Here is a 57,671-nt window from a genome sequence, read left to right as displayed (position 1 = left end):
GGTCTCCTGCCCGTCCGAGGTCGGTTCCGGCGCTCCCGATCGGCCGATCCACCACGACGGCGCGCTCGGGGCTGCAGCAGCCTCGCGTCGCCCGGGTCGGCTGTCGGCGACACGCGTGACCTCGGGGTCGTCCTCGACCCGCGGCCGGTCGGTCGTCGCAGCGGCACCGGACCGGTCGGTCGTCGCAGCGGTGTCGGGCTCGTCAGCGCCCTGCCCGGCGAACGAGTCCGGGTCGAGCGACGGCTCCGGTTCGGTCGACGCGCCGGACCCTGGGTTGTCGTCACCGCTGGGACGCGGGCCGCCGAAGCCCGACTCGCCGCCGTGCACGTGCGTCGGGGCAGAGCGGGGCGCGCCGGCGTCCGGACCCCACGTCGGGAGCGGGGCCGGCGGGAGCTCACCGCTCCGGTCCGCGCCGGTCAGCCAGGCGCGCGTGGCCGGGTCGAGGGTCGACTCCGGCAGCCAGGCATCGGCGGCCGGATCGACCCGGCGGCCGTGCGCATCCGGCTGGAGCAGCGGCGGCGGGGGTGTCTCCTCGACCGGAGCAGGTGCTGCGGGTCGACGGACCGCGGAGGCCGTCACCGCTCGACCGCACTCACCGCAGAAGATCGCTCCGTCGGGGAGCGCCGAGCCGCAGTGTTCGCATCTGATCACGTGGTGCCTCTGTCCTCACTCGGCCGACCATCACCGCTGCGCCGTCCACGACGTCCGATCGACCTCGGACCATCGTAGTCGCGCGCCGCTCCACGTCCCGGAGGTGCGGTGCCGTCGGAGCGCCGGAGGGAGCGGAGCGACACCGCTGCCCGGAAGCGCTCGCGACGGGTCCGACCGACGCGCAGGCTCGCGATGGCGTCCTCGGTGGCGGACCACATCCGGTCCGCGGTGGCGCCGTCCACGTCGTTCGGGCCGAAGACCGCGCGGTCGGCGAGGGCCGCCAGCCCGGTGCCGCCGTCGCCGGGTGCACCGGCCACGCTCTCCCGTCTGGTCGCGGCACCGGCGACGTGGTGGCCGCGGTCGAGGAGTGCGTCGCGGTACTCGTCCCACGCCCCGACGACACGGCCCCGGGGCGAGGGTGCTCGGCGTCGGCGACGGCGGCGGATGCGCTTGACGAGCACGATGATCCCGAACGGGAGCAGCACGAGCGCGACCACCCCGAGCACACCGATCACCCAGGGGAGGACGGCGAGGAGGATCTGGAGCCACAGCGGCTGCACCGGCGGGGTGTTCCGGTCGCTCTGCGGCGGCGCCTGCTGGTCCTGGTCCTGCTGCTCGGCGGGCGGCGGCGGCACGACGGTCTCCGGCCGGGTCACGGGCTTCGGGGTCTCCTGCTGCGCGTCCGGGATCTTGCGCACGATCGGGTTCGGGTTGAGCATGACCCACCCCCACTGCGCCGTGTCGACCTCGATGCGCGCGGTCACGTCGGACCCGCGGAACGTCGTCGTCCCGTCGGTGTCGGTCGTCCCGCTCCCGGAGTCGCCGCCCTCGGTGAACCCGAGCACGACGCGCGCCGGGAACCCGAGCTGGTCGGCCATGAGCGCCGCCGCCGCAGCGTACTGCTCCTGGTCGCCGACCATCAGCGGCGAGGTGAGGAGTTCGGTGATGCGGTCCGCGCCGTGACCGGACCGGCTCGCGCGGTCGTCCCCGACGCCGTGGCTGACGTAGCCGGTGCGCTTGAGGTACTCGAGCATCGCCACGAGCTTCGCGCCGTCGCTGTCCGCGTCGTCGGTGGAGGCCTCGACGGTGTCGCGCACCGCGTCGGGCACCCCGCGGGGCGTCGGGACCGTCGCCGACCCCGGGCGCGCGTCCGCGAGCTCGGCCTGGTCAGGTTGGTCGGGGAGCACGGCGGTCAGGTCGTAGGAGGTGCCGTCGGAGACACCCCCGAGCACAGCGGCCGTGCCCGTGGACCGGTTGTAGAAGAACGCGCTCCGCTCCTGCTCGGCGCGCCGGCCCGAGAACGTGACGCGTTCCAGGTCGCCCACCGTGGGCAGCCACACGCCCCGGTACCCGTCCACCGTCACGCCGACGCGGACCGTCTCGCCCTGGACGCCCCGGACGTCGACGCTCGTCGGCACCCGCTGGAACGTCCCGCTCCCGGACGCGCCGTCCGACCCGCCGACCCGGAAGACGACCCCGTCGTACGTGTCGAGCGTCGCGATCCGGACGAACCCGCCCGCCGGCAGACCGCTCACCCGGAGCTGTGCCTGGTCGGCGGCCGAGCGCTCCTCGTAGGCACGGAACCCGCTGAGCGGGCTGACGTAGTCTCGCGGGTCGAACGGCTTGACCACGTCCGAGCGGGCGACCGTCCGTCCGACGGAGGGCGGAGCGACGAGACCGAGGCCCGTCGCGACCACCGCCGCGGCCACGATCGTCCCCGTGCCGACGAACGCCGGCCGGACGACGGAACGCAGGACCGGCACGCGCGCACCGATCGTCGAGGCCACCGCCACCGCACGTCGCGCGTGCCGTGCGGTGAGTGCCCAGACGAGCGCCACGCCGGCCAGGACCACGGCGGTGAGCACCGACGTGTCGAGTCGGGTCGGTCCGACCACGACGCCGGCGACGAACAGGACGAACGGCGCGATCGCGCCGAGTTCCTGCCGGGAGGCACGGGTCGCCACGCTCACGCTGGTCACCGTGACGACGAGGGTCGTCACGAAGTACGGGACGAGGAGGGCCTCGTACGAGCCGACCGGCAGACTGATGGTCACGAGCTGCTTCCAGCCCAGCGCGACGCCGGCGAACAGGTCGACGAGTCCCGTCCCCGTCGGCAGCACGCCGTCGGCCTCGCTCGGCACCGCGGCCGGCACGCCGACGAGCGCGAAGCCGGCGACGGTGGCGAGCCCGACGACGGGCGACGACAGACGGAACGACGCGCCGAGCACCGCGACGAGCGTCCCTACCACCACCGCGGCCGCCCCTGCGACGACCATGGACGTGTCCCGGTACACCGGCCACCAGGCGACGCTCGCGACCGCGACGAGGAGCCAGACGACGAGCGTGGCGCCCACCAGTCGGAGCGGCGCGACCCGACGGGCTCGTCGCCGCGCGGTCCGGCGGACCCGGACCGCGGGCGTCGCGGGGCCGCTCACGCCGCCGCCGATCGGTGCAGTGCGTGCCGGAGGTCGTCGAGGTACCCGATGGTGACGACCGTCAGACCGGCGACCCGCAGGAACCGTGGCTGGGCCTCCGGCTCGCAGATCACGGCGACGACCTCCACCCCCACGGGGAACCGGGTCGCCGCGAGCCGGAGTGCCGGCAGGCCCACCTCGGAGCCGACGACCAGGAACGCCACCGAGATGCCTGCCGTGTCGCTCCCCACGATGCGGGCGACCTCCGCGATCGGCAGGCACGCGTCCGCGAGCCCGACGGTCGCGAAGTCGTCGAGCAGCCGCGTCGGGGTCACGGTCGGCAGTCGGTGCACGGCGTACACCGGCCGCTTCGCGAACTCCGGTGTGCGCTCGGACACCACGACGGTGACGTCGCGGCCGTCCCGGATCGCCCGGGTCCCCAGCGAGGCCGCCGCACTCACGGCGAGCTCGAACTCGTCGCCGTCGGCGAACTCGCCGCGGGACAGCCCCAGCGCGACGACGAGGTGCGAACGGCGGGTGTCCTCGAACTGCCGCACCATGAGGGCGCCCGACTTGGCCGTCGACTTCCAGTGGATCGTCCGCGGGTCGTCGCCCGGCAGGTACTCCCGGATGGCGTGGAAGGCGATGTCGGCCGGCGACAGGTCGGTCGTGGCCTGACCTTCGAGGTCGCGGACCAGCCCGGTGCTCGTCGACGGGATCGCGATCGTCCGCGGGTGCACGATGACCTGCTCGCGAGCCGTCCACACGATCTCGCGACGGACGAGGCCGACCGGGTCCGCCCGCACGCCGGTGACCGGGCCGACGTCGAGCACCCCTCGCCGGGAGGTCGGGACGGGCACGGTCCGGTCGAAGGACCCCTTCGCGGAGATCGCCGGGATCGCGACGTCGACCAGGCCTTCGCCGACGGGGACCTCGACCGTGGTCGGCACCGACGGCAGCCGGCGCGGGTTCTCGGCGGTGACGACGACCTCGGCCGGGTCCCCCACCGCCACACGGTCCTGGGGCAGCCGCATCCGGATGACGAGTCGCGACCGCCCGATCAGGGCGACCGCGGCGACGACGACGAGCACCGCTCCGGCGAAGCCGACGACGACGACCTCGCGGAGCCCGAACCGGTAGCCGACGACGAACGCGACCGCCGTGAGCGCCGCGACCGTCCATCCCAGGCCGGTGACCACGGAGGCGACCTCACCCCATCCGCGCAGGACGAGCCTCCAGGCCGTCGCCCACAGCCGGACGATCCCGACGACCGCGTCGGCGGTGACCCCGTCGCGGTCCCCCACCAGGCGGGTCCGCACGTTCGTCAGGCCGGCGACCGTCCCGGTGCGCTCGTACGCCGTCGCACCGCGACGCGAGCGCGTCGAGGACGGCCGACGCGACCGCGTCGAGACGGGCCGGCGATCGGTCACGAGGCCACCCGGTCCGCGGGTGGCGGCGTCTCGACCAGGAGCTGCGAGACGACCGCGGTGGTGCTGACACCGTCGAACTCGGCCTCGGCGTCGAGGACCAGCCGGTGTGCGAGCACCGGGACCGCGAGCGCCTTCACGTCGTCCGGCGTGACGTAGTGCCGCCCGCTCAGGGCCGCGAACACCCGGGAGGCTCGCATCAGGCCCATGGCACCGCGCACGCTGACGCCGAGTCGGACCTCGTTCGCGGAGCGTGTCGCGTCGACCAGCCGCGCCACGTAGTCGGCGATGACCGGGTCTACGTGGACCGTCCGGGCGAGCGCCGCCATCTCGGTGATGGTGGCGGCGGGCACGACGCTCGCGAGCGGCACCGAGGACGACGGGGCCGACGAGGTCTCGAGGATCTTCACCGTCGCGGCGTGGTCGGGGTAGCCGATCGACGCCTTCATGAGGAACCGGTCGAGCTGCGCCTCGGGCAGCCGGTACGTCCCGGCCTGCTCGACGGGGTTCTGCGTCGCGATCACCATGAACGGCGCGGCAAGGCGGTGGTTGACGCCGTCGACCGTCACCGCGGACTCCTCCATCGCCTCGAGGAGGGCGGACTGGGTCTTCGGGCTCGCGCGGTTGATCTCGTCGGCGAGGACGATGTTCGCGAACACCGGGCCACGGTGGAAGTCGAACTCCTGCGTCCGCTGGTCGTAGACGCTGATGCCCGTGATGTCACCCGGGAGCAGGTCCGGGGTGAACTGGATGCGGTTCGTCGACCCCTGGACGCTCTGCGCCAGCGCGCGGGCGAGGCTGGTCTTGCCGGTCCCGGGGACGTCCTCGAGCAGCAGGTGCCCCTCGCTCAGCATCGCCGTGACCGCGAGGCGGATCACGAACGTCTTCCCGAGGAGCACCTGTTCGACGTTCGTCACGATGCGGCCGGCGGCGTCGGCGAACCAGGTGGCCTGCTCCGGGGTCATGCTCATGCGGGGTGGTTCCTTCGGTGGTGAGTCGTTGGTCGGGGACGCGCTGTACGGAAGCGTAGGGCGTGTGCGGCGCGTGGCTCAGGCGCCGCTGATGTTCGCCGATGCATAACCGGGGTCGGTCTGACCGTTGACGGTCTCTCTCACCCGGATCTCGTCGTAGCCCGCGGGCACGACGTCCGAAGCCTTCCAAGGCTCGTTCGTGTCGGGGTTGTTCTCCGCGCAGGTACTGCCGAGACCCAGCGGATTGGTCTTGCAGTACTGGATCGCGTACGTGATGGTCTTCGGGTCGAAGGCGCTGTTGTTGTTGTCAACGATGTTCGGGACGCTGCCCACCGCCGCGGACTGTACCGTCGCTCGGGTCGTGAACGCAGTCGCCTTGGTTGCAGCACTCGACGCACAGTAATCGCCCTCGACGGCACAGGCGGTGAACACCACAGCGGTCGTGTTCCCGAAGCCAGCCCCGGCTCCGAGGTTCGCGCTTCCATCGAATCGGATCGGAGCACCTCCGTTGACGGAGTAGTACAAGTACTGAGAAGGCGTCGCACTCGCGGCGATGTTCCAGTCCGCCTGATCCTGCTGGAGTGTGAGCGATCCGGTCGGCGCGTGGGGCGTCTGGTAGCCCTGAACGCTCTGGGGCGACGAGGCCGTGCAGAACGTGCCATTGTCGGCGTAGGCGACGTAGCGGTACTGCTGGGAGATCGAGTCCGTCTGCTCGCCGCCAGTCCACACTTGCTCGGCGCCGGACGTCGTGCATCCGCTCGGGATCGGAGCGGATGCTGCGAACTTGGCGATCTTGATCGTTCCTGTGGGACCGGCCCAGTTCGACTCGCTCGCGCTCAGACTGACACTGGTCTGGTTACCGCTGCGCTCCCCGTCCGCAGACAGGTTCGGGGCAGCCGGCGCGCCGACGGCACTGCCCGTTCCAGTCCCCTGGTTCCACTGCACGACGGTCCCGTCGCGGTCGGCACCGTTCCGCGCCGAGACCGTCACGGTGTACTGGGCACCGCTCTGCGCACCAGCGAACGACGTGCTCGTCGCGGTGCCGGTGCTGCGGGTCGACGACAACCCCGGACCCTCGATCGACACGACGTAGTTGCTCACCGCGCTGCCGCCGTTCGGAGCAGCGACCGCGTTCCACGAGACGTCGAGCTGGTTCGGGGTCGTCGTGCTCGGGTCGACGCTGATCCCCGTCGGCGGAGCGGGCACGTAGTCGGCACTGATCGGGGCCGACGTCGGCGAGGCCGCGCTGTCCCCCACGGCGTTCGTCGCGATCACGGAGAACCGGTAGCTCGCCTTCGGATCGAGACCGGTGACCGTGCACACCGTCGCGGTCCCGCAGTCCTTCGACACCCCGTTCGTCCCGGTCAGGCGGAAGCCCGTGATCGGCGAGTTGTTCGACTGCGGGGTCGACCACGTGAGCGTCGCCTGCCCACCCTCGTAGGACCCGGTGCGGGACGGGGCGCCCGGCGCGTCCGGCACGTCCTGGACGGAGATCGTGACGTCACCCCAGACCGCGCGGTCCGGGTCGTCGGTCGCGTCCGCCACCTGGTACTGCAGGTGCGCGTCGACGGGCTTCGCGGACGACGAGACGGCGACCTGGAGGCGCGACCTGTCGGCGCTCGGCGTCACGGTGACGCCCGCGGGCAGACCGCCCCCGAGCCCGCGGATGTCGACGACCCGCAGCGGCTGGCCCGGGAACGGGTTGGTCGGGTCGTCGTTCGCGAGGACGTCGATGGTCGTGGTCTCCCCGCGCTTCGTGACGGCGGTGTCGGGACCGGGTTGCACGAGCGGACGGGTCGACGCGACGACCTGGACGCCGATCGACCCCGAGCGTCCGGCGTTCGCGGCGTCGGCGACCCCGACCCCGATCGACGCGGTCGTGTCCTTCTTCGCGGAGTCGGCGACGGTGACGGTGAGCCGCTGCCCGTCGATCGACGCCGTCACGCCGCTGCTCGGCTGGCTCACGATCGAGTACCGGAGTTCCGGGAGGTCCTTCGGGTACGGGTAGTCGGTCAGCTTCGTGAGGTCGACCGTCCGGGTGTCACCCGGCTGCATGTCGAGTGCGGAGCCGGAGAACGACGGGGGCTGGTTCGACCGGGGCGTCACCTTGATCGGCAGCACGAGCGTGGCCGTGCGCCCCTTCCCGCCGTTCGCGCTCGAGCCGTCGGTGACCTCGAACGAGATGGAGGCGTTGCCGTAGTACAGCTTCGCCGACGTGAACTGCAGCGTCGACGAGTCCACGACGAGGTCCTGGCCGTCGGCGTGCGTCGCCTTCACGGTGCCGTCGTCGGTGATCTTCGCGGTCCGGCCGTTCGCGGTGACCACGTACTGCGACAACGGGATGCGGACCGTCGACTCGCTCTTCACGGTGATCGCCGGCGCGGCCCGGTTCACCTGCGGGAGGGCGTCGTCGAACCCCGGCACGTTGATGAACCCGTACGACACCACGTCTGGGTGGTCGATCCGGGCGACCGAGAACGGGATCACCTGCGAGTCGTTCGTCAGCCGAACGGTGATCCGTCCGTCCGCCCCCAGGCTCGCGGTGTCGCCGTAACCGTCGACGAGCCCGACCCGGAGGTCGGCGGCGGTGCCCTCGGCGAAGAAGACGTTCCGGAGGACGTCCACCGTGACGCTCTCGCGGTGCATGATGTCCTGCAGGTCGAGGGTGGTGTCCTCGACCTCGGGCCGCAGGGGCTGGGCGTTGCGGTCGACCGTGACGGTGAGGAACGCGGTGCTCGAACCACCCGCAGCGTTGACGACGGTGTACAGGACCGCGAAGTCGCCGCTCGTCGCCGAGCGCGGCGGGGTGACGCGGACCTCGCGGCCCTGCACGACCTTGGCCGTGACCCCTTCGCCCGTCGGCTCCGCGCGGGTGACCGTGAGCTGCCCGCCCTCGGGGTCGGAGTCGTTCTGCAGGACGCGGACCGTCACCGAGCCGCCGGGACGGATCGTGACGTGGTCGGCCTCGGCCACGGGGTTGGACGCCTGCTCGGCACGGGGAGCGATCCCCACGCGCACGGTGCCCGTCGCCCGTGCTCCGAGCGCGTCGACGACCGTGTACGTGAACTCGTCGGTCCCGGCCGAGTAGTCGCCCGCCTCGTAGGTCAGCGAGTCGGACGAGACGTCGCTCACGGAGCCCTTGTCGGGGTTCGAGGCGACACCGACGAGCTGCACGGAGTCGCCGTCGGGGTCGATGCCGTTCAGCGGGATGCTGATCCGCGCCGAGTTGCCCGCCACGACCCGGGCGGTCACCGTCTGCGGGACCGGCGGGTTGTTGGTGGCGACGTCCTTCTCGCGGACCGAGATCGACACGGTGGCGTCGGCGTACTGGCCGTCCGGTCCGGCGACACGGTACACCGCGGTGTAGTTGCCGGGCGTCTTCGGTGCGAGGTACCGGAGGTGGTCACCGGACACGAAGAGGAGCCCGCCGTTGCCGGGGACGTTCTGCACGAGGTCCGGCTCGAGGGTGAGCGGTTCGCCCTCGGGCTGGGTGTCGTTGTCGAGGACGTCGATGTCCGCGACGTCGCCGACGCGGACCGTCGCGGTGTCCGGCTGTGCCACGGGCGGCTGGATGCGGTCGGGCTTCGGAATCTCGACCACCGTGACGGTCCCGGTCGCCGACGCCAGTCCGTTGCTCTCCGTGTAGGTGAAGGTCACCGGTCCCGAGAGCGGCGCCGTCAGGGTCGTGCGCACGGTGTGCTGGTCGAGGACGCTGGCCTGCACGCCGCTCGACCGGTCCGGCGCGTCGATCGCCGTCACGAGCAACACCCCGCCGGCCGGGTCGGTGTCGGTCGCCGTGACGTCCGTGTCCTTCGTCGACAGCGTGTTCACGAAGACCGTCTTCGGCGTGGTGATCGGCGGCGTCGAGGCGTCCGGCGGCGCCAGGATCGTCACGCGGACGATGCCGCTCGTGGTCTTGGTGCCGTCGGTGACGGTGTACTCCAGCTGGTGGTCCCCCGCGCCCGTCCCCACGACGCGGAAGGTGCCGGCGTCGTAGGACGGGGTCACGGTGAGGCCCTTGGAGGACGACACACTCGTCAGGGTCACGGTGCCGTTGCCGCCGCGCACGTGCTCGAGGGGGTCGACGGAGAACGCCTTGCCGGCGTAGCCCGACACCGGGAAGGCGTCGGCGTACAGGGGCACGCTCCCCGCCTTCGCGACCCGCACGGTCAGGGAGCCGCGCCCGTCACTCGTGCCGTCGCTCACCACGAGCTGCACGGCGCGGTCGCCGGTGCGTCCGCTCGAGTCGCGGAAGTCCAGGAGGCCGTCCGGCGTGGTCGAGACACGGTCGCCGTCCGAGGCGGTCGCCGACTTCAGGTACACCGGGTCGCCGTCGGGGTCCACCCAGTCGCCGAGGACGTTCGTCACGACGTGCCCGTTCTGCACGACGTCCGCGGTCGTGTCGCGGACCTGCCGCGGAGCGTCGTTCTCGCCCGGACGTCGGACCGTGACGGTGACGGTGGCGGTGTCGGACCCACCGTTGCCGTCGGTGATCGTGTACGGGAACGAGACCGTCCCGGAGGCACGGGCGGACAGCGTGATCTGCAGCCGCTGACCGTCGGCGACGATCGCGACCCGTCCGACGGACTCGTCGATCTTCCCGACCTCGCTGACGATGATCGGGTCGCCGTTGGGGTCGTAGTCGTTGAGCAGGACCGGAAGGCTCGTGGTGCGTCCCGGACGCGCGCCCAGTCGGTCGTCGACCGCGACGGGCGGCTTCTGGTCCTTGTCGACCTCGGGGTCGTCGTCCGACACCTGCTCCTGCTGCTGGTCGTCGTCCTTCTTGATGAGGTCCGACCAGTTGTCGATGAGCTGGCCGCTCCGGTCGATGGCCCAGGACTTCCCGCTGTCCGGGTCGTTCGCGACGACCGTGTCGCCGTTGTGCAGGATCTGCAGGTCGCCGCTGCCCGCGGAGCTCGCGAGGCGCTGCACGGCTCGTCCGTCGCACGTGTCGACCGCCTGGCCGCCGGTCCAGGCGCCGTACACGCACGACCCGGTCACGTAGGGACGGGCCGCTCGACCCGACACCCGGAGCGCCGTCTGGTCGACGGCACCGCTCGAGGACACGCGGACGATGCCGGCCGTCCCCGCGACGACGACGCCGGAGCCGTCCGTCGACGAGTGCTGGAGCGCCGGTCGGCTGCCGACGCGGTCGCCGAGGTCGACACGGTCGCCGTCCATCGTCAGCACGCCGTCCGTCCGGTCGAGCACCGCGACGTCGTCGCCGGACACCGCCACCTGCAGGTCGTGGTCGGCGTCGGCCCGCACGGTCCACCGTCGTTCGACGGTGGGGGTGGCCCCCAGCGAGACCAGCGAGGCGGTCGACGTCTTCGGCGAGTACACCGCGACGCGGTCGTCGGACGCGTCGAAGACGGCGTCGGAACCGAGCGTGAGGTCGGCCTTCGTGGAGGCGTCGAAGTCGGCGAGCCGGTCGGCGGGCGTCACCCACAGTTCGCCCGTGTCCGCGTTGCCGATGACCGCGGACGAACCCGCGAGGAACACCTGCGGGGAACCGGCCGGCAGGGTGACCGGGTCGCCCACGGTGGCGTCGGCGACGTCGACCTCCGCGACGGTGCCCTTGGTCTGGTCGACGCTGTAGACGGTCGCCCCGCGCTGCAGGACGGCGAGGTCGTCGGTCGAGGTCTCGACGGCGGTGTTGAGCTCGAGCACACCGGTGTTGGCCCGTCCCACCGCACCGTACTGTGCGGACGGCACCCAGACGGTACCGTCGCCGAGGTCCACCCGCTGCGTGTGGTAGCCGCTCGAGGTCACCGCCGCGGTCGCCACGACGGCCCCGACGAGCACCGACGCCGCGGTCGTGATCGCCGCGGACCGGTGCTTCGCGAACAGCGCGCGGATCACCCGGCGCTCCCGACGGTCGCGCACCGCTCGGCGCTGGCCGCACCCGTCCGCCCGTCACGGTTCACGGACACGGTGATGCAGACCTCGTCACCGCGGTCCCCGGTCACGACGAACGTGGTCCCCGACTGCTGGCTCGAGGCACCGCCGGACGTCACCACGTAGGTGTCCCCGTCGGCGAGCCCGGGGTCGCTCCACCGGAAGGTGACGGACGTCGCGGACGGCGTCGCCCGGACGTCCGACACGACGGGCACGGTGCCGTCGCCGAGGCGGCCGACGACCAGCACGGTCGCCACCACGAGCGCGGCGACCACCACGGCGGCCGAGCTCGTGACCCACACCAGGGTGGTCCGGGTCCGCCGTCGGGCCCGCGTCGTCGATCCGGTGCGGTGCACCGTTCCCACGCTCTGCGCGCCCGCCGTAGCACCGCCCTGGACCGCACGCCGTGCCCGGCGTCGACCGCCGACCCGGCTGGGGGCCTGCAGTTCCCGCACGACCGTCCGGTCGCCGTCGTCACCGGGGGTGCTGACGGCCCAGGCCTCCACCGCCACGTCGGCCGCGGTCTGGGGGATGCCCAGCTCCGCCTCGACCTGCTGGAACCCGCGGACGAGCTCCAGGACCGTGGACGGTCGCTGCTGCGGCCTGCGCGACATCGCGGTGGCGAGCAGGCGTTCGAGCGACGGCGGGACGTCCGGGCGTCCGGTGGGCTTCACCCCGCCCTTGTCGATGCGGCTCATCAGCTCGGACGCGCCGTTCTTGCCGCCGCGCACCTCGAAGGGGCTGCGGCCGGCCAGGAGCGAGTAGACGGTGGCGGCGAGCGAGTAGACCTCCGACTGGACGGTGCCCCGCGACTCGTCGCCGAGCACCTCCGGTGCCGACCACGGGATCGACATGCCGATGGGCTCGTCGGGGTCCGACTCCCCCAGGGTCGCCGCGATGCCGAAGTCGCTCAGCACCGGGTTGCCGTACGCCGTGAGGAGGATGTTGGACGGCTTGACGTCCCGGTGCAGGACGCCCTCGCGGTGCGCGGTCTCGAGAGCGGCGCCGATCCGGATGCCGGTGGCGAGGACCTCGGACACCGGGATCGGCTCACGCCGGTAGCGGTCGCTCAGTGAGGACGAGCACAGTTCCATCACGAGGTAGGGGCGGCCGTCAGCGGCCACGCTCGCCTGGAACACGGTGAGGATCGACGGGTGGGTGCTGAGCCGCGCCATCAGGTTCGCCTCGGCCTGGAACATCTGCCGGACCCGGTCGTCGACGACCTCGTCGAGCAGCACCTTCACCGCGACCTGTCGACGCGGCATGTCCTGCTCGTAGAGGAAGACGTCCGCGAACCCGCCCGAGCCGAGGACGTGCACCGGGCTGAAGCCGGGGATCACCGGAGGGTCGGACGGCAGTCGTCGTGCCATGCGCGCATCCTTCCGGGCCAGTTGACGGCCGGCCAGCAGGTCCGGCGGTGACATTGTACGGAGCGGATCCGACGTCGATCTGCCTGCGGTCGTGAGCACTACGCCACGGCGTCCCCAGTTCGGGGGGTGGCCCGTGGCGGCGACCGGACCGACACCACGCGGGGCCGAGCCGCGCCGTCAGTGGCGGGGCAGCGTGTCCTCGACGTCCGGGTCGTGCGGCGCTCCGTCGACCTGCACGACCACGACCGTGACGTTGTCGCGCCCCCCGGCCACGACCGCGTCGCCGACGAGCCGTTCCGCGAGCTCCTGCGCCCCGGGCACCTTCGCGGCGATCCTGGCGATGCCCACGTCGCCGAGCTCCTTCGTCAGGCCGTCCGAGCAGACGATGTACCGGTCGCCGGCCCGCAGGGGCAGGGTCCACCAGTCCGGCTCCGGCGGCTCGCCGAACCCGACCGCGCGCGTGATCACGTTGCTGTCCGGGTGTCGTTCGGCGTCCTCGGCACGGAGGAGCCCCGCGTCCACCATCTCCTGCACGACGGAGTGGTCGACCGTGACGCGTCGGAGCACACCGCCGTCGATCCGGTAGGTCCGGGAGTCCCCCACGTTGAACACCAGCGCCGCCGGCTGTCCATCGGACGCCACGAGGGCGATCCCCGTCACGGTGGTCCCCGCGCCGATGGCGTTGCCGCCCGCGGCCCGTTCGATGTCCGCGGTCGCCAGGAGGAGCGCACGCTGGATGCCCTGTCGGGTGGTGAACGGCTGCTCGGTCACCTGGGCCAGGCGGCGCACCACGGCGTCGCTGGCGCGGTCGCCCGCCAGGTGGCCGCCCATCCCGTCCGCCACGACGAAGAACGGCGCGCCGACCACGTAGCTGTCCTCGTTGTGGTCGCGACGCCGCCCGACGTCGGTCGCGGCTCCCCACGACAGGGTGAGGACGGCGCCGTCCGCGCCGGGGACGTCGATGGCGTGCGCAGTTGCTGCTCGGCCGAGTTCGGTCACGTGTCAGGATCGCTCTCTGGGGGTCGGGGCATGGCGGTCGGCGGGACCGGTCACGGCCACGGCCTGGCTGGATCGGGATCCGGTACCGACACCCGCAGGTGCGGCGACAGGATCTCGAGGACGTTGCCGTCGCCGATCTCGACAACCGTACCCGTCAGTACGACGACGGACACACCCGATGCCAGCCGGAAGGGATGGCCCGCGACCGGGCGCACCACCGTGCCGTTCGTCGAGCGCAGGTCTTCGACCACCGCCGCTTCGCCGGAGGCGTGCACGAGCACGTGTGAGGACGAGACTTGCCCGGACGCGGACGGCACGGCCACCAACTCCGGCTGCGGCCCGTGCACCACCCGGGGTGCGGCGGGCCTGCGGCCCACCACCACGGGACGGTCGAGGCGCACGACACGGTCACCGATACGGACCGACGGGACACGGCGGACGGGCACGTCGTCGACCGGGAGGCCCGGTGCCGGCCCGGTGGGCCGGTGGCCGTCGGTGGGCGGTGCCGTCGGGGACCGCCACGTCGAGGCGGGTGCTCCCCGACGCGGACGCAGCACGGTGTCGTCGGCCGGGTCGGCGTCGGACGCTGACGGCCGCGGTCGGATGACGGTGTCGTCGGCGGGGTCGCCGTCGGCCACGGACCGCCGCGGTCGGATGACGGTGTCACCGAGCGGGTCGTCGTGGTCGTCACCCCCGGTCGGACCGGCCGGACGGCGCGCGCGGACGACGGTGTCGTCGAGGTCGTCGTCGAAGTCGTCCCGCACCCGAGCCCTCCCAGCGTGGTCGATCCCACCGTAGACGATGCCGGGCGCACGGCACGCTCACCGCTCCCAGACCGGCGCGTTGCCCGCCCGGACCGTCCGGAGCACCAGGCCGGCGAGCGGCTCGTCCGGCACGGTCTCGAGGGCGTACACGGCCCGGATCCGGGCCCGTTCCGCGGACCCGACCGCCCAGGAGCACCAGGATGCGAGCGCCAGGGCACCGGCCGCGCCGGCTGCCCATCCGTCCGGGTCCTGGCCGGCGCGCCAACTTCGCCAGGCATCGGCGGCTCGCTCACCGGCCGTCCGGATCCGATCAGGGTCCGGAGCCGGTCCCCGCCCGAGCAGCGCGGGCGGCGTCTCGTCGTGGAAGGGCTCGAAGGGCCGGACGGAGCGGGGATCCGCCCCGCCGTCGGCGAGGAACGCGATGATGGCGAACCGCGTCGCGAGGGCGGTGCACGCCGTGAGCACCGCGACCGACTCGGAGGACCGGAGGGGCCGGTCGCCCGGGCCGCCGGTCAGGGCGGCGCAGGCCGCGCGCAGCGTCACCGCCGCCGCGATCTCCCGGGGGTAGCGCACGGACTGGTCGTGCTCGGATCGTGTCATCGCAGGGATCATGCACGACAGCGAAGCGTGATCCGTGCCTCCCGGCCGTCCCTCCCGCACGTCTGTGGATCACGGGGCCGTGCTGGACGCCTGTGGAGGACCAGCCGCCGTCAGGCGGCCACCGGCTCGAGCGACTCCGCGACGAGGTCCCAGCCGGCCTCCGACGGTTCCAGGACGACGCCGTGCCGTCCGGCCCAGAGCACGAGGTCCTCGATGCTGGACACGTCCGCACCGCTGCGGGCGAGCAGCGACACGAGCCGCCCCTTCGCCGTCTTGTTCCAGTGGTTGAGGGCCTTCCGTCGCCCGGCGCCGTCCACGCTGACCACACGTGGAGCCACCGCACCGGGAACCGGGCCGAGCTGGCGGTACCCCTCGGACCGGAGGTCGAGCACGAAGCCGTCCGCACGGCTCGCGAGCGCCCGCGACGCCGGGTCCGGCCAGTGGGACGCGAGTCGGAGCGATCCGAGCCGCGAATCGTGGGAGAGCCGGTACGCGGGCACGCGGTCGCCCGCCCCGATCGGCCCGAACATCGCCGACTGCACCACGACGTGGTCGAACCACCACCGCCGCGTGGCGTCGTCGGCGTCGAGAGCACCGAGCGGGTCGTAGAGCACCCCGGTGTACCGGTCGATCGCCGGCATCGTCGGCGACGTCTCGAGCACGAGGTTCCGCAGCCGCTCGCCGAGCGACCGGGGTCCGAGCTTGAGTGCCGTCCGTGCCGAGGCCTCCTCGGAACTGACGGAGCGGGCCGCGGTGATCACCGCGGCCCGCTCGTCGGCCAGTTCCGGGAACGAGAGCGCACACAGGTCGAGCGTGTGCTCCGGGTCCCCGCCCTCCCGCTTCGTCTCGGAAGGCGGGAGGAGGACGGTCAGTCCGGTCAGGACACCAGCGCGGCCTGCCGCGCCACGATCGTGACCGTGTCGTGCTCGACCGACAGGAAGCCGTCGGCAGCGTCCGCCGTCACCGTGGAGCCGTCGGCCCGGGTGATGCGGACCTGGCCCTCGGCGAGGGTGGCGAGCAGCGGCTCGTGCCCCGCGAGGATGCCGATCTGGCCCTCCGTCGTGCGTGCGACGACCATGGTGGCCTCGCCCGTCCAGACCTCACGGTCCGCCGAGACGACGCTCACGGTGAGTGCCGCCATGTCAGCGGTTCTCCTTCTGGATCTGCGCCCACTTCTCCTCGACGTCGTTGATGCCACCGACGTTGAAGAACGCCTGGACCGCAACGTGGTCGAACTCGCCGTCGGCGATCGCGCGGAACGACTCGATGGTGTCCTTCAGCGGGACGGTCGAACCCTCGACGCCCGTGAACTTCTTCGCCATGTACGTGTTCTGCGAGAGGAACTGCTGGATCCGACGAGCGCGCTCGACGGTGATCTTGTCCTCTTCGGAGAGCTCGTCGACACCGAGGATCGCGATGATCTCCTGCAGCTCCTTGTTCTTCTGCAGGATCTGCTTGACGCGCGTCGCGGTCTGGTAGTGGTCGGCGCCCAGGTACCGCGGGTCCATGATCCGCGACGTGGAGGTCAGCGGGTCGATGGCCGGGTACAGACCCTGAGACGCGATCTCGCGGGAGAGCTCGGTCGTGGCGTCGAGGTGCGCGAACGTCGTCGCCGGAGCCGGGTCGGTGTAGTCGTCGGCCGGCACGTAGATCGCCTGCAGCGAGGTGATCGAGTGACCACGCGTCGAGGTGATGCGCTCCTGGAGCACACCCATCTCGTCGGCGAGGTTCGGCTGGTAGCCCACCGCGGAGGGCATGCGGCCGAGCAGCGTCGAGACCTCGGAACCGGCCTGCGTGAAGCGGAAGATGTTGTCGATGAAGAGGAGCACGTCCTGCTTCTGGACATCGCGGAAGTACTCCGCCATCGTCAGCGCCGACAGGGCCACGCGGAGGCGCGTTCCCGGCGGCTCGTCCATCTGGCCGAACACGAGCGCCGTCTTGTCGAAGACGCCCGCCTCCTCCATCTCGCCGATGAGGTCGTTGCCCTCACGGGTGCGCTCGCCGACACCGGCGAACACCGAGACACCGCCGTGGTCCTGCGCGACGCGCTGGATCATCTCCTGGATGAGGACCGTCTTGCCGACGCCCGCACCACCGAAGAGGCCGATCTTGCCACCCTGCACGTACGGGGTGAGGAGGTCGATCGACTTGATGCCCGTCTCGAACATCGTGGTCTTGGACTCGAGCTGGTCGAAGGCCGGGGCCTTGCGGTGGATCGGCCAACGCTCGGTGATCTCGAGCGCCTCGTCGGTGTTGAGCACGTTGCCCAGCACATCGAAGACCTTGCCCTTGGTGACGTCACCGACGGGGACCGAGATCGGGGCGCCCGAGTCACGGACCTCCTGGCCACGGACCAGACCGTCGGTCGGCTTCAGCGAGATGGCACGGACGAGGTCGTCGCCGAGGTGCTGCGCGACCTCGAGGCCGATCTCCTGCGACGAGTCACCGATGGTGACCGTCGTGTGCAGGAGGTTGTAGATGTCGGGGATGGCGTCGTGGGGGAACTCGATGTCGACGACGGGACCCGTGACACGGGCGATCCGGCCGACACCGGGCGCCGACGACGTCTCGACCGCGGTGGTGGCGGTGTCGGTCATGGCTGGTGCCTTCCTGAGGGTGGGGTACTGTCCGCGAACGACGCGGACTACTTCTTCTTCGACGAGAGGGCGTCGGCGCCGCCGACGATCTCGGAGATCTGCTGCGTGATCTCGGCCTGACGAGCGTTGTTCGCGAGGCGGGTGAAGTCACGGATGAGGGAGTCCGCGTTGTCACTCGCCGACTTCATCGCCTTCTGCCGGGCGGCGTGCTCGGAGGCAGCCGACTGGAGCATGGCGTTGAAGATGCGGCTCTCGATGTAGACCGGGAGCAGTGCGTCGAGCACGGCGTCCGCGTCGGGCTCGAACTCGTACAGCGGGAGCGGCTCGTCGTTGTCGGGCGCCTCGACGCCCTCGACGACCTCGAGCGGGAGCAGCCGGACGACCTGCGGCTCCTGCGTGGCGATGCTCACGAAGCGGTTGAAGACGATGTGGATCTCGTCCACGCCGCCCTCCGCCGTGTCCTGGAGGAACTTCGACACGACCGCGTCGCCGATCTCCTTGGCCGTCGAGAACTCGGGCTGGTCGGTCCCGCCGACCCACTGCTGCTCGGACGGGCGCTCACGGAAGCCGAAGTACCCGACGGCCTTGCGACCGACGAGGTAGAACACGACCTCCTTGCCCTCGCTGCGGAGGAGGGACGCGAGTTCCTCGCCCTGCTTGAGGACGTTCGTGCTGAACGCACCGTTCAGACCGCGGTCCGAGGTGAACAGCACGACCGCGGCGCGCGTCGACGACTCGGGCTCGGTGGTCAGCACGTGGTCGACGTTCGAGAACGTCGCGACGGCCGACACGGCCCGCGTCACGGCCCGCGAGTACGGACCCGACGCGGCCATGCGGGCCTGTGCCTTCTGGATCCGCGACGCCGAGATCAGCTCCATCGCGCGGGTGACCTTCTTCGTGGTCTTCGCGGACTTGATCCTCTGTCGGTAGACCCGGACCTGCGCTGCCATCTAGCGACGACCCTTGACGATCTGCTCCTGGTCGACGTCCTCGGCCGACGCCGCCTCGACGTGCTCCGAGCCGAGCGTCTTGCCGTCGCTCGTCTGGAAGCTCTTCGTGAAGGCGTCGATCTCGCGGTCCATCGCGGCGACGGTCTCGTCGCTGAGCTGGTTGGTCTCGCGCAGCGTCGTGAGGATGTCCGAGTTGCGGCGGAGGTGCTCGAGGAGCTCCGACTCGAACCGCAGCACGTCGGGCACGGGGACCTCGTCGAGCTTGCCGTTCGTGCCGGCCCAGATCGAGACGACCTGCTCCTCGACCGGGTACGGCGAGTACTGCGGCTGCTTGAGGAGCTCGGTCAGACGCGCACCACGGTCGAGCTGACGACGCGACGCCTGGTCGAGGTCGGACGCGAACATCGCGAAGGCCTCGAGCGAGCGGTACTGCGCGAGCTCGAGCTTGAGCGTGCCGGAGACCTTCTTGATCGACTTGACCTGCGCGTCACCACCGACACGGGACACCGAGATGCCCACGTCGACCGCCGGACGCTGGTTCGCGTTGAACAGGTCGGACTGCAGGAAGATCTGGCCGTCCGTGATCGAGATCACGTTGGTCGGGATGTACGCCGAGACGTCGTTCGCCTTGGTCTCGATGATCGGCAGACCCGTCATCGAACCCGCGCCCAGGTCGTCGGACAGCTTCGCGCAACGCTCCAGCAGGCGGGAGTGCAGGTAGAAGACGTCGCCCGGGTAGGCCTCGCGGCCCGGCGGACGGCGGAGGAGGAGGGACACGGCGCGGTAGGCCTCGGCCTGCTTCGACAGGTCGTCGAAGATGATCAGGACGTGCTTGCCGCCGTACATCCAGTGCTGGCCGATGGCCGAACCGGTGTAGGGGGCGAGGTACTTGAAGCCGGCCGGGTCGGAGGCCGGAGCCGAGACGATGGTGGTGTACTCCATCGCGCCGGCGTCCTCGAGCGCACCCTTGACGGAGGCGATCGTGGAGCCCTTCTGGCCGATGGCGACGTAGATGCAGCGGACCTGCTTGTTCTCGTCGCCCGACTCCCAGTTGGCCTTCTGGTTGATGATCGTGTCGATCGCGATGGCCGTCTTGCCGGTCTGGCGGTCGCCGATGATGAGCTGACGCTGACCGCGGCCGACCGGGATCATGGCGTCGATCGCCTTGATGCCGGTCTGGAGCGGCTCGTGGACCGACTTGCGGGACATGACGCCCGGAGCCTGGAGCTCGAGCGCACGACGACCCTCGGACGCGATCTCGCCGAGACCGTCGACCGGGTTGCCCAGCGGGTCGACGACGCGACCGAGGAAGCCGTCGCCGACGGGGACCGAGAGGACCTCGCCGGTGCGGGTGACTTCCTGGCCCTCTTCGATGCCGGAGAACTCGCCGAGCACGATGGCGCCGATCTCGTCCTCGTCGAGGTTCTGCGCGAGGCCGAGCGTGCCGTCCGCGAAGCGGATGAGCTCGTTGGCCATGACGCCGGGGAGGCCCTCGACGTGCGCGATGCCGTCACCGGCGTCGGTGACGTGCCCGACCTCGGCCGTGGAGGCCTTCGTCGGCTCGTAGTTCGAGACGAAGTCCTTCAGGGCATCACGGATCTCATCGGGGCTGATGGTGATGTCTGCCATGGGATTTTCCTTGTTGGTTTCCGGGGCCCTTCGGCTCCGAGAGGGTGATGCTGCCGCGTTCGGCAGTTCCCGTTGTGGACTTGGGTGGAGCGGCTTCGACGGTACGCTCAGCCGGCCAGCTGGAGCCGGAGCTCCGCCAGGCGCGTGGACACGGTGCCGTCGATGACGTCGCCGCCGATCTGCACCCGGACCCCGCCGACGACCGAGGGGTCGACCACGTGGTTGATGCTGACGTCCTTGCCGTACCGCTCGCCGAGACCGCGGGCCACACGGGCCGACTGTCCGGCGTCGAGCGGCGTCGCCGTCGTGACGGTCGCGACGAGCTTGCCCGCCTGGTCGGCCACGATCCGGCTCGCTTCACGGACGAGCTCGCCGATCCGACGGCCACGCGGCTGCTGCACGAGCGCCGAGAGGATCGTCACGGTCTGCTGCGACGCCTTCGCTCCGAGCAGCCGCTCGACGAGCGCGCCCTTCTGCGACGGGCTCCCGAGCTTCGTGCCGAGCGCGAGCTCGAGGTCGGCGTCCGAGCGGACGGCGGTCTCGAAGGCGAACAGCTCCGACTCGATCGACGTGCCCGGGTCGGCGGTGGCCGCGACGGCGCGGATGCCCGCGTCCTCGATGCCCGCGAGCAGGTCCTGCTGCGACGACCAGCGCGAGCCGGCCACCGCGGTCAGGACCGCACGCGTCGCCTCCGACTGCCCGGCGAAGACGCGGTCGATGACGACCTTCTTGCCGGCCGGGTCGGCCGTCGGGTCGGACAGCAGACCGAGCAGCTGCGGCGCACCGGCGATCGCTCGCCCGGAGGCGAGGATCTCGGCACCCGCTGCCAGGTCGGCGCGGCTCCCGAGGTCGCCGAGCACCGCCCTGGTGGACGCGAGTGCTTCCCTGGTGGCGCTGCGCATGCTCAGCGCTCCCCGGCCTTGGAGGCCTCGAGGTCCGCCAGGAAGCGGTTCACGACGGCGGTCGACTTCGCGTCGTCCTTGAGGGACTCGCCGATCACACCCGACGCGAGGTCGAGCGCGAGCGAGCCGACCTCGGCACGGAGCGACTGGAGCGCGCTCTGGCGCTCGGCCTCGATCTGCGCCTGGGCGTTCGCGGTGATGCGTGCGGCGTCCGCAGCGGCCTGCTCGCGGACCTCGTTGCCGATCGCGGTCGCGTCCGCACGGGCCTGCTCACGGATGCGCGACGCCTCGGCGCGCGCCTCCGCCAGCTGCTTGTTGTACTCGTCGAGCGCAGCGGCGGCCTGCTCCTGAGCGGCCTCCGCCTTCTTGATGCCACCTTCGATGGCCTCGGTGCGCTCGTCGAGCATCTTCGTGATCCGCGGGATGATGACCCGCCAGAAGACCAGCAGGATGACGACGAACGCCACTGCCGACCAGAGGATGTCGTACGCCGGCGGGATCAGCGGGTTGTGCGTCTCCTCCGCCGCGACGATCAGTGCGTTCTGCATCGAGGGGCCTTAGTTGGTGAAGATGAAGTACGTCGCGATACCGATGAAGGCGAGGGCCTCGGTGAAGGCGATACCGATGTACATGAGGGTCGTCAGGCGGCCCTGGAGCTCCGGCTGGCGAGCGACGGACTCGATCGTCTTGCCGACGACGATGCCCACGCCGATGGCCGGGCCGATCGCCGCGAGGCCGTAGCCAACCGTCGCGATGTTGCCGTTGATTGCCGCGAGAACGGTCGTTGCGTCCACGTGTTTTCCTTTCAGGTGCGGCCCGACGGATGCCGTGCCGTATGGGGGTCAGTGCAGGTCAGTGCTCGTCAGCCAGCGCGAGCTGGATGTACACAGCGGTCAGCAGCATGAAGACGTACGCCTGCAGCAGCGCGACCAGGATCTCGAAGAAGCTGAACGCGATGCCGAACGCGAGCGTCCCGACTCCGAAGAGCGCGAACAGGTTCCCGCTCTCGAAGAAGAAGAACTGCGTGGCGGCGAAGAACAGGACGAGCAGCAGGTGGCCGACGACCATGTTCATCAGGAGTCGGAGCGTGAGCGTCACCGGACGGAGCACGAAGGTCGAGACGAGCTCGATCGGCGTCACGATGATGTAGAGGTACCACGGCACGCCGGGCGGGAAGAGCGCGTTCCGGAGGAAGGTGCCGGGGTGCTTGCGGAGACCTGCGTAGATGAAGGCGACGTAGGCGACGATCGCGAGGATCAACGGGTACGCGATGCGGCTGGTGCCCTGCAGGTTGAAGCCGGGGATGAGACCGGTCAGGTTGAGGAAGAGCACCGAGAAGAAGATCGTGGCGAGGAGCGGCAGGAAGCGCTTGCCGTCCTTCTCGCCCAGGTTGTCGAACGTGTTGCGCCGGACGACGTCGAATGCGTACTCGATCAGCGCCTGACCGCGGCCCGGCACGAGCTTGAGCGCGCGGGTCCCGACGATGCCGATGAGCAGCAGGACCGCGACGGCGATGAAGCGGATGATGACGAGGCGGTCGATCTCGAACGGCGTCCCCGCGAAGAAGATCGGGTCAGGGAAGAACTCGTTGATCGACGGACCGTGGAACTCGGCGGCCTGGCTGCTCCCCGCCGCGACGGGGTTGACCGCAGCGGTGAGGGACAGGGGAAGAGCGTGGGATAGCAGCGCTGTCTCCTGTGTCGGCGCGCGCAACACGGCACGCGATGGTGGACTTTGTGGAGGCTCGTCCGCACCGAGCAAGGCTCCGGGACGCGGACTCCAAGAAGCCTATCAGGTGGAGGAGGCTTCCCGGGCTCTCAGTTGCGGGTGTCGTTCTTCTCAGGATCCGAGGAGGAACCGGGGAGCGCGACGCCGATCGGCACGCGGGCCTTCGCGACCGCGACGACGTCGATGACGAGCGAGCCGACGACGCCGACGATGATGACGACGGCGAGGGTCGGGAAGTCGATCCACCCGCTCCCCCGCAGCAGGACGAGCACGACGATGAACAGCACGAACTTCAGCAGCCACGTGCCCATCACGATGCCGAAGAAGGCGCCCGAGATCATCTGACCCTTCGACACCCGCAGCGCGACCAGGACGGACAGCGCGGTCAGCCCGAGGAAGACCACGCTCAGGACGGCTCCGAGCAGGCCACCCGCGAGCCCCGGCGTCCCGGCGACGAGGAGCCCGACGACTCCCCCGACCACCGCCAGTGCGATTGCGAGGAGCCCCGCCCACACGAGGATGCGGCGGAACACCGGCCGGACGTGGTCGAGCGCGTTCGGTGCGGTCACGTGATGTCTCCAGGGATCGTGCGGTCGTTGGCGGCCCGGTCGAGCGGGTCGAGGCTGGCGTCCACCACGGCGGCGCAGCGGTTCGCGGTCTGGGCGGCGATCTCGGTGCGCTTGCGTCCGAGGGGCGCGAAGGTCGCGACGGCGCACACCGTGAAGCCGACGGCGACGAACGCCACCACCCAGTACCAGTCCACGAAGAGGAACAGCAGGCAGCCCACGGCCACCGTCGCCGTCCAGGCGTAGAAGATGAGCACCGCGTGGAAGTGCGAGTGCCCCATGTCGAGCAGCCGGTGGTGCAGGTGCTTGCGGTCGGCCGAGAACGGCGACTTCCCCGCGCTGAGCCGCCGGGTCACCGCGAGGCCGAAGTCGAGGATGGGCACGATGAGGATCGCGAAGGGCAGCAGGATCGGGATGAACGCCGGCAGCAGGGCCTGACGCGTCTGCACGGCCGCGGGGTCGATGTTGCCGGTGACGGACACGGCGCTGGTGGCCATCAGGAAGCCGACGAGCAGCGCGCCGGCGTCCCCCATGAACAGCTTCGCCGGGTGCCAGTTCAGGATGAGGAACCCGAAGCACGCGCCGACGAGCACCGCGGTCAGGAGCGACGGCAGGTTGAAGAAGAACTCCGTCTGGACGACCACGCGGTTGATGAAGAACGTGTAGAGGAAGAACACGCCGCCGGCGATGATCGCGACCCCGGCGACGAGCCCGTCGAGCCCGTCGATGAAGTTCACCGCGTTCATCACGAGCACCACGGCGAGCACCGTGAAGATCAGGCTCATGTACGAGGAGCCGACGCCGAGCGTGTTGCCGATCGGCAGCGAGACGATCGCGACCCCCTGCCACGCGAGGATCCCCGCCGCGATGATCTGCCCCGCGAGCTTCGTCATCCAGTCGAGGTCCCAGATGTCGTCCGCGACGCCGAGGACCACGATGATCGTGGCCCCGCCGAGGACCGCGAGCACACGCCCGGGCTCCGCGAACACCAGTCGGAAGTAGTCCACGCCGGCGATCGACGGGAACAGGAACCAGGCGGCGAGCATCGCGACGATCACGCCGAGGTACATCGCGATGCCACCGAGCCGCGGGGTCGGCGTCCGGTGGACGTCACGCTCGCGGACCTTCGGGTGCCAGCCGTACCGGACGCCGAGCTTCCACACCACCCAACTGACGCAGAAGCTCACCACCGCGGCGATCGCGCCCGCGAGCAGGTAGTACTTCACGCGACGAGGTCGGCTCCGACGACCCGGGCGATCTCGTCGTCGGGGATGACCCCGTGCCGGACGATCGTCAGCCCGCCACCGGTGGACAGACCCGTCGCGTCCACGATTGTCGACCCCGTCGAGGCCGCGAACCCCTCGTGCGCCGTGACAACACCGCCGTCGAGGTAGACCGACACGCTGTCGCCGAGCATGCGCTCGGCAGCGTCGACGTCCATCGCGGCCGGGTCGCCCGTGCTGTTCGCGGAGGAGACCGCGAGCGGACCGACTTCCTGCAGCAGCTCGAGCGCGATGCGCGAGTCCGGCATGCGGAGCGCGACCGTGCCACGCGTCTCGCCGAGGTCCCAGTCGAGCGACGGTTGCGCGCGCAGGATGACGGTCAGGCCACCGGGCCAGAACTCGTCGACCAGGTCGCGGACCTGCTGCGGGACCTCGGACGCGAGCGCGTCGAGCGTCGCCGGTCCGGGGATGAGGACGGGCGGCGGCGACTGCCGCGTGCGGCCCTTCGCGTCGAGGAGCCGCTGCACTGCGGCCTGGCTGAAGGCGTCCGCGGCGAGGCCGTAGACGGTGTCGGTGGGGACGACGACGAGCTCCCCGCGTCCGAGTGCGGCACGTGCGAGCCGCATCCCGGTCAGGAGCCCGTCGGGGTCGGTGCAGTCGTATCGGGATGCCATGACCTGCACGATGATAGTGCGACAGAATGGGTGACATCGTGAACGATTCGCCCACGCTGCCGCTCCTGTTCCTCTTCGACATGGACGACGTGCTCGTCCGCTACGACTGGCGGGTGCGCATGCAGGCGCTCGCCGACTTCACCGGACACGACTTCGTCGAGCTCCGCCGGCGCTGGTGGGACTGCGGCAACGAGGCCCGGGCCGAGGCCGGTCACTACGCCGACGGCGACGCCTACCTCGCGGCGTTCGAGGACGCCATGGGGTGCGCGGTCCCGGAGGAGGAGTGGGCCAGGATCCGCGGATCGGCGATGACCGAGCTCCCCGACCGCATCGAGGCCGTCCGGCTCGCTGCCGCCCACGGACGCGTCGGCCTCCTGACGAACAACGGTCCCCTGGCCGGGCGCTGGATCCACCGGTGGGCGCCGTCGCTCCCGCCGCTGTTCGGCGACCACCTCGACACGACGAGCAACTTCGGCGCGCGCAAGCCCGAGCCGGAGCTCTTCACGCGGGCGCTCGAGCACCACGGGGTGCCCGCCGAGCGCACGTTCTTCGCGGACGACATGCCGATCAACGTCGAGGGCGCCCGCAGCGTCGGCATCCACGCGGTGCTCGTCGAGGAGGACACGGACCTCCGTGAGGCGGTCCGCGCCTTCGTCGCGGCGCAGGAACGCGCCGTCGTCGCCTGAGGATCGACACGTTCAGTCCCATCACGCGTGCAGTAGGAAGCCGTTCCGCTCGTGGCGAGCCGGAAGGAACGACCTCCTACGAGCGAATCGGTCAACCACGAGCGGAACGGCCACCCACGAGCGGAACGGCCGACCACGAGCGGGGCAGCCGGGAGGCGCGGGTCGACTGGGGCTAGCGGGTCGCGGTGGTCGTGCGGTCGCGTCCGGTGAGGTCGCGGTGCGTCTCCGGTGAGCGGAAGCCACGTGCGGCGAGCACTGCGCGGACCCCGGCGCCCTGCTGCTCGGCGTGCTCGATCACCAGCACGCCCCCGGGTACGAGCAGCCGCCACGCAGTCTCGGTGAGCGCGCGCACGGCGTCGAGGCCGTCCGCTCCCCCGTACAGCGCGAGCGCCGGGTCGTGGTCGCGGACCTCCGGGTCGACCGGCACCATGTCGTCGGGGACGTACGGGGGGTTCGACACGACGACGAACACCGTGCCGTCGAGCTCGGGCAGCGCGTCGGCGAGGTCGCCCTCGACGAGCCGGACCGTGCCGCCGTGGGCCTCGACGTTGCGCCGGGTCCAGGGCAGGGCCTCCGGGGACCGTTCCACCGCGTAGACCACCGCGTTCGGCACCTCGGTGTCCATCGCGATCGCGATCGCGCCGCTGCCGGATCCCAGGTCCACCGCCACGGGTGACGGCACGGCGGTCGCCCGCAGCGCGTCGATGCCGAACTGCACGACGCCCTCCGTCTCGGGCCGCGGGACGAAGACGCCCGGACCGACCGCGAGGGTCAGCGCACGGAAGTGGGCCTCCCCCGTGATGTGCTGCAGCGGCTCACGGGTCCGCCGTCGGGCGACGGCCTGCCGGAAGCGTTCGACATGGGCCCCGGCGATCGCGCCTCCCGTCAGCGCACGCGCTTGCACGGCACCGCGTGAGGTGTCGGTCGCCCACGCGAGCAGGAGCTCGGCGTCCACCCGCGGCGTCGGTACGCCGGCAGCGCCGAGCGCCGCGGTCGCCTCGTCGAGGAGGCGATCCGCGGCGAACGCGCGATCCGTGGCGGACAGGACTCGTGCCTCCCGGCCTAGGCGTCCTGGTCGCCGATGGCGGCCAGTCGAGCTTCTTCGTCAGCCCGGATCGCGGACTCGATGACGGGCTCGAGCGCGCCGTTCATCACGCGGTCCAGGTCGTACGCCTTGTACCCGGTGCGGTGGTCGGCGATCCGGTTCTCCGGGAAGTTGTAGGTGCGGATGCGCTCCGACCGGTCCATCCCGCGGATCTGCGACTTCCGCGCGTCCGAGGCGATCGCGTCGAGCTCCTCCTGCTGCTTCGCGAGGATGCGGGCACGGAGGACGCGCATCGCGGCCTCGCGGTTCTGCAGCTGCGACTTCTCGTTCTGCATCGCCACCGTGATGCCCGTGGGCAGGTGGGTGATGCGGACGGCGGAGTCCGTCGTGTTGACCGACTGACCGCCGGGGCCCGAGGACCGGTACACGTCGATCTTCAGGTCGTTCTGGTTGATCTGGACCTCTTCGGGCTCGTCGACCTCGGGGAACACCAGCACGCCCGTGGTCGACGTGTGGATGCGCCCCTGCGACTCGGTCGCCGGCACCCGCTGCACCCGGTGCACGCCGCCCTCGTACTTCAGGTGCGCCCAGACGCCCTGCGACGGGTCGGTCGCGTTCGACTTGATCGCGACCTGGACGTCCTTGTAGCCACCGAGGTCCGACTCGGTGCGCTCGAGGAGCTCGACCTTCCAGCCCTTCGACTCGGCGTAGTGCGAGTACATGCGAAGGAGGTCGGCCGCGAAGAGCGCGGACTCCTCGCCGCCCTCACCGCCCTTGATCTCCATGATGACGTCACGGCCGTCGTCGGGGTCGCGCGGGATGAGGAGCCGACGCAGGCGCTCCTGGCGCTCCTGCAGCTGCTCCTCGAGCCCGGGGACCTCGTCCGCGAACGCCTCGTCCTCGCGGGCGAGCTCCTGGGCGGCGGCGAGGTCGTCCCCCGCCGCCTGCCAGGACTCGTACGCGGCCTTGATCTGGCTGAGCTCGGCGTACCGCCGGTTCACCTTCTTCGCACGGGCCGGATCGGCGTGGAGCGCGGGGTCCGACAGCTGCTGCGTCAGGTCCTCGTGTTCCGCCAGCAGCCCCGCTACCGACTCGAACACCGACTACTCCTGGTGGCCGTTGTGCTGCCCGCCGGTCGTGGGGACCGACTTCTGCACCTGGACCAGGAACTCGACGTTCGACTGCGTCTCCTTGAGGTTCCGCAGCACGATCTCGAGCGCCTGCTGCGGCTCGAGCCCGGCGAGGGCACGGCGCAGGCGCCACGTGATCTTGACCTCGTCGGCGGAGAGCAGCTGCTCCTCGCGACGGGTGCCGGAGGCGTTGACGTCGACCGCCGGGAAGATCCGCTTGTCCGCCAGGTGGCGGTTCAGGCGGAGCTCCATGTTGCCGGTGCCCTTGAACTCCTCGAAGATGACCTCGTCCATCTTCGAGCCGGTTTCGACGAGCGCCGTCGCGAGGATGGTCAGCGAGCCACCGTCCTCGATGTTGCGCGCGGCCCCGAAGAAGCGCTTCGGCGGGTAGAGCGCGGCCGAGTCGACGCCACCGGAGAGCACGCGGCCCGAGGCCGGCGTCGCCAGGTTGTAGGCGCGGCCGAGGCGGGTGATGGAGTCGAGCAGCACGACGACGTCGTGACCGAGCTCCACGAGGCGCTTGGCACGCTCGATGGCGAGCTCGGCGACCGTGGTGTGGTCCTCCGCCGGACGGTCGAAGGTCGAGGCGATGACCTCACCCTTGACCGAGCGCTGCATGTCGGTGACCTCTTCGGGTCGCTCGTCGACGAGGACGACCATGAGGTGCGCCTCGGGGTTGTTCTTCGCGATCGCGTTGGCGATGGCCTGCAGCACGACGGTCTTGCCGGCCTTGGGCGGCGAGACGATGAGGCCGCGCTGGCCCTTGCCGATCGGCGACACGAGGTCGATGATCCGCGTCGACAGCTTCTGCGGCTCGGTCTCGAGGCGCAGGCGCTCGTTCGGGTACAGCGGGGTCAGGTCGGAGAAGTCCTTGCGGGCAGCGGCCTCGTCCGCGGTCTGGCCGTTGACGGTGTCGACCTTGACGAGGGCGTTGTACTTCTGCCGGCTCTGCTGCTCGCCGCCCTGGGGCTGCTTGATCGAGCCGACGATCGCGTCACCCTTGCGGAGGTGGTACTTCTTCACCTGACCGAGGGAGACGTAGACGTCGCTCGGGCCGGGCAGGTAGCCGGTCGTCCGCACGAATGCGTAGTTGTCGAGCACGTCGAGGATGCCGGCGATCGGGATGAGGACGTCGTCCTCGGTGACCTCGGGCTCGACGTCGTCGTGCTGACCGCCGCGGCCACGCTTCCGGTCACGCTGGCGACGGCTGCGGCCCTCGCCCTCGTGCTGGGCGTCCTGCTGCGGGCCGTTGCCGCCCTGGCCGTTCTGCTTCTGCTGACCGTTCTGCTGCGCCTGCTTCGGCTGACCGTTCTGCTGGCCCTGCTTCTGGTCGTCCTGCTTCTGCTGACCGTTCTGCTGGCCCTGCTTCTGCTGCTCGTCCGACTTCTGCTGGTCGCCCTGCTGCTCGCCGTTCTGCGCGGCGTCGGCGTTCTGCCCACGCCCGCGTCCACGGCCGCGGCTGCGACGGCCGCGACGGGGACCGCCGTCACCCTGCTGCTCGCCGGCGTCGCCGGAGCCCGACTGCTGGTCCGTCTCCTGCTCGGAGCCGCCCTGCTGGGCGGCGCCCTGCGCGTCCCGGGTGCCGTCCTGCTGCTCGCTCCCCCGCTGCGGGGCGGAGTCCTGCGGGGCGGAGCCGGCCGGTGCCTCCTGGCCGTCCTGCTGCTGCGCGGCCTGCTGGCCGCGACCGCGGCGCTTGCCGCCGGCCTGCGCGGCCTCCTGGGCGTCCTTCTCGGCGCGCACCTGGTCGAGCCCGGCGAGGAGGTCCTCGGTGCCGGTGTGGCCGTGGTTCTGGTGGTCGGCTGCCGACGTCGGCGCGGCGCTCACCGTGCCGCCCGAGGAGGCGCGGCGCGAGCGACGCGCGCGGCCGCCGGCAGGCTGGTCGGTCGCCTCGGTCGACTGCGTGTCGGCCTGGGCGGGCGACTCTGCCTGCTGCTGGGACTGCTGCTCGGCCTGCGGATCGGCGGCGGGTGCCTCTGCCGGGGTCGCTGCCGCCGGCTCGGCGGCCGGCTCCGGCAGCGTCGGCTGCTCCGCCGGCGCATCGGCGTCGTCGGTCTGGGGACGGCGCTCGTCGATCGCGGCGATCAGGTCACCCTTGCGGAGCTTCGAGAGCCCCGTGATGCCGAGCGACGAGGCGATGCGCTGGAGCTCCGGGAGACGGAGGGCGCGCAGGTCGGAGGGGATCTCCACGGACGTGGAGTCGTTGACGTTCGTCAAGGTGGGTGTTTCCTTTCGGACCGCAGAACGCGGGGAGTTTCCACCGTCCCGGATGCACGGGTTGCATCGACCGCCGCTCAGACGACGGACCGGGATTCGGTGATCAGGAAGAGAGTGCCCCCGCGCACCGGACCCTGCACCGGCGAGGAACGTTCCTGCTGCCTATGCTGGGTCGGCTTGGAGCGCCGAGTGCGCTGCCACTGTAGCACCACCGAGGTCGACGGCCAGCATGAGCGGCCGCCAGTCGGACTCCGCGTGTCGCGACACGAGGTCGGCGGCCGTGAGTCGCTGGGCCGGATCGCTGCCGAGCACGAGGAGGCTCGGACCGGCTCCGGAGACCACCGCGGCGAGCCCGTGCTGCCGGAGCAGGCCGATCAGCGCGTCCGTCTCCGGCATCGCACTCGCCCGGTACGACTGGTGCAGGCGGTCCTCGGTGGCGGCGAGCAGCAGCTCGGGGCTCTGGATCAGCGCCGCGACGAGCAGCGCCGACCGCGAGACGTTGAACGCGGCGTCGGCGTGCGGGACGCTCGCGGGTTGGAGGGACCGTGCGAGCTTCGTCGACAGCGTCGAAGTGGGCACGAAGACGACCGGCGAGACCCCGCGGTGCACCAGGAGTCGCTTGTACGCCGGGCCCTCGGCCGTCATCCACGCGATCGTGAGACCGCCGAAGAGCGCCGGGGCGACGTTGTCCGGGTGTCCCTCCATCTCGGTGGCGAGGGTGAGCAGTGTCGACGCGTCGAGGTCGACCACCCCCTCGAGGAGCCCGCGTGCCGCCATCAGTCCGGCGACGATCGCCGCCGCCGAGGACCCGAGACCGCGGCCGTGCGGGATCGCGTTGACGGCGTGCAGCTCGAGGCCGGGCTGCACCGCGACCCCGGCGTGCTCCAGGCCGCGTCGGATCGCCTGGACGACGAGGTTCGTGTCGTCGGTGGCGACCTCGCCGGCACCGACGCCCTCGACGGTCACGCTCGCGCCCGACTCCGGACGGACCCGGACGGTCACCTCGTCGTACAGCGACAGGGCGAGCCCGAGGGAGTCGAAGCCGGGCCCGAGGTTGGCGGAGGTCGCCGGCACCCGCACGCGGACCGCCCGTCCGGCCGGTACAGCGTGCGAGGCGGTCGTGCCCTCCCCCGGTCCGGACAGGCGGTCGGCGTTCACTCGGCGCCGACCAGTCCGAGCACGTCCGCGACGGAACGGGTGTCGACGGGCACGACGGTCGGCTCGACCTGGCCGCCGTCCTCGGTGCGGAGGGCCCACTGCGGGTCCTTCAGGCCGTGGCCGGTGACCGTGATGACGACCTTCGCGCCCTTGCCGACCACGCCGGCGTCGGCGCGCTCGAGCAGCCCGGCGACACCGATCGCGGAGGCCGGCTCGACGAACACGCCGACCTCGGCGGAGAGGATGTGGTGTGCGGCGAGGATGGCCTCGTCGGTGATCGCGCCGAAGTAGCCGTCGGTCTCGTCGCGGGCCTCGAGGGCGTACTGCCACGACGCGGGGTTGCCGATGCGGATGGCCGAGGCGATCGTCTCCGGCTTCGGCACGACCTCGCCACGGACGATCGGTGCCGAGCCGGCGGCCTGGAAGCCGAACATGCGCGGGAGCTTCGTCGAGCGGCCGGCGGCGACGTCCTCGCGGTAGCCACGCGAGTACGCGGTGTAGTTGCCCGCGTTGCCGACGGGCAGGAAGTGGAAGTCGGGTGCGTCGCCGAGGACGTCGACGACCTCGAACGCGGCGGTCTTCTGGCCCTCGATGCGGTCGTTGTTCACCGAGTTGACCAGGTGCACCGGGTAGTTCGCGGCGAGGTCGCGGGCGATGTCGAGGCAGTCGTCGAAGTTGCCCTGCACCTGCAGGAGCTGGCCGTCGTGGGCGATCGCCTGGCTGAGCTTGCCCATCGCGATCTTGCCCTCGGGCACGAGCACCGCGGCCGTGATGCCCGCGTGCGTCGCGTAGGCCGCGGCCGACGCGCTCGTGTTGCCGGTCGAGGCGCAGATGACGGCCTTCGCGCCGTGCTCGACGGCCTTCGAGATCGCCATCGTCATGCCGCGGTCCTTGAACGAGCCCGTGGGGTTCATGCCCTCGAACTTGACGTAGACGTCGGCGCCGGTGCGCTCGGAGAGCCGTCGTGCCGGGATGAGCGGGGTCCCGCCCTCGCCGAGGGTGACGACGGGCGTCGCCTCGGTGACGTCGAGGCGGTCGGCGTACTCGCGCAGGACTCCCTGCCACTGGTGGGCCATCAGGCTCCCCTTGTTCCGTTTGGGTGTTCGGTCGGTGTGCGTCCGTCGGGGTCGGGGCTCAGGCGCCCGCGACCCGGAGGACACTGGTGATCTCGGCGACGACGTCCTCGTTCCGGAGCGCCACCACGGTGGCGGCGAGGTCGGACTCGCGTGCCAGGTGGGTTCCGATGACGAGCGTGGCGGTGCCGCCGGTGCGGTCGGCACCGGGCTCCTCCGTCTGCAGCGCACTGGTCTGTTCGACCGTCTCCACGCTGACGCCGTGCTTGGCGAGCACGCCGGCGACCGTCGACAGGACACCGGGGGCGTCCGCGACGTGCAGCGTGATCTGGTAGCGGGTGCGCACGGTCCCGATCGGGAACACGGGCAGGTCCGCCTGGGTCGACTCGGCGACGCCTGGGCCGCCGATGACGTGTCGGCGCGCGGCGGACACGAGGTCGCCGAGCACGGCGGACGCCGTCTCGACGCCGCCGGCGCCCGCGCCGTAGAACATGAGGTCGCCGGCGGCCTCGGCCTCGACGAACACGGCGTTCTTCGCACCGTGCACGCTCGCGAGCGGGTGCGACTCGGGCACGAGTGCCGGGTACACGCGGGCGGAGACGCCCTCACGGCCGTCCTCGTCGGTGAGGCGCTCGGCGGTCGCGAGGATCTTCACGACGTAGCCGGCCTTCCGTGCCGCGCGGACCTGGTCGATCGTGATCGCCGTGATGCCCTCGCGGTGCACGGCGGCGAGCGGGACCGAGGTGTGGAACGCGAGCGAGGCGAGGATCGCGGCCTTCTGTGCTGCGTCGTAGCCCTCGACGTCGGCGGTCGGGTCGGCCTCGGCGTAGCCGAGCTCCGTGGCCGTCGCGAGCGCGTCCTCGAACGAGGCACCCTTGCGGTCCATCAGGTCGAGGATGAAGTTCGTGGTGCCGTTGACGATGCCCATGATCCGCTCGATGCGGTCGCCGGCGAGCGAGTCGTGCAGCGGTCGGATGATCGGGATCGCCCCGGCGACGGCCGCCTCGTAGTACAGCTGGGCGCCGACCTGCTCGGCCGCGGCGAACAGCTCCGGTCCGTGGGTCGCGAGGAGCGCCTTGTTGCCCGTGACGACGTCGGCGCCGGACTGCAGCGCCTGCAGCACGAGGGTGCGCGCGGGCTCGATGCCGCCGATGAGCTCGACGACGATGTCGGCACCGAGGATGAGCGACTCCGCGTCCGTCGTGAAGAGCTCCCGCGGCAGGTCGACGTCCCGCGGTGCGTCGAGGTCGCGCACCGCGATCCCGACGAGTTCGAGGCCGGCTCCGGCGCGGGAGGCGAGCTCGTCGCCGTGTTCGAGCAGCAGTCGTGCCACCTGCGAGCCGACCGAGCCGGCTCCGAGCAGCGCGACGCGGACGTTGCGGTATTCGATCATCTGGAGGTGGTTCCTGTCGTTCGGGTCGTCACCGGCGCGTCACCGGGCGGGGCCGGCTGCGGGGACGACCCCGGTGTCACGGGCGAGCAGGTCGTCGATCGACTCGCCCCGGACGAGGATACGGGTTGTGCCGTCCGCGACGGCGACGACGGGCGGACGGCCGACGTGGTTGTAGTTGCTCGCGAGGCTCCAGCAGTAGGCACCCGTGGCGGCGACGGCGAGCAGGTCGCCCCGGTGCACGTCGCCCGGCAGGTACTCGTCGTTCACGACGACGTCGCCGCTCTCGCAGTGCTTCCCCACGACGCGCGACAGGACCGCCGGCGCGTCGGAGGTCCGGGCGAGTCGGGCGGTGTAGTCGGCACCGTAGAGGGCCGGGCGGGCGTTGTCGCTCATGCCGCCGTCGACGGACACGTAGGTACGCGTCGCGGTGCTGTCGGCGCCGTCGAGCTCCAGGGTCACGGGCTTGATCGTGCCGACTGAGTAGAGCGTGATGCCGGCCGGTCCGACGATGTACCGGCCGGGCTCGACCGCGATCTCCGGCACGGGGATGTCCCGCTCGGCACAGGCCTCGGCGACGATCGTGGCGAGGGCCTCGGCGACGTCTTCCGGCTCGAACGCGGAGTCCGCCTCGGTGTAGTCGATGCCCCATCCCCCGCCGAGGTTGAGCTCCGGCACCGGACCGGTCGCCACGAGCGCGGCGTGCACGTCCATCAGGCGCCGGGCTGCCTCGCGGAAGCCGGACTCGTCGAAGATCTGCGAGCCGATGTGGGAGTGCAGTCCGACGAAGGCGAGCGACGGCTCGGCGCGGACGGCGGCCGCGGCCTGCTCGGCCTCGTTCAGCGGGATGCCGAACTTCTGGTCCTCACGGGCGGTCGCGAGGTACTCGTGCGTCGAGGCGTGCACGCCGCTGTTGATCCGGATGCGCACCCGCTGGACGACCCCGGCGTCGGCGGAGGCCCGGGCGACGCGCTGCACCTCCTCGTGGCTGTCGAGGACGATCGTGCCGACCCCGACCTCGACCGCGCGGGCGATCTCCGCGTCGGACTTGTCGTTGCCGTGGAAGCCGAGCATCGCCGGGTCGACCCCGCCGGCCAGTGCGACGGCGAGCTCGCCGCCCGTGCAGACGTCGACGCGGAGGTCCGCCTCGGCCATCCACGCCGCCACCTGCGTCGTCAGGAACGCCTTGCCCGCGTAGTAGACGTGCGCACGGGTGCCGATGCGACCGAAGGCGTCGGCGAACGCGTTCCGCACCCGGACGGCGCGGGACTGCACGTCGCGCTCGTCGACGACGTACAGCGGGGTGCCGTACTGCGCGACGAGGTCGGCGGCGGTGACGCCGCCGACGGCCAGCTCGCCGTCGTCCGTCCGCGTCGCGGACGCGGGCCAGATGCGCGCGGTCAGCGCGGACGCGTCCGTCGGGAACCGCAGCCGCGGCGGGGCAAGGGGGTTCTCGCTCACGGGACCCGATCCTACCGAGCCGGGCCGAGCCTCCCGACCGGTGTTACGAGCAGGTGCCGAGCGTCTGCAGGCCGGCCTCGCTCAGCGGCAGCGAGTCCGCGGTCACGCGGACCGTCGCCTGCTCGGCCGTGATGCGCAGGTCGCGGACGGCCAGCGCCTGTGGCAGGAACTTCGCCGTGCACACCTGGACCGGCACGTCGGTGACGCCGGGGATCGAGTCGATCTTCAGGCCGAGCGAGGAGTTCGTGACGCGGACGCTCTGCGGGGTGATCGTGATGCCCTTGCCGTCGGACTGCGCCGTGACGTCACCCTTGGCCGCGTACGAGATGTCATAGCCGAGGACGGCGGTTGTGCCGGAGAGCTCCACTCCCCCGTCGACGAGCTTCAGCCGGTCGAACAGCGGACTGTACTTCGCGAGGTCCTTCACGCTCGAGGACGCCAGCGTGACGGTGCCGTCCACGTCGCGGACGTCGCCCTTGCCGTCGACCGGGACGTCGTGCGCGGTGACGTCGGCGGCGAGCGGGATGCCGTCGATCGTGATCTTCCGGGAGGAGATCTCGACCTGGTCGAGGGTGCCGGACAGCAGCTGCGGGATGACGATGCCGTCCGCGTGCGCCTCGACCTGACCGGTCGCACCTTCCGGGAGCGCCTGCTCGACCTGCTGGGCGATGATGCGGTCGACGACGCCACGGAGGACGAACTCCGCGACGACGACGAGGGCGGCGAGCACGACGACGACCGCGACCAGGACGATCGGCCAGCGGCGGCGCTTCGGGCGGACGGCGGGGGCGGCGGTCATGCGTCCCACCCTGCCAGCACCCACCATCGACCAGCCTGGAGGCGCGGCGTGCGCCCGGTGGGCGTCCGCCGCGGGTGCGCTGGGCGCGCGACGAGCGGCGACCCGCGTTGCGGAACCAGGTTCCGGACACAGCACCACGGAAGACCGCGGTTCCGTGTCCAGAACCTGGTTTCGGCAGCGGAGCGGCTACATGCGCTCGGGTGCGCTCACCCCGAGCAGGCCCAGGCCGTTGCGGATGACCTGGCCCGTGGCGTCGTTCAGCCAGAGCCGGGTGCGGTGGAGGTCCGTCACGGCCTCGTCGCCGAGCGGCGTCACGCGGCAGGAGTCGTACCAGCGGTGGTAGAGCCCGGCGAGCTGCTCGATGTAGCGCGCGATGCGGTGCGGCTCGCGGAGCTCCGCGGCCTGCCGGACGACCCGTGGGTACTCGGCGAGGGCCCCGACGAGGGTGCTCTCGGACTCGTGCGTCAGGAGCGAGGCGTCGAACGCGGACCGGTCGACCCCGGCGGCAGCGGCGTTGCGGGCGACCGACTGCGTGCGGGCGTGGGCGTACTGAACGTAGAAGACCGGGTTGTCGTTCGTCCGCTTCGTCAGCAGGTCGAGGTCGATGTCGATCGACGTGTCGCTGGCGAACCGCACGAGGGCGTACCGGCCGGCGTCCACACCGACGGCGTCGACGAGGTCCTCCATCGTGACGATCGTGCCCGCGCGCTTCGACATGCGCATCGGTTCGCCGTCCTTGAGCAGGTTCACCATCTGCCCGATGAGGATCTCGAGGTTCTTGCCCGGCTCGTCGCCGAACGCGGCGCACATCGCCATCATCCGGCCGACGTAGCCGTGGTGGTCGGCGCCGAGCATGATGAGGTTCCGCTCGAACCCGCGCTCGCGCTTGTCGAGGTAGTACGCCAGGTCGCCCGCGATGTACGCCGGCTGACCGTCGGACTTGATGACCACGCGGTCGCGGTCGTCGCCGAAGTCGGTCGTGCGGAGCCACAGCGCACCCTCGGCCTCGTACATCTTGCCGAGGGACTGCAGCCGCTCGATGGCACGCTCGACGGCCTTCGACTCGTGCAGCGAGTTCTCATGGAAGTACACGTCGAAGTCGACGCCGAAGTCGTGCAGCGAGGACTTGATGTCCGCGAACATGAACTCGACGCCCTCGCGCCGGAACAGCTCCTGCGCCTCGTCCCGCGGCAGGTCCCGCACGTCGGTGCCGGCGGGCAGCGTCGCGATCACGCGCGCCGCGATCTCGCCGATGTACGCACCGCCGTAGCCGTCCTCCGGCGTGGGCTCGCCGAGCGCCGACGCGACGAGGGACCGGGCGAACCGGTCGATCTGCGCGCCGTGGTCGTTGAAGTAGTACTCGCGGGTGACGAGCCCGCCCTGCGCCTCGAACACGCGGGCGAGGCTGTCGCCGACCGCGGCCCAGCGGACGCCGCCCATGTGGATCGGCCCGGTCGGGTTCGCGGACACGAACTCGAGGTCGATCTTCACCCCGTCGTAGAGGTCGCCGTGCCCGAAGGAAGCGCCTTCCTCGACGATGGTGCGGGCGATCGCGCCGGCAGCTGCGGCGTCGAGCGTGATGTTGATGAAGCCGGGGCCGGCGACGTCCACCGAGGCCACGCCGTCGAGCTCGGTGAGCTCGCCGGCGATCTCCGTCGCGAGCTCGCGCGGGTTCGTGCCGAGGCGCTTCGCGAGCTGCATCGCGGCGTTCGACGCCCAGTCGCCGTGCGCGCGGTTCTTCGGCCGTTCGAGGGCGGCGTGCTGCTCCTGCACCTCGACGGTGTCCGACGCGCCTCGTCGCTCCACGATCCCCGTCAGGATCGACAGGTACGCGGCGGAGAGTTCGGCTGGGGTCATAGCGATCGATCCTACCGGCGTCCACCGGCCGTCCCGGACGATGCGCCATCATGTGCGGATGACCTCCCGCAGCCGCGTCCGGGCGATCACCGCCGCCGCCCTCAGCGCCTCCGTCACGATCGTCCTCGCAGCGTGCTCGGGCGGGTCCCCCGCGCCGACGGCGACGGCCACGCCGATCGGCAAGCCGGTGTCGCAGACCTGTGCCGAGCTGCTGCCCCTCGAGTCGCTGGCCGTCTACGGGAAGGCGTTCGAGCAGGTGTCGTCGTTCACCCCGGCGAAGGGCACGCCGGCCGCGACGATCGCCCAACAGCAGGGCCGTGTGTGCCGGTTCCGCGAGGTCGACGACCACGCCGTCACCATCACGCTCGCCGTGGCCGACCTGCCTGAGAAGTCGCTCACGAACCTGAAGGACGCGCTCTACGAGCGGGGCGGTTCGGTGCCGACCTACCGCGTCGAGGGGTACTTCGCGCTCGCGGACGACGGTGTGGGTCGCGCCGACGCGTTCGCCGACCCGTACTGGATCACGGCCTCGTCGACGCTGTTCACCGAGCCGGGCGGAGCGCAGCCGGTGATCGACGCCGTCCGCAGCGTGGTCGCGCCGGGCGCGTCGCCGTCGGCGACCCCCGGGTCCTGAGCCGCGCCGCGCCGGACGGGAGGCGTGGGGCGGCGCCGCCCCGCGCCTCCCGTCCGGCGTCTGCTCGCGTCCGGCGTCTGCTCGCGTCGAGATGACGGTGACGCGCCTGACGGACCCGACCACGGGGGACGGTCGCGGAACGCGACATCGCGCGCTGCCGACCGAGCGCAGCGAGGACGTCAGCTTGCGCGGGAATGTGACTGTGCCCCCAGGAGGATTCGAACCTCCGCCCCTGCCTCCGGAGGGCAGTGCTCTATCCCCTGAGCTATGGGGGCCCGGGGTGTCTCCAACCGTAGCAGGTCTCCGCCCCACCTCATGACCAGGGCGTGTCACGACGGGAGCGGGTGGGAGCCGGACGTCACGGTTCGCAGGCGCGTCACCTCGACCCCCTATGATCCGGCCGTCCAGCGCACGACGAGAGGGACTCGATGACCACCGGCACCGGGAACGCCCAGCAGGAACTCGCCCGGGGCGCGCACGCCCCGGCGCCTCGGACCCTCCTCGACGTCCTCGCCGCGACGGCCCAGCAGCACCCGGAGGCGCTCGCTCTCGAGGACCCGGCGGGCACCGTCGACTACGCGACCCTCCTCGACACCGTGCGGCAGCGGGCGGACGACCTCGCCCGGCGTGGCGTGCGCCGCGGCGACCGGGTGGGCGTCCGGATCCCCTCCGGCGGCCGAGACCTGTACGTGTCGATCCTGGCGGTGCTGGCCGCGGGGGCAGCGTACGTGCCGGTCGACGCGGACGACCCGGAGGAGCGTGCCGCCCTCGTCTTCGGCGAGGCCGACGTCACAGGCGTGATCGGTGCGGGCGGGGTGCTGGCCGACCGGGAGGGCACTCCGCTGTCCGTCGTCGACCCGGCGGCGAGCGCCGAGCCTCCGCGGCTGGAGGACGACGCGTGGGTCATCTTCACGTCGGGGTCGACCGGCGTCCCGAAGGGGGTGGCCGTGACGCACCGCTCCGCCGCCGCGTTCGTCGACGCCGAAGCGCGGATGTTCCTGCAGGCCGCCCCGATCGGCCCCGGGGACCGGGTGCTCGCGGGGTTGAGCGTGGCGTTCGACGCGTCGTGCGAGGAGATGTGGCTGGCGTGGGGGCACGGTGCGTGCCTGGTGCCGGCGCCGCGGTCGCTGGTGCGGACCGGGGTCGACCTCGGTCCGTGGCTCATCGCGCACACGATCACGGTCGTGTCGACGGTGCCGACCCTCGCGGCGCTGTGGCCCGACGACGCGCTCGAGCAGGTGCGGCTGGTGATCTTCGGCGGTGAGGCGTGCCCGCCGGAGCTGGCGGCGCGCATCGCGAGCCGGGACCGTGAGCTGTGGAACACGTACGGTCCGACGGAGGCGACCGTGGTGGCGTGCGGGGCGCTCATGGACGGCAGCGGCCCGGTGCGGATCGGGCTCCCGCTCGACGGGTGGGACCTGGCGGTCGTCGACGAGACAGGGCAGCGGGTCGGGCCGGGAGGTGTCGGTGAGCTGGTGATCGGCGGCGTCGGCCTCGGCCGGTACCTCGACCCGGCGAAGGACGCGGAGAAGTACGCGGCGTTCCCGGAGCTCGGCTGGGCCCGGGCGTACCGGAGTGGCGACCTGGTCCGGTACGAACCGGAGGGGCTCGTGTTCCAGGGTCGGGCGGACGACCAGGTGAAGCTCGGGGGTCGTCGGATCGAGCTGGGCGAGGTGGACGCGGCGCTGCAGGCGTTGGACGACGTGGCGGGCGGTGCCGCGGTGGTGCAGCGGACCCCGGCGGGCAACCAGGTGCTCGTGGGCTACGTGGCGCCGGTGGCGGGGCGGACGGTGGACGTCGCTGCGGCGAACGCACGGTTGCGCCAGGAGCTGCCGGCGGCGCTGGTGCCGTTGGTGGCCGTGGTGGACGCGATGCCGACGCGGACGTCGGGCAAGGTGGACCGGGCTGCGCTCCCCTGGCCGCTGCCCGGCACGGACGGGGCGGCGGTGCTGCCGGACACGGTCGCGTGGATCGCGGAGCGGTGGTCGGCGATCCTCGGCGTGCCGGTGTCGAGCGTCGACGACGACTTCTTCGCGCACGGGGGCGGGTCGTTGACGGCCGCGCAGCTGGTGTCGGCGATCCGCGAGCGGTTCCCGACGACGACGGTGGCCGACGTGTACGACCACCCGCGCATCGGGGCGTTGGCGGAGGCGCTGGAGGCGTCGGGCGCGGTGGAGGTGTCGGAGCGGGACGTCAGGCCGGTGCCGCCGGTGACCGGGTTCGTGATGACCCTGTTGGGGCTGCCGGTCCAGATCCTGCGCGGTCTGCGGGTGCTGACGTGGACGGCGCTCGTGGCGGCGGTGCTGCACGCGACGACGCTGCCGTTCCTGCCGACCCTGCCGTGGCCGTGGCTCGTGGTGGCGCTGCTGGTGTTCGTGACGCCGGTCGGGAAGATGGCACTGACGGTGGTGCTCGCCCGGCTCCTGCTCGTCGGGGTGCGCCCGGGCGACCATCCCCGCGGCGGCCAGGTGCACGTGCGGGTGTGGCTCGCGGAGCGCATCGCGGAGGCGGTGGACGGACCGTCGACGGCGGGTGCGCCGTGGATCAGCTACTACGCGCGGGCGCTCGGGGCGCAGATCGGACGGGACGTGGACCTGCACACGCTGCCGCCCGTGACGGGGATGCTCCGGGTGGGTGCACGGGCGTCGATCGAGCCGGAGGTGGACCTCGCCGGGCACTGGGTGGACGGTGACGTGTTCCGGCTCGGTCCGGTGCGGGTGGGCGCGGACGCGGTGGTGCACAGCCGGTCGACGCTCCTGCCGGGCGCGCACGTCGGCGCCGGGGCGGAGGTCGAGGCGGGGTCGTCGGTGGCGGGCCGGGTGCCGGACGGGGAGCGGTGGGCGGGCTCGCCCGCCGAGCGCGTCGGCTCGGCACGGCACGGCCGGGAGGCACGCCCCGCCTCCCCGCGTCGCTGGCTGCTGGCGTACGGGGCCGGGTCGGTCACGGTCGCGGGGCTGCCGGTCGTCGGCGTCGCGGTCGGGCTGCTGGTCGCCGCGGCGGTCGTGGGGCGTGCGCCGACCCTCGGTACCGCGGTGCTCCGTGGCCTCGCCGCGGTCCCGCTCGCGACGATCGTGGCGGGAGCGACGTACGCGCTGCTCGTGGTCGTCGCGGTGCGGCTGCTCGGCCTGGGGCTGCGCGAGGGCAGTCACCCGGTGCGCGGCCGGACAGGCTGGCAGGTGTGGTCGACGGAGCGGGTGCTCGACGCCGCGCGGACGCTGCTGTTCCCGCTGTACGCATCGCTCGTCACACCGCTGTGGCTCCGGCTGCTCGGCGCGCGCGTGGGGCGCGACACGGAGATCTCGACGGTGCTGCTCGTGCCGGCGCTCACGCAGATCGCGTCGGGGGCGTTCCTCGCGGACGACACCATGGTCGCGACGTACGAGCTCGGCGGCGGGCGGGTGACGATCGGTCGGTCGAAGGTGGGGCGCCGGGCGTTCCTCGGCAACTCGGGCATGACGGGCGCGGGACGCTCCGTGCCGCGGGAGGCCCTGGTCGCCGTGCTGTCCGCCGTGCCGAAGAAGGCCAAGCGCGGGTCGTCGTGGCTCGGCTCGCCCCCGGTCCGGCTGCGCCGGGCGGCGACGCAGTTCGACGAGGAGCGCACGTTCCGGCCGCCGCGACGGCTGAAGGTCGCCCGGGGCGCCTGGGAGCTGCTCCGGCTCGTCGCGCCGATGGTGTCCGCCGCGATCGCGCTCGGCGTGGTGGGGACGCTGCTCGCGCTGTGGTCGGCCGTCGGGTTCGGCTGGACCGTCGTGCTCGCCGGACCGGTGCTCATCGCGGCCGGCGCGGTCGCCGCCGTGGTGTCGACCGCGGCGAAGTGGGGCTTCGTCGGTCGAATCCTCACGGGCGAGCACCCGCTGTGGTCGTCGTTCGTGTGGCGGAACGAGGTGCAGGACACGTTCGTCGAGACGGTCGCACGGCCGTGGTTCGCCGAGCAGGCGACGGGGACGCCGGCGCTCGCCGTGTGGCTGCGCAGCCTTGGCGCGTCGATCGGTCGGGGCGCGTGGATCGAGACGTACTGGCTGCCGGAGGCAGACCTGGTGACGATCGGTGCGGGCGCGTCGGTGGCACGGGGGACGGTGGTGCAGACGCACCTGTTCCACGACCGGGTGATGCAGCTCGACGCGGTCCGGCTCGACGCCGGTGCGACGCTCGGGCCGCACAGCGTGGTGCTGCCGGCCGCGGGGATCGGGGCCGGCGCGACCGTCGGACCGGCGTCGCTCGTGATGCGCGGCGAACAGGTGCCGGCCGGGTCGCTGTGGTCGGGCAACCCGATCGCCCCCTGGGTCGCCCCGCCGTGGACGGGATCCGGGTCCGGCAGCGCGGCCGCCGAACGCACCGCGCGGACCCTCGACGGTGCCGTCGTGCCAGACTGAGCGGCACCGTGAAGCCGAACACCGACGCCGACCCGTACACCCCGCACAGCGGCGACCGCCGGTGGAGCGCCGTGCACTACGAGCTCCGGCTCGGCTACCGCGTCGCGACGAACCGCCTCGACGGCACCGCGACCATCAGCGCACGCGCGCTCGAGCCGCTCGACCGGGTCGTGATCGACCTGCACGGGCTGAGCGTCGACCGCGTGGACGTCGACGGGAAGCGGGCGAGGAAGGTCGCCACGGCCACCCACAAGACCACCGTCACCCCGGCGGAGCCGATCCCGGCCGGCGCCGAGTTCACCGTGCACGTCAAGTACCGCGGGACGCCCCGACCGATCCGGAGCCCCTGGGGCCAGGTCGGGTGGGAGGAACTGACCGACGGCGTCATCGTCGCCGCCCAGCCGACCGGGGCGCCGTCCTGGTTCCCGTGCAACGACCGTCCGGACGACAAGGCCACCTACCGGTTCGAGATCACCGCGGAGGCCGGGTACGACGTGGTCGCGAACGGTGACCTGCTCGGCACCGACCGCGCCCGGGCCGGCACCACGTGGACGTACGCGACGACGGAGCCGATGGCGACGTACCTCGCGACCGTGCAGATCGGCCGCTACCGCACGACGAAGCTCCGGAGCGCCCTCGTGCCGGTGACGCTGCACCATCCGGCCGACCTGCAGGGCGCGGTGAAGACCGACCTCGGACGGGTCCCCGACATGCTCGCGCTGTACACGGACCGGTTCGGCCCGTACCCGTTCGGGTCGTACGGGGTCGTCGTGACGGACGACGAGCTCGAGATCCCGCTCGAGGCGCACGGGCTCGCGGTGTTCGGCCGCAACCACGTCGACGGCGAGCACGGCAGCGACCGGCTGATCGCGCACGAGCTCGCCCACCAGTGGTTCGGCAACTCGGTGACGGTCGAGCGGTGGCGTGACATCTGGCTGCACGAGGGGTTCGCCTGCTACGCGGAGTGGCTGTGGTCGGAGCACCGCGGCGGCGACACGGCGGACGTCCTCGCCGAGCGACACCGCGACGGCCTGCTCGGGCAGGCTCAGGACCTGGTGGTGGCCGACCCCGGTGCGGCGGACATGTTCGACGACCGGGTCTACAAGCGGGGTGCCCTCGCGCTGCACGCGGTCCGCCGCACGTTCGGCGACGACGCGTTCTTCGCGGGCCTCCGGACGATCACCGACCGGCACCGGCACGGGTCGGTCACGCCGGAGGACGTCCTCGACGCGTTCGCCGGGGCCGCGGGGTCGACGGTCGAGGCCGTCCGGGCCGTCACGGCGCCGTGGATCGAGGAGCCCGGCGTCCCGTCCCTGCCGTCGCGCTGACCCCGGGGTCCTGCGGGCATGATCCAGCGGGGTTCACGCTCCCCAGGTGACCGAGACGCCGCCCGCCGCCACGGCGACCACGACGTCCGGCTCCGGCCACGCGACCACCACGGGCTGCTCGACGCCGTCGAGGACGGCGACCCCGCGCTCGACGTCGACGTCGACCGCGGTCGGGTCGACCCGGAGGCCGCGGCCGTCCCGCTTGAGGACGGCCTCCTTCGCCGCCCAGCACGCCGCGAGCAGGCGCACGTCACCGGCCGCACGCGACCGCTCCCCCGCCGTGAACGCGTCGAGCGGAGCCGCTGCGACCCGGGACGCCCGTTCGACGTCGACGCCGACCGGGCCCGGTCCCACCGCGAGGGCGGTCACGCCCGGTGTCCGCGCCAGGCTGACACCGACCGGGCGACCGTCGGCGGTCGCCCAGGGGCGCCCGTGGTCGACGCTGCCGCAGTGCCCGCAGACGCGCCCCGCGCGCACGCTGACCGTCCCGACGGCCGCCGCCGACGCGACGGCGGCGACCAGTGCCTCCCGGTCGGCGGCGCGGTCCGGACCCGACGCGCGGAGCGTGATGACGACGGACTGGAGGCACGACTCACCCACGCAGGAAGCCTACGTGTGTGAGAGGTGCGGCCGCCGTCGGTTCAGGCGTGCGTGAGCGCGATGAGCGCGACGTTCATCGTGCTGTAGAGCCCCTCGGAGCGCGTGGCCTGCCGGACGCGGCCGCGCAGGACCTCGTAGCGGCCGTCGTGCTCCCGCACGAAGCCGATCACGCCGCTGGCCGGCGTCGACACCCGGTGGTAGCCGTCCTCGAGCGGGACGACCTCGGTGTTCAGTGTTCGCTCCATTGCTGTCCCCTTCCGCTCGTCGTCGAACAGTGGGTCGAGCATACCCCGGTCCGGGGGACAAACCCTGACCGTTCGTGGGGACGACGGACGTTCACCCACAGTCAGCCGATCCCTGGCCACCCGCGTGCGCACCCTGGATAGACTCCGGACAACCCGCCCACGGCGCCGCCGACGGAACCGTCGCCCCCGTGGACCCGGCGACGGATGGAGGACGGATGCGCACGGTCCACGACGGATCGGTCTCGACGGCGACGGTGCCACCGGTGACCCGGTCGGCCGGGGCACGGTCGCGACCGGACGCCCGCGCCGTCGCCGCGCGGGTCCTCGCGGTGCTGCTCGCCGTGCTGTTCGTCCTCGCCCCGGCCACCGCCGCACGGGCCACGGCCCCCTTCGACCTCCAGGGCGCCTACGTGGTCGACAAGGCCGGAGCCCTGAGGTCGGCCGAACGGTCCCGGGTCGAAGCCGCCGTGCAGGACCTCTACGACCAGACGAAGACACAGCTCTACGTCGTCTACGTGCCGTCGTTCACGGACCCGTCCGAGCACGCCGCGTGGGGTGACGCCTTCCGCCAGCAGAACCAGATCGACAGCGACAGCATCGTCCTCGCGGTCGCCGTCGACGACCGCATCGCCGACATCCAGCAGACGAACGAGACGGCGCTGTCCGCTGCCGACGTCGAGCGCGCGTACCAGGACGACGCGGTGCCCGAGCTCCGGAACGGCGACTGGGCGGCTGCGGCCACCGCGTTCGCCGACGGCCTCGTCGCGACGCAGGCCCCGCCGGACCTCACGTGGCTGTGGGTCGCGCTGGTCGTCGTCGTGGTCGGTCTGGTGGTCGTGGTCCTCGTCGTCCGTGCCCGCAACAAGCGCCGGAGCGCCGAGGCCGAGCGGGCACAGCGGGAGTCGCTGGCCGGGCTCGAACGCACCGCCGGCGCCGCGCTCGTCACCATCGACGACGAACTGAAGACCGCAGGGCAGGAAGTCGGGTTCGCCACCGCGCAGTTCGGTGCCGACGCGGCGAAGCCGTTCGCGGACGCGGTCGCCACGGCGGAGCGCAACGTGCGCCAGGCCTTCACCTACCAGCAGCAGCTCGACGACGAGATCCCGGACACCCCGCAGCAGCGTGCCGAGTGGGCCAACCAGATCATCGCCATCTGCGAGCAGGCACACGCGTCGATCGAGGAGCAGACCGAGGCGTTCGACGAGCTCCGCGCGCTCGAGGACGGGGTCGAGGACGCCGCCACCGCGCTCAGCACCGCCGTCGCCGACGCACCCGCGTCCGTGCGGGCAGCGGACACCGCGCTCGGACAGCTGCGGTCGTCGTACTCGGGCCGGACCCTGGCCTCCGTCGCGGACAACGTCGCCCAGGCGCAGCAGGTCCTGGCGTTCGCGCAGGAGCGGTCGACCGCTGCGAACGCCGCGATCGCTTCGGGCGACCGTGGCGAGGCGGTGGTCGCCGTCCGCGACGCCCAGCACGCACTGGCACAGGTGCAGCAGCTCACGGCGGCCGTGACGAGCGCCGGGTCCACGTTCGCGGAGGCCCGAGCGCGAGCGCAGGCGATGCGCGCCGACATCGAGGGCGACGTCGCCGCGGCTCGTTCGCTCACGAGCGGCGGTCCGGACCTCGCCGCCGCCGTGACGCAGGCCGAGACCGTGCTGCGGCAGGGGCTCGACCCGGCGGACCCGATCTCGGCGGTCGACGCCCTGACCGCCGCGAACAGCAGGATCGACGCCGCGCTCGCCACCGCCCGCGGTGTCGAGGAGCAGAACCAGCGCGCCGCCCGAGCCCTCGACGACGCGCTCCGTGACGCACGGTCGCGCATCAGCCAGGCCCGCGACTACATCTCCCTGCGCCGCGGTGCCGTCGGCCCGACCGCCCGGACCCGGCTCTCCGAAGCCGAGCGGGCCCTCGACGACGCCGTGCACCTCGCCACGACGAACCCCGGTCAGGCGCTGCAGGCAGCCCGTGCCGCCGAGCAGTACGCCGCCGCGGCGATGGACGCCGCGGGCAACGACATGGGCGGGTGGCCGGGAGCCGGTGGCGGCGGTGGCGGCGCGCAGCTCGGCGGCCTCGTCACGGGCCTCGTGCTCGGCGGGCTGCTCGGCGGTCGCGGCGGCTCCTACGGGGGCGGTTCGTTCGGCGGGGGCGGCTTCGGGGGCGGCGGCTTCGGAGGCGGCGGCGGCTTCGGGGGCGGCGGCGGGGGTGGCGGCGGCGGGGGCTTCTCCGGCGGCGGCCGCTTCTGACCGCGATCCCGTACCGCTCGAGCACACACCCCGGTCCACGAACCGGCAACCCGACACCGACCAACACAGCACCGACCACCACAGCACCGACGAACAGCACCGATCCACAGTCCTCCAGGAAGGGAACCGCAATGGCCAAGCAGACGATCTTCGGTCGCATCTCCTCGCTCATCCGGGCGAACGTCAACCAGCTCATCGACAACGCCGAGGACCCGCAGAAGATGCTGGACCAGCTCGTGCGCGACTACTCGAACAACATCGCGGACGCCAAGACCGCGATCGCCCAGACGATCGGCAACCTCCGACTGCTCGAGCAGGACCACGAGGAGGACAAGCGGGCCGCGGTCGAGTGGGGGCAGAAGGCCGCCAACGCCTCCACCGCCGCCGACAAGTACCGCGCCGAGGGCAAGACCGCCGAGGCCGACAAGTTCGACAACCTCGCCAAGATCGCCATCGGCAAGCAGATCGCCGCGGAGCAGGAGGTCAAGGACAACGAGGGCCCGCTCGCCACCCAGAACGAGCAGGTCGAGAAGCTCAAGGCCGGCCTCGCCGGGATGGAGCAGAAGCTCGAGGAACTCAAGGCGAAGCGCGACTCTCTCGTGGCCCGGCAGAAGACCGCCGAGGCGCAGTCGAAGGTCAACGACGCCATCGGCAACATCGACGTGACCGACCCGACGAGCGACCTCAACCGCTTCGAGGAGAAGGTGCGTCGCGAGGAGGCGAAGGTGCTCGGCCAGCAGGAGCTGCAGGCGTCGAGCCTCGACGCGCAGTTCGAGAGCCTCGAGGACGTCGGCAAGGACGCCGAGGTCGAGGCCCGGCTCGCGGCCCTCAAGTCCGGCGGCTCGTCGTCGATCTGAGCCGATCCCGCGGCGGGGACCCGCTCGACGGGCTCCGGCACAGGACCCGCTCAGCGCGGACTCCGGACGACGTCGGACCCGGCTGCCAGACTGGCACGATGCGCTTCATCGTGGTCGGTCAGTGGCAGGGTTCGGCGTCGTCCCGGGCGATGCGGCTCGGGGACGGCGCGGCGGCGATCGCGGCCGACCTGCCCCGGGCGTCGACCACCGTCGTCGACGTGCCGCCCGGAGCCGGTGACCGGCTCGAGACCGCCGTCGCCCGCTACACCTCGGTCCGGTCGATCGCCGAGCGCGTCGCCGAGGAGTCGAGCGTCGCGACCGAGCCGCCGTTCGTCGTCGGCGGTGACGGCGCTGCGTTCCTCGGTGCCACGGTGGGCCTCGGACCCGACACCGCGTTCGTCCGGCTCGCCGGGTCGAGCGGGTACCGTCCGCTGAACCGCGCCCAACCGGTCGCGGCCGAGGCGGCGGCACTCCGGCTCCTCGTCGACCGACCGGACGACCTGTTCCCCGACCTCCCCGTGGTGCCGGGCGATCGCGTCGTCGTGGGGGGCATCCGTGGTGTCGAGGACTCCGAGCTCCGCGCCCTCGACCGCGCCGGCGTCCGGCACCTCGACGTCGACGAGGCCACGCCCGACGCCCTCGACGCCGCCGTCGCAGCGACCGGAGCCGCCTCGGTGTTCGTCCACGTCGACCTCGACGTCCTCGACCCGTCCGAGGTCGACGGGCTGCTCGAGCCGGTGCCGTTCGGCCTCGACGGCGCCGGGCTCGTCGAACGGATCCAGGCGGCGACCCGCGGTCGACAGCTCGTCGGCGCGGCGCTCACCGGCTTCGCACCGGTGGACCCCGACCGCGCCGTCGACGACCTCGGCGTGATCCTCCGCGCGGTCGGCGCCCTCACGAGCGCCGCCAGGACCGTCTGACCGACGCCCAGGCCCGACACCCGACGACCCGACTGACGCCCGACGCCCGACGCCCGACCGCACGCGCCGCTCCGTACGCACGGCAGACGGCTTCCCCGAGGCCTGGCCGCGTACGTTGGCAGCATGACGGACTACGACCTCATCGTGATCGGCGCCGGCGCAGTCGGCGAGAACGTGGCGGACTACGCCCACAAGCGCGGACTCTCGGTCGCGGTCGTGGAGGCGGAACTCGTCGGCGGCGAGTGCTCCTACTGGGCGTGCATGCCGTCCAAGGCGCTCCTCCGCAGCGGCCACGCGCTCGAGGCGGCCCGGCGACTCGACGGCGCCGCACAGGCGGTCACGGGTGACCTCGACGCCGCGCACGTCCTCGCCCGACGCACCTCCTTCACCTCGGACTGGAAGGACGACGGGCAGGTCTCGTGGCTCGAGTCCGCCGGCATCGCCCTGATCCGTGGGCACGCGCGCCTCACCGGCGAGAAGACCATCGAGGTCGACGGCGAGACCCACACCGCCCGCGCGGCCGTCGCGGTCGTCACCGGCTCACTGCACGCCCTGCCGGACGTCCCCGGGCTCGCCGAGGCGAAGCCGTGGGGCACGCGGGAGGCGACCAGCGCCCAGCAGGTGCCGGAGAGCCTCCTCGTCATCGGCGGCGGCGTGGCGGGTACCGAACTGGCCACGGCTTGGGCCTCCCTGGGCGCCACCGTCACCCTCGTCGCCCGCGGCGGCCTGCTCGGCGGGATGGAGCCGTTCGCGGGCGAGCTGGTCGCCGAGGGACTCCGCTCCCGGGGTGTCGACGTCCGCACGGGCGTCAGCCCGGTCCGGGTCGACCGCGACGAGCACGGGCTGGTCACCACGACCCTCGACGACGGCAGCACCGTCGTGACGAGCGAGGTCCTCGCCGCCACCGGTCGTCGCCCGCACACCGCCGACCTGGGGCTCGAGACGGTCGGCCTCGAGCCGGGCGCCTGGCTCGACGTGGACGACACCTTGCTCGTCACCGGCACCGACTGGCTCTACGCCGTCGGTGACGTCAACCACCGCGCGCTCCTCACCCACCAGGGCAAGTACCAGGCACGTGCCGCCGGCGAGGCGATCGCGGCCCGCCACCAGGGGACCCCGCTGCACACCGAGCCCTGGGGTGCCCACGTCGCCACGGCGGACCACGCCGCGGTGCCGCAGGTGACCTTCACCGACCCCGAGGTCGCGAGCGTCGGGCTCACGGAGGCCGCGGCACGGCAGCAGGGCATCGACGTGCGGGTCGTCGAGTACGAGCTCGGCAACGTCGCCGGCGCCGCACTGCAGGCGGACGGCTACACCGGCCGCGCGAACCTCGTCGTCGACGAGTCGCGGGGTGTCGTCGTCGGCGCCACCTTCGTCGGGCAGGACGTCGCGGAGATGCTCCACGCCGCGACCGTCGCCGTCGTCGGCGAGGTCCCGATCGACCGGCTCTGGCATGCCGTCCCTGCCTACCCGACCATGAACGAGGTCTGGCTCCGGCTGCTCGAGACCTACGGCCGACCGGAGTGAACCCGTTCGTCGACTCGCCGCTGTCGCGTGCCGGGTGGGCGTTCGCGACGGCGGTGGGTCTGGCGGTCGGCCTCCCGCTCTCCACCGGGCCGGTCCGCGTCGTCGACGGACTCGTCGTCTGCTCGGGTCTGCCCCGCTGGGCGTTCCGACGAGGTGGCACGTGTGTGGGCTCGGTGTACCTCACCCGTGACAACGACGACGAGCGGGTGCTCCGTCACGAGCGCGTCCACGTCGACCAGTGGAAGCGCTACGGCATGGCGATGCCCCTCCTCTACGCGATCGCGGGTCGGGATCCGCTGCGGAACCGGTTCGAGGTCGAGGCGGGACTGGAGGACGGCGGCTACGTCCGCTGACGCGACCACGAGACCGACGGGAGGCCCGTGGCGGCGCCGCCACGGGCCTCCCGTCCGTCCGCTGGTCGCGGAACACGCCGCGAGCGTGTCGCCGCGGTCGCGCATCGTGTCGCCCGGCACGAAGATGAGCGGCACGTCGTGCGACCAACCGACCCCAGTGCGACCAACCGACCGACCCGCGTGCGACCAAGCGCCGGGCGGCGGGCGGCGGGCGACGGCACCCGGACCCGCGTCAGGCGGCGGGGCGGCGCGGGACCACGAGCGGTGTGCCCGTCTCCGGGTCCGGGACGACCACGCACGGCAGACCGAACACGTCCTCGACGAGCTCGGCCGTGAGCACCTCGGCCGGGGTGCCCGACGCCACGATCGCCCCGCCCCGCATCGCGATGAGGTGCGTGGCGTAGCGGGCGGCCTGGTTCAGGTCGTGCAGCACGGCCACCACCGTCCGGCCCGCGGCATGAAGGGAAGCTGCCAGCTCGAGCACGTCGTACTGGTGCGCGATGTCGAGGAACGTCGTCGGCTCGTCGAGCAGGACGATGTCGGTCTCCTGCGCGAGCACCATCGCGATCCACACCCGCTGCCGCTGCCCACCGGACAGCTCGTCCACGCTGCGGTCAGCGAGCCCCACCGTGTCGGTCTGCTCGAGCGCCGCCTGCACGGCCGCACGGTCGGAGCCGGACGACGGGTGGAAGAGGTCCTGGTGCGGGAACCGGCCGCGGGACACGAGGTCGCGGACCGTGATGCCGTCCGGCGCGATCGGCGTCTGGGGCAGCATCGCCACCCGCCGTGCGACCGCCTTCGGACGGTAGGAGCGGATCGGCGCGCCGTCGAGGAACACCGTGCCCGCGCTCGGCGTCAACGTCCGCGCGAAGGACTTCAGCAGCGTGGACTTGCCGCACGCGTTCGGCCCGATCACGACGGTCAGCTCGCCGTCGGGGACGTCGACGTCGAGTGAGGACACCACGACCCGGTCGTCGTACGCGAGCGTCAGCCCCCGCGCGGCGAGGGCGGTCGCGGGCGCCGCAACGCTCACTGCGCTACCACCCTCACTGCTCGGGCTTGCCGTTCCGCCAGTACCCCATGAACGCGACCTGCTCGCGGTCGAGTCCGACGCCGCGCACGAGGTGGCGGCGGAGCGCCTTCACGCACCCGGCCTCACCGGCGATCCAGGCGTACACGGGTCGCTCGTCCGCCGAGGCCGGGACGTCCCAGAGGACGTGTTCGTCGACGTCGACGTCCGCGAGCTCGACGGCGCCATCGCACGGGCCCGTGGTGACGACCGAGGACGCCCACGCGTGCACCTGGTCGGTCATCCGGACACCGTGGGTCGCGCCGTTGCGGGCGATCCAGCGGACCTCGACCCCGGCCGGCGCCGTCACGGGCAGGCGGTCGGCGTCCGTCGGGACCTCGATGAAGACGTGTCCGACGGTGGTGACGTCGAGCGCCTCGAGGATCGCGCAGATGGCCGGTGCCGCGGTCTCGTCGCCGGCGAGGAGGATCCGGTTCGCCGCACCGGGGGCGAACTCGGCAGCGCCGCTCGGCAGGTCGTCGGGCGACTCCGGCACGCGGGGGCCGACGATCCGGAGTTCGTCCCCGACCCGGCAGGACGACACCCACCGCGAGGCCGGCCCGGCGTCGCCGTGCGCGACGAAGTCGATGTCGAGCTCCTGCGCGTCCGGCCGGAACGAGCGGACCGTGTAGGTGCGCAGCGGGTTCCGGCGGTCGTCGGGCAGACTGCGCCACGCCGCGTACCAGTCGGCGTCGGGACCGTCGACGGGCAGGTCGGTGAACCCAAGTCCGTCGATGGGGAGCATGACCTTGATGCGCTGGTCGAGCCCGACCGCGGCGAACTCGGCGAGGGCGTCCCCGGTCAGCGTCACCCGGACGAAGTGCGGCGTGAGCGCGGTCACCGCCGCGACGCGGACGGGGAAGACGCGGTACCGGGTTGCCACGACCCGAGTATGGCATGCCTTACCTAAGACGACCAGGGAGCGCGGCGGTGGCAGGATCGTCGGGTGTCCGAACCCGACGACGAATTCGCCGACCTGGCCGCGCTCGCCGCCGCGGGCGGCGTGACGGAGCCGCTCCGCGCCTCCAGGCAGGTCGTCCGCACCGCGGACGGGCACGACGTGTCCGCGATCCGCTGGGGCGACCGGGAGGCACGGATCACCTTCCTGCACGGGCTCGGCATCGACGCGCACAGCTTCGACGCGACCGCGCTCGCCCTGGGCGAGCCGGCGGTCGCACTCGACCTGCCGGGCCACGGACGGTCCTCGTGGCGGGACGACGCCGACTACGGCGCGGACGCGACCGCGCCGACGATCGCAGCCGCGCTCGACGCGCTGGCCGTGCCGCCGGGGGTCCTGGTGGGGCACTCCCTCGGCGCGATCGCGGGAGCCCGGGTCGCGGCCCGTTCGCCGGAGCGCGTGACCGGGCTGGTGCTCGTCGACATGTCGCCCGACTTCGCGCAGCGGGCGGTCGACCGGATCGCCCGGGCACTCGAGGACGAGGAGCCCTTCGCCTCGCTCGACGAGGTGGTCGACCGGGCGGTCGAGGCACGAGTCGGCGACGACCGCGCCGTCCTCCGCCGCGAAGCGCGGCACACGACCCGCCTCGGCGCCGACGGCCGACTCGTCCGGCGCCACCACTTCCCGCACCTGCCGGCGGGCCGGACATCGTCCGTGGGGCGGTTCGCGGACGCCTGGCCGGACCTCGAGGCGCTCGACGTGCCGATCCTGCTGGTCCGTGGCGACCGCGGGTACGTCTCCCCGAAGCTGCACGCCGCGTTCGTCGAGCGGCTCCCCCACGCGCGGGTCGTCACCGTCGAGGCACGGCACGCGGTGCAGAACCAGGCACCCCGGGAACTCGCCGGCGCGATCCGGGCATGGGCGGACGACCACGGATTGTTACACCCCGACGAGAAACCGTCGCAGGACGGCTCCGCACGCCGCTAGTCTCGTGCGAGCGCCGCGCGACGACCGTCGCCACGAGCGCCCGGAAGGAACCCACGACCCATGATTCCGCCCCTGTCCCACGGCCGTGCATCGAGGCGTGCCCGCGTCGCCCTGGCAGCCGCCGCGATGGCGGTCGTCTCCGCGATCACGCTCGCGGGCTGCTCCGGCTCCTCCGCGCCGAAGGGCGGCGAGGACGCCACCGTGCGCGTCGGCCTCGTGCTCGAGCCGACCAGCCTGGACATCCGCACGCAGTCCGGAGCCGCGCTCGACCAGGTGCTCATCGACAACGTCTACCAGGGCCTCGTCGGACGGACGACGGGCGGGGACGTCCGTGACGTCCTGGCGTCCTCGCACGAGGTCTCGGCGGACGGTCTGACCTACACCTTCACGCTCCGGAAGGGCACGACGTTCCAGGACGGCAAGCCGGTCACGGCCGCCGACGTCGTGTGGTCCCTCGAGCAGGTCAAGGCCGACGACACCTACGTCGACTCCGCCCAGCTCGCGAACGTGACGTCGATCACGTCGCCCTCCTCCGACTCCGTCGTGCTGCAGCTCGCGAAGCCGGACTCCGACCTGCTCTGGAACCTGACCGGACGCGCCGGCCTGGTGCTCGAGAAGGCGGCGAAGAACGACCTCGCGACGACCGCGAACGGCACCGGCCCCTACGAGGTGGCCTCGTGGAAGCAGGGCGACTCGCTCACCTTCACGCGCAACCCCGACTACTGGGGCACGAAGGCGAAGGTCGCGAAGATCGTCTTCCGCTACATCACGCAGCCGTCGACGGCCGTGAACGCGATGGCGAACGGCGACCTCGACGTGGAGACGGCGGTCGACGGCACCCTGAAGAGCCAGCTCGAGGGCAACCCGGACATCACGCTCCACACGGGCAAGACCACCGACAAGTACACGCTCGCGTTCAACGACCAGAAGGCGCCGTTCACCGACGTCCGGGTGCGGAAGGCGATCCGGCAGGCCATCGACCCGAAGGCGGTCATCAAGGCCGTTGGCGGCACCGGCGTCGAGCAGGGCGGCCCCATCCCGGCGCTCGACCCCGGCTACCAGGACCTCACCTCGATCGACGCCTACGACCCGTCGAACGCGAAGAAGCTGCTCGCGGAGGCGGGGAAGCCGAAGCTCGACCTGACCCTGACGTACGCGAACATCTACCCGTCCACGATCGGCGACGTGCTCAAGTCGCAGCTCGCCGACGTCGGCATCACGCTCACCGTGCAGCGCGTCGACTTCGCCACCTGGCTGTCGACCGTGTTCGAGGCACCGAAGTCGGGGAAGCGCACGTTCGACATGAGCCTCGTCGACCACGTCGAGGCGCGGGACTTCGGCAACTGGGCGAACCCGGACTACTACTTCGGGTACGACAACGCGCAGGTCCAGGACCTCTACGCGCAATCGCTGGCGGCGACGACCGAGTCCGCCAAGGTCGCGGCGCTCCAGAAGGCGGCACGGATCGTCTCCGAGGACGCGGCCGGCGAGTGGCTCTACACGGCGACCTCGATCACGGCTGTCCGGAAGGGCGTGACGGGCGTGCCCTTCGACGGCACCAACTCCCGCCTCGACCTGACGAAGCTCGCCGTCGGGTGACCGTGGCGGTGATGCCGCCCCGTAGCATCGAGCCGTGACCCGGTTCCTGCTCGGGCGGCTCGTGCTGCTCGTCGTCGGCCTGCTCGTGGCGAGCGTCATCGTGTTCGCCACGCTGCGGGTGCTCCCCGGCGACGTCGCACAGATCGTCGCCGGGACCCAGGCGACCCCGGCACAGGTGGCGCAGCTGCGGCAGGAGCTCGGCCTCGACCGCCCCGTCGTGGTGCAGTACCTCGACTGGATCGGCGGCCTGTTCCGCGGTGACCTCGGCCGCTCGCTCGTCACCGACGGACCGGTCGCACCGGAGCTCGTCCAGAAGCTCGCGGTCACGCTGCCCCTCGCCGGCATGTCGCTCGCCGCGGCACTGCTCCTCGGGGTCCCGCTCGGCGTCGTCGCCGCGGTGCTCCGCCGACGGCCCGGCGGCGCCGTGATCGGGTTCGTCGCGCAGGCGGTCGCGGCGGTGCCGATCGTGTGGGCGGGCATGCTGCTCGTCGCGCTCTTCGCCGTGACGCTGCACTGGCTCCCGACGCAGGGCTTCCCGCTCGACGGCTGGTCCGAACCGGGCCGGGCGTTCGCGTCGCTCCTGCTGCCCGCGCTGACGATCGGCGCCGTCGAGGGCGCGGTCATCCTCCGCTTCACCCGGTCCGCGACGCTCGGTGTGCTCGACGCCGACCACGTCCGCACCGCCGCCGCGATCGGACTCACCCGGACGCAGGCCCTCCTGCGGCACGGGCTGCCGTCCGTCGCGCTGACGGTGCTGGCGGTCCTCGGCGTGCAGATCGCCGGACTGCTCGTGGGCGCGGTCGTGGTCGAGCAGCTGTTCGCGCTGCCCGGGGTCGGCCGGATGCTCGTCACGGACGTCGGACGGCGTGACGTCACGAAGGTGCAGTCGGAGCTGCTCGTGCTCACCGGGCTCGTGCTGCTCGTCGGCTTCGCCGTGGACGTCGTCCACCGCGCGCTCGACCCGAGGCAGCGCGAGGTGGGCTCGTGATCCGCCGCCTGGTCGCGAGGCCGACGGGGGTCTTCGCCGTGGTCGTCCTCGGCCTGCTCGTCGTACTCGCCGCCGTGTCGCTCGTCTGGGTGCCACAGGACCCGTTCCGGACCGACCCGTTCCACCAGTGGGAGCCGCCGAGCGCGGCACACTGGTTCGGCACGGACGCGGCGGGGCGGGACATCGCCAGCTACCTGCTCGCCGGCACGCGGACCACCGTCGTCGTCGCGGTCGGCGCCGGGGTGATCGCGAGCGTCGTCGGGATCGTCCTCACGGCGATCGGCTCACTCACCGCACGCTGGGTGCGCGAGGGGACCGCGGTGCTGCTCGACATCCTGGTGGCGTTCCCGACGCTCCTCACGGCCATGCTCCTCACCGCGGTGTACGGCGGATCGCTCGGGGTGGTGATCGTCTCGGTCGGCCTGTCCTTCGGCGTGACCATCGCCCGCGTCGCCCGCGGTGAGATCCGCCGCATCGCCCGGAGCGACTACGTCACCGCGGCCCGGGCGTCCGGCGTCGGCGGCTCCGGCGTGCTGTTCCGGCACCTCGTCCCGAACGCGGCGCCGCTCTTCACGGTGCAGCTCTCGCTCGCGATGGCGACCGCGGTACTCGCCGAGGCCGGGCTGTCGTACCTCGGCTACGGCGCTGGGTCGAACACGGCGTCGTGGGGGTCGCTGCTGTCCGACCTGCAGCAGTACATCGGCGTGCACCCGTGGAGTGCGACCTGGCCGGGTGCGTCCATCGCGCTCGTCGTCGCCGCGCTGTCGCTGCTCGGCGACGCCGTCCGCGACGCGACCGACCCGCGGCTCACCACGAACGACCGCGCCGCCGACGCCGACCGCCGCGCCCCTGCCGGCGCGGCCGACGGTGCATC

The 57,671-nt window shown here is 72.2% G+C and carries 47 protein-coding genes, 1 tRNA gene and 1 pseudogene (1 of these 49 running past the window's edge); 13 read left to right on the top strand and 36 right to left on the bottom strand.

The genetic code is table 11. The features are described 5' to 3' along the window. From Csp2054_RS09665 to Csp2054_RS09565, 22 genes and pseudogenes are all read right to left on the bottom strand, one after another. Positions 1–579: the 5' end (the start) of an FHA domain-containing protein gene (locus tag Csp2054_RS09665; protein WP_096899101.1), read on the bottom strand. Its footprint begins 1,167 nt before the window's first position; the window shows 579 of its 1,746 coding nt (coding positions 1–579); its start codon is at positions 577–579; the stop codon falls past the left edge of the window. Positions 580–582: 3 nt separating this feature from the next. Then, positions 583–651: pseudogene (locus Csp2054_RS18720) on the bottom strand (zinc-ribbon domain-containing protein); the annotation flags it as partial. Continuing rightward, positions 648–3,086 carry a DUF3488 domain-containing protein gene (locus Csp2054_RS09660; protein ID WP_096899100.1) on the bottom strand — a complete coding sequence of 813 codons (2,439 nt, stop codon included), beginning with the start codon at positions 3,084–3,086 and terminating at the stop codon, positions 648–650. The pseudogene Csp2054_RS18720 and the gene Csp2054_RS09660, both read right to left, overlap by 4 nt. Beyond that, a complete protein-coding gene (locus Csp2054_RS09655; RefSeq protein WP_096899099.1) occupies positions 3,083–4,495 on the bottom strand; it encodes a DUF58 domain-containing protein in 1,413 nt (470 codons plus the stop codon). Before Csp2054_RS09655 ends, Csp2054_RS09660 begins: the two co-directional genes overlap by 4 nt. Further along, complete coding sequence (locus Csp2054_RS09650; RefSeq protein ID WP_096899098.1) at positions 4,492–5,463, bottom strand: AAA family ATPase; 972 nt, start codon at positions 5,461–5,463, stop codon at positions 4,492–4,494. Before Csp2054_RS09650 ends, Csp2054_RS09655 begins: the two co-directional genes overlap by 4 nt. 78 nt (positions 5,464–5,541) lie before the next feature. Next, positions 5,542–11,349 (bottom strand): Ig-like domain-containing protein, encoded by a 5,808-nt coding sequence (locus tag Csp2054_RS09645; RefSeq protein WP_096899097.1) that lies wholly within the window; start codon positions 11,347–11,349, stop codon positions 5,542–5,544. Continuing rightward, a complete protein-coding gene (locus Csp2054_RS09640) occupies positions 11,322–12,731 on the bottom strand; it encodes a serine/threonine-protein kinase (RefSeq protein ID WP_096899096.1) in 1,410 nt (469 codons plus the stop codon). Before Csp2054_RS09640 ends, Csp2054_RS09645 begins: the two co-directional genes overlap by 28 nt. 177 nt (positions 12,732–12,908) lie before the next feature. Continuing rightward, positions 12,909–13,730 (bottom strand): PP2C family protein-serine/threonine phosphatase, encoded by an 822-nt coding sequence (locus Csp2054_RS09635; protein WP_255252688.1) that lies wholly within the window; start codon positions 13,728–13,730, stop codon positions 12,909–12,911. Positions 13,731–13,780: 50 nt separating this feature from the next. Next, positions 13,781–14,494, bottom strand: a complete 714-nt coding sequence (locus tag Csp2054_RS09630) for an FHA domain-containing protein (protein WP_096899095.1) — start codon at positions 14,492–14,494, stop codon at positions 13,781–13,783. Between the two features lie 57 nt (positions 14,495–14,551). Further along, a complete protein-coding gene (locus Csp2054_RS09625) occupies positions 14,552–15,094 on the bottom strand; it encodes a hypothetical protein (protein WP_096899094.1) in 543 nt (180 codons plus the stop codon). A 110-nt stretch (positions 15,095–15,204) separates the two neighbouring features. Beyond that, positions 15,205–15,966, bottom strand: a complete 762-nt coding sequence (locus Csp2054_RS09620; protein WP_096899093.1) for a YaaA family protein — start codon at positions 15,964–15,966, stop codon at positions 15,205–15,207. 5 nt (positions 15,967–15,971) lie between these two features. Further along, positions 15,972–16,235 (bottom strand): F0F1 ATP synthase subunit epsilon, encoded by a 264-nt coding sequence (locus tag Csp2054_RS09615; RefSeq protein WP_096899092.1) that lies wholly within the window; start codon positions 16,233–16,235, stop codon positions 15,972–15,974. Position 16,236: 1 nt separating this feature from the next. After that, entirely contained in the window at positions 16,237–17,691 is a 1,455-nt protein-coding gene (gene atpD, locus Csp2054_RS09610) for a F0F1 ATP synthase subunit beta (protein ID WP_096899091.1), read from the bottom strand. A gap of 47 nt (positions 17,692–17,738) precedes the next feature. Further along, on the bottom strand, positions 17,739–18,641 hold the full coding sequence (locus tag Csp2054_RS09605; RefSeq protein WP_096899090.1) for a F0F1 ATP synthase subunit gamma: 903 nt from the start codon (positions 18,639–18,641) through the stop codon (positions 17,739–17,741). Then, positions 18,642–20,270 (bottom strand): F0F1 ATP synthase subunit alpha, encoded by a 1,629-nt coding sequence (gene atpA / locus Csp2054_RS09600; protein ID WP_096899089.1) that lies wholly within the window; start codon positions 20,268–20,270, stop codon positions 18,642–18,644. Positions 20,271–20,377: 107 nt separating this feature from the next. After that, on the bottom strand, positions 20,378–21,172 hold the full coding sequence (locus tag Csp2054_RS09595) for a F0F1 ATP synthase subunit delta (RefSeq protein ID WP_096899088.1): 795 nt from the start codon (positions 21,170–21,172) through the stop codon (positions 20,378–20,380). A gap of 2 nt (positions 21,173–21,174) precedes the next feature. Continuing rightward, positions 21,175–21,720 carry a F0F1 ATP synthase subunit B gene (locus Csp2054_RS09590; RefSeq protein ID WP_096899087.1) on the bottom strand — a complete coding sequence of 182 codons (546 nt, stop codon included), beginning with the start codon at positions 21,718–21,720 and terminating at the stop codon, positions 21,175–21,177. A gap of 9 nt (positions 21,721–21,729) precedes the next feature. Beyond that, positions 21,730–21,966, bottom strand: coding sequence for an ATP synthase F0 subunit C (atpE, locus tag Csp2054_RS09585; RefSeq protein WP_096899086.1), 237 nt, complete (start codon positions 21,964–21,966; stop codon positions 21,730–21,732). Between the two features lie 58 nt (positions 21,967–22,024). After that, positions 22,025–22,885: a F0F1 ATP synthase subunit A gene (gene atpB, locus Csp2054_RS09580; protein WP_096899165.1), complete on the bottom strand. Its 861-nt coding sequence runs from the start codon at positions 22,883–22,885 to the stop codon at positions 22,025–22,027. A 104-nt stretch (positions 22,886–22,989) separates the two neighbouring features. Then, a complete protein-coding gene (locus Csp2054_RS09575; protein WP_255252687.1) occupies positions 22,990–23,469 on the bottom strand; it encodes a hypothetical protein in 480 nt (159 codons plus the stop codon). Then, positions 23,466–24,692: an MraY family glycosyltransferase gene (locus Csp2054_RS09570; RefSeq protein WP_096899085.1), complete on the bottom strand. Its 1,227-nt coding sequence runs from the start codon at positions 24,690–24,692 to the stop codon at positions 23,466–23,468. The genes Csp2054_RS09575 and Csp2054_RS09570 overlap by 4 nt, the downstream gene beginning before the upstream one ends. Continuing rightward, complete coding sequence (locus Csp2054_RS09565) at positions 24,689–25,363, bottom strand: L-threonylcarbamoyladenylate synthase (RefSeq protein WP_096899084.1); 675 nt, start codon at positions 25,361–25,363, stop codon at positions 24,689–24,691. Before Csp2054_RS09565 ends, Csp2054_RS09570 begins: the two co-directional genes overlap by 4 nt. Positions 25,364–25,401: 38 nt before the next feature. Between Csp2054_RS09565 and Csp2054_RS09560 the strand changes: the two genes are divergently transcribed. Then, a complete protein-coding gene (locus Csp2054_RS09560; protein WP_255252686.1) occupies positions 25,402–26,049 on the top strand; it encodes an HAD family hydrolase in 648 nt (215 codons plus the stop codon). A 172-nt stretch (positions 26,050–26,221) separates the two neighbouring features. Here the strand turns inward: Csp2054_RS09560 and prmC are convergent, their stop codons facing one another. The 9 genes from prmC to argS form a co-directional block, all read right to left on the bottom strand. Further along, the gene (gene prmC, locus Csp2054_RS09555) at positions 26,222–27,094 is read right to left on the bottom strand and encodes a peptide chain release factor N(5)-glutamine methyltransferase (RefSeq protein WP_096899082.1); all 873 of its coding nucleotides are present in this window, start codon (positions 27,092–27,094) and stop codon (positions 26,222–26,224) included. A gap of 17 nt (positions 27,095–27,111) precedes the next feature. Further along, on the bottom strand, positions 27,112–28,194 hold the full coding sequence (gene prfA / locus Csp2054_RS09550; RefSeq protein WP_096899081.1) for a peptide chain release factor 1: 1,083 nt from the start codon (positions 28,192–28,194) through the stop codon (positions 27,112–27,114). A gap of 3 nt (positions 28,195–28,197) precedes the next feature. Continuing rightward, on the bottom strand, positions 28,198–30,438 hold the full coding sequence (gene rho / locus Csp2054_RS09545; protein WP_096899080.1) for a transcription termination factor Rho: 2,241 nt from the start codon (positions 30,436–30,438) through the stop codon (positions 28,198–28,200). Positions 30,439–30,600: 162 nt separating this feature from the next. Beyond that, positions 30,601–31,581, bottom strand: coding sequence for a homoserine kinase (thrB, locus tag Csp2054_RS09540; protein WP_096899163.1), 981 nt, complete (start codon positions 31,579–31,581; stop codon positions 30,601–30,603). Positions 31,582–31,592: 11 nt separating this feature from the next. Further along, a complete protein-coding gene (gene thrC / locus Csp2054_RS09535) occupies positions 31,593–32,672 on the bottom strand; it encodes a threonine synthase (protein ID WP_096899079.1) in 1,080 nt (359 codons plus the stop codon). 58 nt (positions 32,673–32,730) lie between these two features. Beyond that, positions 32,731–34,062 carry a homoserine dehydrogenase gene (locus Csp2054_RS09530; protein ID WP_096899078.1) on the bottom strand — a complete coding sequence of 444 codons (1,332 nt, stop codon included), beginning with the start codon at positions 34,060–34,062 and terminating at the stop codon, positions 32,731–32,733. 39 nt (positions 34,063–34,101) lie between these two features. Then, the gene (gene lysA, locus Csp2054_RS09525) at positions 34,102–35,520 is read right to left on the bottom strand and encodes a diaminopimelate decarboxylase (protein WP_096899077.1); all 1,419 of its coding nucleotides are present in this window, start codon (positions 35,518–35,520) and stop codon (positions 34,102–34,104) included. A 43-nt stretch (positions 35,521–35,563) separates the two neighbouring features. Then, positions 35,564–36,319 (bottom strand): LmeA family phospholipid-binding protein, encoded by a 756-nt coding sequence (locus Csp2054_RS09520; RefSeq protein WP_176491642.1) that lies wholly within the window; start codon positions 36,317–36,319, stop codon positions 35,564–35,566. 186 nt (positions 36,320–36,505) lie between these two features. Then, complete coding sequence (gene argS / locus Csp2054_RS09515) at positions 36,506–38,176, bottom strand: arginine--tRNA ligase (protein WP_096899075.1); 1,671 nt, start codon at positions 38,174–38,176, stop codon at positions 36,506–36,508. Positions 38,177–38,234: 58 nt separating this feature from the next. Between argS and Csp2054_RS09510 the strand changes: the two genes are divergently transcribed. After that, complete coding sequence (locus Csp2054_RS09510; RefSeq protein ID WP_096899074.1) at positions 38,235–38,810, top strand: hypothetical protein; 576 nt, start codon at positions 38,235–38,237, stop codon at positions 38,808–38,810. A gap of 203 nt (positions 38,811–39,013) precedes the next feature. On the opposite strand, the gene Csp2054_RS09505 is transcribed toward Csp2054_RS09510, so the two are convergent. After that, positions 39,014–39,085, bottom strand: a tRNA-Arg gene (locus Csp2054_RS09505). A 153-nt stretch (positions 39,086–39,238) separates the two neighbouring features. Here Csp2054_RS09505 and Csp2054_RS09500 point away from each other — a divergent pair. Then, a complete protein-coding gene (locus Csp2054_RS09500; RefSeq protein WP_096899073.1) occupies positions 39,239–43,183 on the top strand; it encodes a Pls/PosA family non-ribosomal peptide synthetase in 3,945 nt (1,314 codons plus the stop codon). A gap of 8 nt (positions 43,184–43,191) precedes the next feature. Further along, positions 43,192–44,511: a M1 family metallopeptidase gene (locus Csp2054_RS09495; RefSeq protein ID WP_255252685.1), complete on the top strand. Its 1,320-nt coding sequence runs from the start codon at positions 43,192–43,194 to the stop codon at positions 44,509–44,511. A gap of 33 nt (positions 44,512–44,544) precedes the next feature. Here Csp2054_RS09495 and Csp2054_RS09490 read toward each other — a convergent pair whose 3' ends face one another. Both Csp2054_RS09490 and Csp2054_RS09485 read right to left on the bottom strand, forming a co-directional pair. Then, positions 44,545–45,111, bottom strand: coding sequence for a 4'-phosphopantetheinyl transferase family protein (locus Csp2054_RS09490; RefSeq protein WP_096899072.1), 567 nt, complete (start codon positions 45,109–45,111; stop codon positions 44,545–44,547). A gap of 41 nt (positions 45,112–45,152) precedes the next feature. Further along, positions 45,153–45,356 (bottom strand): hypothetical protein, encoded by a 204-nt coding sequence (locus Csp2054_RS09485; RefSeq protein ID WP_141399211.1) that lies wholly within the window; start codon positions 45,354–45,356, stop codon positions 45,153–45,155. Between the two features lie 215 nt (positions 45,357–45,571). Here Csp2054_RS09485 and Csp2054_RS09480 point away from each other — a divergent pair, with 215 nt between their 5' ends. The 5 genes from Csp2054_RS09480 (at position 45,572) to Csp2054_RS09460 (ending at position 51,256) form a co-directional block, all read left to right on the top strand. Next, positions 45,572–47,599 (top strand): TPM domain-containing protein, encoded by a 2,028-nt coding sequence (locus Csp2054_RS09480; RefSeq protein ID WP_096899070.1) that lies wholly within the window; start codon positions 45,572–45,574, stop codon positions 47,597–47,599. Positions 47,600–47,730: 131 nt separating this feature from the next. After that, entirely contained in the window at positions 47,731–48,456 is a 726-nt protein-coding gene (locus tag Csp2054_RS09475) for a PspA/IM30 family protein (RefSeq protein WP_096899069.1), read from the top strand. A gap of 98 nt (positions 48,457–48,554) precedes the next feature. Then, on the top strand, positions 48,555–49,376 hold the full coding sequence (locus Csp2054_RS09470) for an arginase family protein (RefSeq protein ID WP_096899068.1): 822 nt from the start codon (positions 48,555–48,557) through the stop codon (positions 49,374–49,376). Positions 49,377–49,499: 123 nt separating this feature from the next. Beyond that, entirely contained in the window at positions 49,500–50,903 is a 1,404-nt protein-coding gene (locus Csp2054_RS09465) for a dihydrolipoyl dehydrogenase family protein (RefSeq protein WP_096899067.1), read from the top strand. Next, on the top strand, positions 50,900–51,256 hold the full coding sequence (locus Csp2054_RS09460; protein WP_255252684.1) for a Fe-S oxidoreductase: 357 nt from the start codon (positions 50,900–50,902) through the stop codon (positions 51,254–51,256). The genes Csp2054_RS09465 and Csp2054_RS09460 overlap by 4 nt, the downstream gene beginning before the upstream one ends. Positions 51,257–51,488: 232 nt before the next feature. Here the strand turns inward: Csp2054_RS09460 and Csp2054_RS09455 are convergent, their stop codons facing one another. Together Csp2054_RS09455 and Csp2054_RS09450 are read right to left on the bottom strand one after the other, a co-directional pair. Continuing rightward, positions 51,489–52,289: an ABC transporter ATP-binding protein gene (locus Csp2054_RS09455; protein WP_096899065.1), complete on the bottom strand. Its 801-nt coding sequence runs from the start codon at positions 52,287–52,289 to the stop codon at positions 51,489–51,491. 13 nt (positions 52,290–52,302) lie between these two features. Then, positions 52,303–53,208, bottom strand: coding sequence for a siderophore-interacting protein (locus Csp2054_RS09450; protein ID WP_096899064.1), 906 nt, complete (start codon positions 53,206–53,208; stop codon positions 52,303–52,305). 63 nt (positions 53,209–53,271) lie between these two features. Here Csp2054_RS09450 and Csp2054_RS09445 point away from each other — a divergent pair, with 63 nt between their 5' ends. From Csp2054_RS09445 to Csp2054_RS09430, 4 genes are all read left to right on the top strand, one after another. Beyond that, positions 53,272–54,210 carry an alpha/beta fold hydrolase gene (locus tag Csp2054_RS09445; RefSeq protein ID WP_096899063.1) on the top strand — a complete coding sequence of 313 codons (939 nt, stop codon included), beginning with the start codon at positions 53,272–53,274 and terminating at the stop codon, positions 54,208–54,210. A 60-nt stretch (positions 54,211–54,270) separates the two neighbouring features. Further along, entirely contained in the window at positions 54,271–55,809 is a 1,539-nt protein-coding gene (locus Csp2054_RS09440; RefSeq protein ID WP_096899062.1) for an ABC transporter substrate-binding protein, read from the top strand. Positions 55,810–55,843: 34 nt separating this feature from the next. Then, the gene (locus Csp2054_RS09435) at positions 55,844–56,797 is read left to right on the top strand and encodes an ABC transporter permease (RefSeq protein WP_096899061.1); all 954 of its coding nucleotides are present in this window, start codon (positions 55,844–55,846) and stop codon (positions 56,795–56,797) included. Next, a partial coding sequence (locus tag Csp2054_RS09430; RefSeq protein ID WP_176491641.1) for an ABC transporter permease occupies positions 56,794–57,671 on the top strand: 878 nt, incomplete at its 3' end. The genes Csp2054_RS09435 and Csp2054_RS09430, both read left to right, overlap by 4 nt.

This window comes from Curtobacterium sp. 'Ferrero', from assembly GCF_002412165.1.
Lineage (GTDB): Bacteria > Actinomycetota > Actinomycetes > Actinomycetales > Microbacteriaceae > Curtobacterium.
The sequence above is the reverse complement of the archived record's forward strand: the minus strand, read 5'-3'. Positions and strand labels throughout refer to the sequence as shown.

Coding starts and splice junctions, on each gene's coding strand:
- Csp2054_RS09650 (WP_096899098.1), bottom strand. CDS start 5,463: ATGAGCATGACCCCGGAGCAGGCCACCTGGTTCGCCGACGCCGCCGGC.
- Csp2054_RS09640 (WP_096899096.1), bottom strand. CDS start 12,731: ATGGCACGACGACTGCCGTCCGACCCTCCGGTGATCCCCGGCTTCAGC.
- Csp2054_RS09625 (WP_096899094.1), bottom strand. CDS start 15,094: ATGACACGATCCGAGCACGACCAGTCCGTGCGCTACCCCCGGGAGATC.
- Csp2054_RS09615 (WP_096899092.1), bottom strand. CDS start 16,235: ATGGCGGCACTCACCGTGAGCGTCGTCTCGGCGGACCGTGAGGTCTGG.
- atpD (WP_096899091.1), bottom strand. CDS start 17,691: ATGACCGACACCGCCACCACCGCGGTCGAGACGTCGTCGGCGCCCGGT.
- Csp2054_RS09605 (WP_096899090.1), bottom strand. CDS start 18,641: ATGGCAGCGCAGGTCCGGGTCTACCGACAGAGGATCAAGTCCGCGAAG.
- atpA (WP_096899089.1), bottom strand. CDS start 20,270: ATGGCAGACATCACCATCAGCCCCGATGAGATCCGTGATGCCCTGAAG.
- Csp2054_RS09595 (WP_096899088.1), bottom strand. CDS start 21,172: ATGCGCAGCGCCACCAGGGAAGCACTCGCGTCCACCAGGGCGGTGCTC.
- Csp2054_RS09590 (WP_096899087.1), bottom strand. CDS start 21,720: ATGCAGAACGCACTGATCGTCGCGGCGGAGGAGACGCACAACCCGCTG.
- Csp2054_RS09565 (WP_096899084.1), bottom strand. CDS start 25,363: ATGGCATCCCGATACGACTGCACCGACCCCGACGGGCTCCTGACCGGG.
- thrC (WP_096899079.1), bottom strand. CDS start 32,672: ATGGCCCACCAGTGGCAGGGAGTCCTGCGCGAGTACGCCGACCGCCTC.
- Csp2054_RS09530 (WP_096899078.1), bottom strand. CDS start 34,062: ATGATCGAATACCGCAACGTCCGCGTCGCGCTGCTCGGAGCCGGCTCG.
- Csp2054_RS09520 (WP_176491642.1), bottom strand. CDS start 36,319: ATGACCGCCGCCCCCGCCGTCCGCCCGAAGCGCCGCCGCTGGCCGATC.
- argS (WP_096899075.1), bottom strand. CDS start 38,176: ATGACCCCAGCCGAACTCTCCGCCGCGTACCTGTCGATCCTGACGGGG.
- Csp2054_RS09510 (WP_096899074.1), top strand. CDS start 38,235: ATGACCTCCCGCAGCCGCGTCCGGGCGATCACCGCCGCCGCCCTCAGC.
- Csp2054_RS09500 (WP_096899073.1), top strand. CDS start 39,239: ATGACCACCGGCACCGGGAACGCCCAGCAGGAACTCGCCCGGGGCGCG.
- Csp2054_RS09485 (WP_141399211.1), bottom strand. CDS start 45,356: ATGGAGCGAACACTGAACACCGAGGTCGTCCCGCTCGAGGACGGCTAC.
- Csp2054_RS09480 (WP_096899070.1), top strand. CDS start 45,572: ATGCGCACGGTCCACGACGGATCGGTCTCGACGGCGACGGTGCCACCG.
- Csp2054_RS09475 (WP_096899069.1), top strand. CDS start 47,731: ATGGCCAAGCAGACGATCTTCGGTCGCATCTCCTCGCTCATCCGGGCG.
- Csp2054_RS09470 (WP_096899068.1), top strand. CDS start 48,555: ATGCGCTTCATCGTGGTCGGTCAGTGGCAGGGTTCGGCGTCGTCCCGG.
- Csp2054_RS09465 (WP_096899067.1), top strand. CDS start 49,500: ATGACGGACTACGACCTCATCGTGATCGGCGCCGGCGCAGTCGGCGAG.
- Csp2054_RS09440 (WP_096899062.1), top strand. CDS start 54,271: ATGATTCCGCCCCTGTCCCACGGCCGTGCATCGAGGCGTGCCCGCGTC.